This is a genomic window from Jannaschia rubra (genome assembly GCF_001403735.1).
GTDB classification, from domain to species: domain Bacteria; phylum Pseudomonadota; class Alphaproteobacteria; order Rhodobacterales; family Rhodobacteraceae; genus Jannaschia; species Jannaschia rubra.
On sequence record NZ_CXPG01000012.1, the window covers coordinates 1 to 55599 of the forward strand.

Below are 55599 nucleotides of genomic sequence, written 5' to 3' on the forward strand. Positions count from 1 at the left end.
CGAGGAATGGCGGCGCGGCCGGTTCGAGACCGTGCCGGGCGACGAGGAGGACTTCATCCCCCTGCCCGAAGACCAGACCAAGGCACGACGCGCCGAAGGCGGCGTGCATTATCCGTGATCCACGTCCCGACCCTCTCGGCCGGGGCCAGGAAGGCGCAACACACGAAAGGCCCCGCAAGCGGGGCCTTTCTCGGTCTGCCAATCCGTGCGACCCCCACGGGCCGGGCCGGTCACGGCGCTTGGATCGTCAGCCTGAACCGGGTCGGCCGTATGCTGAGCCGCCGTCTAATTACCGGACAGGGCGGGCGCTACATCTATTCCAACGGTGGATGGTATATGCTTGGCGCACTCCACCGGACACGACATGCCTGACCTCGCGCGCGACGGGTTGGCCGACCCGAAGGGTGCTCACGTCCCGCGCGCTCGCTCATATGGGCGGGATGGTAATGAACGACGGATGATGGAATGACGCTCGGGTCTTGCCCGCTTCCTGCGTCGAGACGTCGGGGCAATCGCGGGGCAGGTCGCGGTACTACACTCCGGGACGGTGACGGCTCTGGCTGGTTCCTTGTCCGCATCGCAGGGCGTGACGCGGTCTACGGGCGCGGCTACGGCAGACAGGTCCTGGCAGGAGTACCCAATCCCAATCTGTCCATCGCGGTCACCTTCGATCCGGACCGCCTGGCCCGGTCAGCGGGATAGTTCGGCGACCTGTAGGGCTTGATGATCCTGATCGTCGAGGCGGCTTGAGGTTCCGGAGCGCGCTGAACGATACCGTACCGGGAAAGGCGGGTCAGTTCGCCTTGACGGCTGGCAGACGCACCGTCGCGCGCAGATCCCGAATGGCCCAGTTTCCGAGCACGATCGTTCCGCCATATGCGGTCACGATGGAGCGTGCGATCGACATCTCAAGGTCAGTGCCGCCCTAGCGGACCCTGTTGTCGACAAGGTTGCCGATGGTCTGACCCAAGGCGACCGGGCGCGCCATGACCGTGACGAACGCATCAGACTGAGACCGAACGCCCCGTTACCTGCATAGCCCGACAGGCAGGCGAGCAGGATCGACCGTTCGGACATCCTTTTCATCCTCGGCTACGCAGAGATGTTGGTGGACCGAGCCCGGAGCGCTTTCACGATACGGCAAAGTGCTATCCCCGCCGTCGCGGGGCTCGACGATGTCCAGTACCGCGCCCCCGGGATCCTGGATGTCGCGTTCCAGGTGGCGAAGACCGATCCTGATACCGAACCGACGCGCGATATCCGGTTTGGGAGGAAAGTCCGTAAGTTCTCTTTGACGCATCTCCTCCAGGTCCGTCCGATAGTTCTGTACGATCGGTCGCAGCGGAGCGGTCGGATCCAATACGGGTTTTCCCGACAGACGACCCTCGATGTCGACGGGGCGCCTGCCGCTGCCATCGCGGTCCGGCGCCAAGGTTCCACGACCATGCCGGTCACGGCATCTTCGCCCCCTACCCGCAAGGCACGCAGCAAGTTGTCCACGTCATCCCGCACGCAGTGCAGCCCCCGAAGCGGACGCTTCGGATCGGACCGGGAGCCGGTGGTCAGACGTCGTTCCCGCGCGGCCCCGGCGATATACATGGCCAGTTCGATCATACCCTTTTCGGATCTCGCCGGTGCGGCCGAAGAGATCGCCCTCGCCTGTTCCCAAAGCCCGCTGCGATGCCTCACTGGTGCGGTGCCAGCAGGCCCGATACCCGCGCGCCGATCTCTGCTTCAAAACGTGAGGTGCGGGCTCGCCGAACCAGAAACCCTGTGGTCAGACCGGCGCCACATCCGATGGCGACTGCGGCCATGACCGGTGCGGCCGGGATCCCGTCAGAAAACGTGGCGACAACCATCAGCGGGGCCGAAGCGAGCGTCAGGACAGGCGCGGTGGAGATGGGATCCCGAGCGCCACGACAGCCCCCGAGAGCCGTACCGGGAACCATCCGATCTCCCGCTTGAATGCCCGTTCAAGAGAGCCTCCGGCGTCGCCTTCGTTGACACCCATGGCCAGGATCACAACCGTCAGCCCGAGGACACAAACCATCCCAAGCATAGCGAGACCGGCGACGGTCGTGCGTACGGCCTGCTGACCCCACCACCCGTGACGCAGGAACAATCACGTCATATCCAACTCGAAGCGTCGGTCTTGTCAGTGAGCCGTGACGCGAAAGGTCGCGGGAGTGAATGGCCCTTTATCGTCGGGTGCGGACGCAGCGGTCGGGACAAACCTGCGATGAGACCCCGGCGGGCGAAGGGGAATGCGCCAGGATCGACGCGAGCAACAGCTTCGCGGGTCTGTCACGACTGGGGGGTGTCAGGGTTTCCCGCTCGGGGGTCCGTCGCGTCATCCGGCACGGTATCTTCCAGTTCCGAAGGGCTCCAGTAGCCGATCAGGATGCCCGCGGCGGCCTCCGCCACGCGGGGATCGCGGGCCGCGATCTTCTCGTCCGAAATGGTCGTCCGCTGGCTGGTCCGGCGCGTCCACTCGAAGAACAGCCCTTCCATCCGGGCTAACTCCTGCGAGTGGTCCGGTGAGGTCGCGAGATCGACGAGTTCGTCGGGATCCGTTTCGAGGTCGTGGAGCATCGGTCGGAAGCCTTCGGCGAACACGTATTTCCAGCGGCCGTCGAACACCATGGTGAGTTTGGCATCCCGGACCGGGACGCCGAGACGGCGGCGGACATCGCGCATCGAATAGTCGTATTCCGATACCGCGACGTCCCGCACCTTCCGCATGCGCCCGTGCAGGACAGGCAGCAAGGAATGTCCTTCGAGAATGTGGGAAACCTCCGGTCCGCCGAAATGGTCAAGGAACGTGGGTACGAGGTCGATCGCCTCCACCAGCGCGTCGCTGGTCTGCCCCCGCGTGGCGTCGGCATCGGGCGATGGGTCGACGACGATCAGGGGAACCCGGGCCGAAGGATCGTGAAACAACTCCTTCTCTCCCATCCAGTGATCGCCGAGATAGTCGCCGTGGTCGGAGGTGAAGACGATCAGCGTAGTCTCGGACAGGCCCCGTTCGTCGAGGAAATCCAGGAGCGCACCCATCTCGTCGTCGATCTGCCGGATCAGGCCCATGTAGGCCCCGATCACCCGCGTCCGAACCTCGTCGCGCGCGAAAGCGCGGCTCACCCGTTCTTCCATGAAGGCAGCGAAAACGGGGTGTGCGTTCTCGCGCTCCGCCTCGGTCCGTACGACGGGGCGATGCGTCTCGGGCGGATACATGTCGTGGTAGGGGGCGGGGACGATATAGGGCCAATGCGGTTTGATGAGCGACAGGTGCAGGCACCACGGCTCGTCGCCGGCCTCGCGCATGAAATCTATTGCCCGGCGGACGATGTAGGGGGTTTCGCTGTCCTCGGCATCGGCACGAGCGGGCTTGTCGGCGTTCTCCATGAACCAGCCGGACAGCAGGGTGCCGTCGTCATCCTCGGCGGAATTGGCTACATCGTCCCAGGGGTTGTCGTCGTTCCAGCCCTTCGCGCGCATGTAGTCATCGTAGTTGCGGTTGCGCGCATAGCGGCCGCCGTCGGGATGCAGCCCATCGTCCCGCTCATAGGGTTCGAAACCGCATTCGGCGACCCGGACGCCGATTTCGCTGTCGGGCGCGAGGCCCAGCCGCCGCATCCCCTCGGCGTCGGCGGTCATATGGGTCTTGCCGCAGAGCGCGGTCCGCACGCCGAGCGGACGCAGATGGTCGCCCAGGGTCATCTCTCCCACCTTCAGAGGCACGTTGTTCCAGGTCGAACCGTGGCTCGAGACATAGCGACCGGTATAGAAGGACATCCGCGACGGCCCGCAGATCGGCGACTGCACATAGCAGCGGTCGAACAGCACCCCCCGGCGGGCCAGCCGGTCGATGTTCGGCGTCCGCAGGTGGGGATGGCCCGTGCACGACAGATAGTCCCAGCGAAGCTGGTCGCACATTATGAACAGGGCGTTCTTGGCCATGGGATACTGCCTTTCATCGTGTGGCGGGGCCGGCGGGGGAGAGGACACCGGCCCCTGGCCCGTCAGCCGCGCGCGGCCTCGGGGATGGTGACGCCCAGTTCCTGCAACGCGCTCAGCGCGCCGGGGTGAAGGGCGAGGTTGATGTCCTGGACCGCAGCCTCGGGCGTGATCTCGGCCATCCAGGGCGCGCTCGCCGCCATGTCCGCCACGCCCTCGTAGAAGACAAGGACCATCCGGCGGATCATCTCCTCGTCCTGCCATTCGTTCGTGATGATCCCCACCGTCACCGACAGGGTGTTGACGTCACGGGGGTTCACCTGGTTCTCGCCGTAGGTTCCGGCCCTGAGCTGCGCGACGCGAAAGCCGGGGCGGCCGGTGAGGGCCTGCACCGGCTCGGACTCCAGCTCCTCATCGGGAATGCCGAGGAAGCGGATCGGGTTCATCACCGCGATCTGGGTAAGGGCAGGACTGGGGGCGTTGGTCGGGTTGCAGTAGACGTCGAGGTTGCCGTCCTGAAAGGACGACGTGGCCGCATCCCACCCCAGGTTGACCACCTGGAAGTCCTTGCCGGGGATCAGCCCCGCCACGTTCTCGAAAAGCTGCGCCATGGTCGCATAGGCCGCGCTGCCCGGCGGGCCGAGAAAGACCCGCTTGCCACGCACGCCGCCCAGCGTCTCGATCCCGGAGCCGGCATAGACGACGATGTGATAGAGCCCCATGGGAAAGTTCAGCACCGTGCGCAGATGCGTGGCCCATTCGGGGGCCTGGTCGATCTTGGCATACATCGCCGCCTGCTTCCGCAGCAATGCCGTCAGTACGGGGGAGCCCATGCAGAAGGCCATGTTCCCGCGCGCAACCTCGATGATGTGGCGCGTCGCCGCCCCCGTGGAGTTCAGCTGGATCTCGTATTCCGGCAACCTGCGGTTCACGATATTGGAGAAGGCCGTCATCACGAGGTTCGGGCTGGTGCCCGGCCCGAGCGTCGACATGCGAAGGATCTCGCGCGCCAGAGCGGGACCGGCCCCGGCCATCGTCATCGCGCCCGCCGCCGCGCCGGCCGCAAGGAGGCGACGACGGGTGAGCCGTGTGGTTTCCTGTGTCATCGCGCGATCCTCCCGTTACGCGTTTTCGATCGGGTTCAGGGCCCGCCGGCGGTCGAAGACCAGAAGCGCGGCCGCGGCCAGCAGGCAGATGACGCTGACCACCGGGCCGAAGAAGATCAGCCCGCCGGACAGCGCGACCCCGACGACGGCCATCGGCCAATGTCCGCGGCGCGGATAGCAGGCGCGGGCCAGCAGGATCATCGCGACCGAGACGAAGACGATGTCGGCAAGCGACTCGAGCATCGGATGCCCCGTCCCGAGCAGCAGAGCCGGCTGATAGACGAATGCGAAGGGGATGAGGAAGCCGGGCAGTGCCAGGCGCGTCGCCTCGAACGCGGTGGCCATCGCCCGCGCGCCCGCGATCGGTGCCGCCGCGAAGGCCGCGAGGGCGACAGGCGGGGTCACGGCAGAAAGCACGCCGAAATAGAGCACGAAGAGATGCGTATGCACCGTCGGCACGCCGAGCTTGGCCAGCGCGGTCCCCATTACCAGCACCACGATCAGGTAGGCCGGCACCGTCGGCATCCCCATTCCCAGAAGCAGGCAGGCCACCGCCATCAGGATCAGCGCGATGGGCAGGCTGGTTTCGGCATAGACCGCGATGCCCGCCGCGAAGCGCAGTCCCACACCCGTCATGTTCAGGACCCCCACGACGACCCCGACGGCCGCCACGATGACGATGAGCTGCGCGGCCACCATCCCCGTCGCCACGAAGAACTGGCGCCATGCGGCAAGGTCCGTCAGCAGGCCGGGACGGAGCGCGCTGCCCAGGACGAAGGCCACGACGACGCCCATGAGACCGGCATAGGCGGCGGAGGTGCCGCTCACCATCGAGACGACGATCGCGGCGAGCGACACGACGAAGACGGCGACCTGCGCCATCTCGCGCCAGTCGAAGCTGAGCTTCGGACGCTCGACGTCCGCGACCTCCATCCGGTCTGTCGCGAACGAGATCGCGACGAACAGCGCGCCGAAGTAGAGAAGCGCGGGAATGGCGGCCGCGATCACGATCGACAGGTAGGGAACGCCGGTGATGTCGGCCATGATGAAGGCGACGGCCCCCATGATCGGCGGCATGATCTGCCCCCCGCTCGACGAGGCCGCTTCGACGGCACCGGCGAACCGGGGCGAGAACCCGCGCTTCTTTATCATCGGGATCGTAATCACACCCGTTCCCGCCACGTTGGCCACCGCGCTGCCCGAGATCGTCCCGAACAGCCCCGAGGCCAGGACCGCTGCGTTCGCCGGTCCGGACTTGAGCCGCCCCGTGGCGGCGATGGCGACCTTGATAAGGGTCCGGTCGATGCGCAGGAACTCCAGCAGCGCGCCGAACAGGATGTAGATCAGGATCGTCGACACGACCGTCGCCATGGGCGCACCGAACACCCCGTCGAACGAGAACCAAAGCACCAGCATGACTTCCTCGACCGAGATGAAGGCATGGCGCAGGAAGCCCGGCGCGTATTGTCCGAACAGCGCATAGACGAAGGCCGCAGCGGTGATTGCGGCCATGACCCCGCCCACGGTGCGGCGCGTGAACTCGATCACTGCGATGACGGCGGCAGCGCCCGCGAGCTTGTCCATCGTGGTCAGCAGATAGAGGCCGGTCTCGATCTCGGCGGTGGAGCGGAAGTAGGCGAAGACCCCGAAGGCCAGCAGGGCGAGCATCCCCGTCAGGACGGCGACGTTGAGCGGACGCCCGTCGATCTCGACATGAACGAGCGCGGTTATCGCGGCCGCCACCATCAGCATCCCGACCCTGAGCCAGGAATCGTTGAAGACACCGAACATCGACACGTAAAGCACCACGCAGACGATGATCATCGACGTGAGAGTGAGCAGTGTCCTGCTCCAGGGTATGGATCCTTGCTGCACCTTGGTCTCCTCCCGAAACCGGTTTCATGCCGCCGGGCCGCCGCTGAGGCGACCTCAAGCTTGCCATAAGGTAAACCGGCCTTGACGGATCGCGGAGTCCGCGTTCCACTCAGTGAAACATGACAAAACTGAATCGTTCCATAGAACGCGGACTTCTCGTGCTCGAGACGGTGTCCAGCAACGGACCGACGTCCCTTGCGGCCCTTTCGCGGACGACGGGTCTCCCCAAGGCTACCCTGCTCAGGATCTGCGCGACCCTCGAGCAGCGCCGCTGGCTTGCGCGTCGAAGCGCGAACGGACGCTATCAGCTCGGCTCGGCCTTCCCCGACCAGGGGTCCCGACCGGAGGGCACACACCGGCTGATCGAGGCGGGGTCGGAGGAACTCCTGCGCCTGTCGGAGAAGACGGGTCTTGCCGCCGATCTTGCAGGCGAGGTCGGCAAGGGCCGGGTCGAGATCATCGACACGACGCGGGTCTACAAGACGCATGACCTGAACCCCGACTGCATCGGCTTCCGCCCGTCGCCGTTCCGCTCGGCGCTCGGTTCGGCCTATCTGTTCGCGCTGTCGCCCGAGGCGCGGGCGGGGGTCGTGGCAGACCTGGCACGCAATCTGCCCGCCAAGGACCGTTCGGCCGTCGATCGACTGCCGCAGTGGCTGCGGGATTTTCAGACGAGGGGATACGGCATTCGCCAGGACGGCTACTGGGGCCGTGCCGTAGATTACGGTGCGCTGCCGAGCGCCATCGCGGTGCCGATCACAGTCGCGGGGCGTCCGGTCGGCGCCGTGAACCTGGTCTGGCCCGCCGAGGGGGAGCCGGTCGCGCGGGTGGCCGACGAACACTTGCCGGACCTCAAGGCCGCCGCGGCCTCCATCGCACGGAACATGCGGGGCGTCATCGATTCGCCGGGTTGAGGCGGCGAACGGCACGCAGCCGTTCATTTCACTTGGTGAAACGGCCCGTCGAAGGGGCACCCCCTTTGCGGTAGACTGACGCAACTGTCGCGACGCATTATCGGCAATGGAGGAGGAGAACGATGAACGACGTCAGCAACATCAAGCTCGTGCAGGCGGACGGCTCGGCCGTCACCGCGGGCTACATGCCCGGCTTCGGCAACGACTTCGAGACCGAGGCCCTGCCCGGCGCCCTGCCGCAGGGCATGAACTCCCCGCAGAAGGTGAACTACGGCCTCTACGGCGAGCAGCTGTCGGGCACGGCCTTCACCGCCCCCAGCCACCAGAACGAGCGGACCTGGTGCTATCGCATCCGCCCGTCGGTGAAGCACTCGGGCCGCTACGAACGCATCGACCTGCCCTACTGGAAATCCGCGCCCCATGTGATCGAGAACGTCACCAGCCTTGGCCAGTACCGCTGGGATCCCGTCCCGCATTCCGAAAGGGAACTGACCTGGCTCACCGGCATGTACACGATGACGACCGCGGGCGACGTGAACACCCAGGTCGGCATGGCCAGCCACATCTATCTCGTCACCGAGAGCATGAAGGACGCCTATTTCTACTCGGCCGATTCCGAACTGCTGATCGTGCCGCAGGAGGGCCGCCTGCGGTTCTGCACGGAGCTCGGCATCATCGACCTGGAGCCGAAGGAGATCGCGATCATCCCGCGCGGCCTCGTCTACCGCGTCGAGGTGATCGAGGGCCCGGCGCGCGGCTTCGTCTGCGAGAACTACGGCCAGAAGTTCGAGCTTCCGGGCCGCGGCCCCATCGGCGCCAACTGCATGGCCAACCGGCGCGATTTCAAGACGCCCGTCGCCGCCTTCGAGGATCGCGAGGTTCCGAGCACCCTGACGATCAAGTGGTGCGGCCAGTTCCACGAAACGAAGATCGACCAGAGCCCGCTCGACGTGGTGGCCTGGCACGGCAACTACGCGCCGGTGAAATACGACCTGCGGACCTATTGTCCGGTGGGCGCGATCCTGTTCGACCATCCCGACCCGTCGATCTTTACCGTGCTGACCGCGCCGTCGTCCTCGCCGGGGACCGCCAATATCGACTTCGTGCTGTTCCGCGAACGCTGGATGACCATGGAGGATACCTTCCGCCCGCCGTGGTACCACAAGAACGTCATGTCCGAGATGATGGGAAACATCTACGGCCAGTATGACGCCAAGCCACAGGGATTCGTGCCGGGCGGGCTGAGTCTGCACAACATGATGCTGCCCCATGGCCCGGATCGCGACGCGTTCGAAAACGCCTCGAACGCGGATCTCCAGCCGGAGAAGCTCGACAACACCATGTCCTTCATGTTCGAAACGCGCTTCCCCCAGCATCTGACCGAGTTCGCGGCCCGGGAGGCCCCGCTGCAGGACGATTACATCGACTGCTGGAAGAGCCTGGAGAAGAAATTCGACGGCACGCCCGGCAAGAAGTGACCCGCACGGGCGGACGGCGCCGGAACGCGCCGTCCATCCGCGACTTTTCCCGAACCATCGAGGAGGTTCCATGTCTCTGATGAAAAGCTGGGTCGCGGGCGCGAACGATCCGTCCGGCCCCTTTCCCCTGAACAACCTGCCATACGGTGTCTTCTCGCCCGCGGGCGGCGGCGAGGCACGGTGCGGTGTGGCCATCGGCGACATGATCCTCGATGCAGCGGCCGCCGAAGCGGGCGGATTGATCTCCGTGGACGGGGGTGCCGTCTGCGCCGATGCCTGCTGGAACCCCCTGATGGAACGCGGCGCCGGTGCCTGGTCGGCGTTCCGGACGCGGTTGCAGGAGATGCTGGCAGAAGGGTCGTCGGACCGCGACGCCGTGGAACGGCATTTGCACCCGTTGGAAGACGCCACCCTGCACATGCCTTTCCGCGTGGCCGAGTTCACCGACTTCTACGCCAGCCGCAACCACGCAACCAACGTGGGCACGATCTTCCGCGGAGCCGAGAACGCGCTGCCGCCGAACTGGCTGCACATTCCCATCGGCTACAATGGGCGCGCCTCCTCGGTCGTGGTGTCGGGCACCGACGTGCGCCGCCCCTGGGGCCAGCTCAAGGGGCCCGACGACGACGCCCCCCGGTTCGAGCCCTGCAAGCGGTTCGATCTCGAGCTCGAGATGGGGGCCGTCGTCGGCACCCCGTCGGACGGCCCCATCGATGTGGCGACCGCCGACGCGCATATCTTCGGCTATGTCCTGCTGAACGACTGGTCCGCGCGCGACATCCAGGCCTGGGAATACCAGCCGCTCGGACCGTTCCAGGCCAAGGCCACCGCCACGACGATCAGCCCCTGGATCGTGACGCGCGCGGCGCTCGAACCCTTCCGCTGCGATACGCCGGAGCGCGAGAAGCCGCTACTCGACTACCTGCGGGAGCCGGGGCCGATGCTCTACGACATCGACCTGACCGTGACGCTGGCGCCCCAAGGCAAGGACGCCACCGTGATCGCACGCACGAACTACAACACGATGTATTATTCCGCCGCTCAGCAGTTGACCCATCATACCACGGCCGGATCGCCCATGCGGACGGGCGACCTGCTGGGGTCGGGGACGATTTCCGGCCCGGAGAAGGACCAGCGCGGCGCGTTGCTCGAACTGACCTGGGGCGGCAAGGAGCCGATCACCCTCGACTCCGGCGAGACGCGCACCTTTCTCGAGGACGGGGACACGCTGACCCTTCTTGGGCAGGCGCGAGGCGACGGATTCACCATCGGGTTCGGCCGCTGCGCCGGCACGCTGCTGCCCGCGCTCGACGATCCCTTCAAACGCTGACTGACCGGAGAACCCAATGGCCAAGGCTTTCGCGTCGCAGGGCGACATGACCGAAAAGAAGATCACCTTCACCGAAGTCGGCGATGGCCTCTATGCCTTCACCGCCGAGGGGGACCCCAATTCGGGCGTCATCATCGGCGACGACAGCGTGATGATCGTCGAGGCGCAGGCGACGCCGCGTCTCGCCAACAAGGTCATCGAATGCGTGCGCGGCGTCACGGACAAGCCGATCACCCATGTCGCGCTGACCCATTACCACGCGGTGCGCGTGCTGGGCGCGAGTGCCTTCGACGCGCAGCAGGTCATCATGTCCGAAACCGCGCGCGCGATGGTGGTCGAGCGCGGGCAGGAGGATTGGGACAGCGAATTCGCCCGCTTCCCCCGCCTGTTCCAGGGGCATGAGGACATCCCCGGTCTGACCTGGCCCACCACCACCTTCAGGAGCCGGATGAGTGTCTATCTGGGCAACCGCCGGGTCGACCTGATGCATCTGGGGCGCGCGCATACCGCGGGCGATATCGTCATCCACGTGCCGGACGAGAACGTAATGTTCACTGGCGACATCGTCGAATACCATTCGGCCTGCTATTGCGGCGACGGGCATTTCGCCGACTGGCCCGGCACGCTGGACGCGATCCGCGCCTTCGATGTCGACGCCATCGCGCCGGGTCGCGGGGACGCGCTGGTCGGGCGCGACATGGTGAACCGGGCGCTGGAGAACACGGCTGATTTCGTCTCGTCGACCTATCGTCCGGCGGCGAGGGTGGCCCTGGGCGGCGGATCGCTCAAGGAAGCATGGGACGCGGTGCGCGCCGAATGCGACCCGAAGTTCGCAGACTACGCGATCTATGAACATTGCCTGCCGTTCAACGTGGCCCGCGCCTATGACGAGGCGCGCGGCATCGACACCCCGCGCATCTGGACCGCCGAGCGCGACGCCGAAATGTGGGAGAAGCTGCAGGGTTGAGCGCCGGACCGGACGGCAGGGGAGGATGTGACATGGTCGACGCACGCTACGATATCGCCTTCAGGCTCTACCCTTACGAAAGGGTGGGTGCACAGGACGCGGATGCGCCGGTGCGCCATCCGGTCGTGGTGGTCGGCGGCGGGCCGGTCGGCATGGCGCTGGCGCTCGACCTGGGGCGCAGGGGCACGCCGGTCCTGGTGCTCGACGACCACGACGGCGTGGGCCAGGGATCGCGCGCGATCTGCTTCGCGCGGCGCACGCTGGAGATTGCGGACCGGCTGGGATGCGGCGACGCGCTGGTCGAAAAGGGTGTGCAATGGGACGTGGGCCGCGTGTTCCATGGCGAGGACGAGGTCTTCACCTTCAACCTCAGCCCCGAGGGCGGGATGCGCCGCCCCGCCTTCATCAACCTCCAGCAGCCCCATTTCGAGAAGTACCTCGTCGAACAGGTCCGCGCCGCCCAGGCCGAGGGTGCTCCGATCGAGATCCGCGGTCGCAACCGGGTTTCGACCCTGACGCGAAAGGACGATCATGTCGCCCTGGGCGTCGAGACGCCCGATGGTCCCTATACCCTCGAAGCCGACTGGCTGGTCGCCTGCGACGGGGCGCGCTCGCCGGTGCGCGGGATGCTGGACCTCGATTTCGCAGGCCGCATGTTCGAGGACAACTTCCTCATCGCCGATGTGCGGATGAAGGCGAAATTTCCCACCGAACGCTGGTTCTGGTTCGAGCCCACCTTCAAGGGCAGCGGCCAGTCCGCGCTTCTGCACAAGCAGCCCGACGACATCTGGCGCATCGACTTCCAGCTGGGTTGGAACATCGATCGCGACAAGGAGACGAAGCCCGAGAACGTCCGCGCCCGCGTCGATGCCATGCTGGGAGAAGGCGTCGACTACGAAGTGGTCTGGACCAGCATTTACACCTTCCATTGCCGCCGGATCGCCGATTTCCGCGCCGGCCGCGTCCTTTTCGCCGGCGACGCGGCGCATCAGGTGTCGCCCTTCGGCGCGCGTGGCGCCAACTCCGGAGTGCAGGACGCCGACAACCTGGCGTGGAAGCTGGATCTGGTGCTGCGCGGCCGCGCGCCCGAGACGCTGCTCGACAGCTACTCCGAGGAGCGGATCCACGGCGCCGACGAAAACATCATGAACTCGACCCGCGCAACCGACTTCCTGACGCCCAAATCCGAAATCAGCCGCATCTTCCGCAACGCCGTGCTGACGTTGGCGCGGCGCCATCCCTTCGCGCGACCGCTCGTCAATTCCGGTCGCCTGTCGGTGCCTTGCGTCTACGACGGGCTGTCGCTCAACGGGCCGGATGCGCTCGACGGGCCCGCCGCCACGCGGGTCGGCGCCCCCTGTCCTGATGCGCCGCTGGGCGACGCGTTCCTGCTCGACCGGCTGGGCGGGGGCTTCACCATCCTGACCATCGGCACCAACGCGCCGGATGAGGTGGTCGAGGACGGCATCGCCGCCCGCCGTCTCGACCTGTCGCTGCATGACGACACGACGGGCTATCTCGCCGCACGGTACCTGGGGCGGGCACCTGCGGCGGTCTACCTGATCCGCCCGGATCAGCACGTGGCGGCTCGCTGGCCTGCCTTCGACGAACGCGCGATGCGCGCGGCCCTGCGCCGCGCCACGGGAAAGGAGTGAGCGTCATGGACCTGATCCTGACCTCCAACATCGACGACGGCGACGGCTTCTACGATGAGCTGCTGACGGCCCATGCCGATCTGAGCAAGGACGAAAGCGACGCCTACAACGCGCGCCTCATCCTGATCCTTTGCAACCACATCGGCGACCGGCAGGTGCTGCGTCAGGCGCTCGCCGCCGCCTCCGCGGAAGCCTCCGCCCCATGACCGGGACGGTTCTCTACGATTACTGGCGATCCTCGGCCAGCTACCGGGTGCGGATCGCGCTGAACCTCGCGGGCGTCGAATACCGCGCCGTGCCGGTCAACCTGGTGACGGGCCAACACCGAGAACCCGACCATCTGGCGCGCAACCCGCAGGGCCTCGTGCCGGTGCTCGACATCGACGGACACCGGTTCACGCAGTCGCTCGCGATCCTGGACTACCTGGAGGAGACCCGAAGGCCGGGTCTTCTGCCCACCGACCCGGTGCACCGCGCCCATGTCCGGGCGCTGGCCCATTCCGTCGCGGTGGATGTCCACCCGGTCTGCAACCTGTCCGTCGTGTCCCATGTGGTCGCGCTGACCGGCGGGGGGGACGATACGCGCCGCGACTGGATGCAGCATTTCATCGCCCCCGGCCTCGCCTCTTTCGAGAGGCTGGCGGCCGGGTTCGACGCGGGCCCCTTCTGCTGCGGCGAGACGCCGTCGCTGGCCGACGTCTGCCTGATGCCGCAGCTTTACAACGCCGACCGGTGGGGGGTGGACACGACGCCTTATCCGCGCCTGCGCACCGCCGCCGAGATGTGCGCGCGGCACCCGGCCTTCGCCGCGGCCCATCCGGACGCCGTGCGAACCTGACGACAACCAGGGGGGACATACCCCCCGCAAGAACCACCAAGGGAGGAACCACCATGAAAGACCTGACCGTTGCCACGCTCACCGCGACCCTGATCGCCGGAACCCTGGCCATGCCGGCGCTGGCCCAGACCGATCTGGTCCTGTCGAGCTGGCTGCCGCCGCGCCATCCGATCGTCGTCAACGCGATCAAGCCCTGGGCCGAGGAGGTGGAGGAGGTGACCGACGGCCGCGTCACCGTCCGCGTGCTGGGCAAGCCCCTGGGCAGCCCGCCGTCGCATTTCGACATGGCCCGCGACGGGGTGGCCGACATCACCTACGGCCTCCACAGCTTCAGCCAGGACGACCGCTTCGACAAGTCGCAGGTCGGGCAGTTCTCGTTCATCGGCGACGATGCGATCGCAGCCTCCAGCGCGTTCTGGACCGTCTACACCGAGGATCTGGACGCGCGTGCGGACCACGAGGGGACGCACCTTCTCGGCCTGTTCGTCCATGGCCCCGGCCTGTTCCACAACAACAAGCTGCGGATCGAGACGCCCGCCGATTTCGCGGGGCTCAAGATCCGGGTGCCGGGCGGCTATGTCGCCGGGCTGATGGAGGATCTGGGCGCGACCCCGCTGTTCATGTCCTCGACCGAGGTCTACGAGAAGCTGTCGCGGGGCGTCATCGACGGCGTCACATTCACCTACGAGGCGCTGACCGCCTTCAACCTGACCGATGACGTCGCCTATTCCATGACCGTGCCCGGCGGGCTCTACAACACCACCTGGTTTCTCGTCGTGAACGAGGCCAAGTGGGACGGGATCGCCGAGGAGGATCGGGAAGCCATCGAGGCCATCTCGGGTGCGGCGTTCGCCGAACGGGTAGGACAGGCCTGGAACGACGCCGACACGGCCGCCGTCGAGGAGATCGAGGCCGCCGGGATCACCCTCCACTCCGCCTCCGACGCCGTGCTGGAAGCGGTGCGCGCCGCCGCCGAAGCGCGGGAGGCCGCCTGGGCCGGCTCTTTGGGCGATGACTACGACGGGGAAGCCGCGCTCGCACGGCTGCGCGAACTGTCGGGCGTCGCGGAATGATGGGTGCCATGCTGACGCGTATCCTGGAAATCCTGTCCATCGCCCTGCTGATGGGTCTGATGATGGTGACCGGGCTTGACGTGGTCGGCCGGTACTTTCTGAACGCGCCCCTGCCGGGCGCGTTCGAGCTGACCGAACTGATGCTCGCCGCGCTCGTGTTCGCGGCCCTGCCCCTCGTCGGGCGGGCCGGGGGTCATGTGGACGTCGACATCGTGACCGAGCATCTGCCCGCCCGACCGCGGCGGGCCATCGCCTTGGCCGTGGCGGCGCTCTGTGCGCTGGTCCTGTTGATCTTCGCCTGGCGGCTGGGCCTTCTGGGCGCGCAGCAGATGGCGGACGGGATGCGGTCCGAGTCGCTTCGCGTGCCCTTCGGCCCGCTGGCCTGGTTCGGCGCCGCGGCCTGCATCCTGGCCGCGGTGTTCGGCCTGATGCGCGGGGTGTCGAAGTGACCGAAGCCACCATCGGAATCGTCATCCTTCTGGGGCTGATCTTCCTCAGGATGCCCATCGCCTTCGCCATGTCCCTCGTGGGCGGCGTGGGGTTCGCGCTGATGCGGGACTGGAATGCGGCGGGGGCCATGGTCGGCAACGCCGTGTTCGAAACCGGCCTCAGCTATTCGCTCTCGGTCGTGCCGCTGTTCATCTTCATGGGCAACGTCCTGGCCAACTCCGGCATCGCCCACGGTCTGTTCGCCGGCGCAGACCGCCTGTTCGGCAGGATGAAGGGGGGACTCGCGCTCGCCACCGTGCTCAGCTGCGGCGGGTTTTCCGCCGTCTCGGGCTCATCGCTCGCGACCGCCGCGACCATGAGCCGGGTCGCCATGCCACCGATGCGGAAGTTCGGCTATTCCGACAGCCTGGCCGCCGGCTCCATCGCGGCGGGCGGCACGCTGGGCATCCTGATCCCGCCGTCGGTCATCATGATCATCTACGGCCTGCTCACCGAAAGCGACATCGGCAAGCTCTTCATCGCGGGCCTCCTGCCCGGCCTCCTGGGGATCGTGCTCTACATGGCCGCGGTCATTGTGGCCGTCCGCGTGCGCCCCGACCTGGCGCCCCCCGTGACCGAACCCTCCGCGATGACCGCACGAGACCGGATCGGCGCCTTCGGCACGCTGACGCTGTTCGTCTTCGTGATGGGCGGCATCTACGGCGGCTTCTTCACCCCGATCGAGGCGGCGGGCATGGGCGCGATCTTCTCGCTGGGGCTCGCCCTCCTGATCCGGGGTCTCGACTGGCCGGGCTTCGTCGATGCCTGCCGCCAGACGATCCATTCCTCGGGGATGATCTTCGCCATCATCATCGGCGCCGAGATCTTCTCGGCCTTCGTCAACTTCGCCGGATTGCCCGACGGATTGGTCGACATGGTCTACGACTACGATCTCTCGGCCTGGGGCGTCATCCTGATCATGGTGGCGATCTATCTGGTCATGGGCTGCGTGTTCGAAAGCCTGTCGATGATCCTGCTGACTGTGCCTGTCTTCTATCCGGTCGTCGTCCAGCTCGAATTCACCGGGCTGCTGGCCGACCCGGAGCTGGTGCTGATCTGGTTCGCCGTGATCGTCGTCGTCGTGACCGAGATCAGCCTGATCACCCCGCCCGTGGGCATGAACGTCTTCGTCCTGCGCTCGGTCCTCGACGACGTGTCGCTGGGCACCATCTTCCGGGGCGTCTTCCCCTTCTGGATCGCCGACATCCTGCGGCTGGCGCTGCTGCTGGCCCTGCCGGTCGTGTCGCTGGCCCTGCTTCTCTGAGGTCCGCGAAACCCCATCAAGGAGACCGACATGACCCCCCAGACCGCCCCACCGGATGCGCCCGCCGTCCCACATCCGTTGACGCCAGCCGAAGCGGCCGCGCTGGTGCCCGACGGCGCCCGCGTGATGATCGGCGCCTTCATGGGCGTCGGTACGCCGGGGCGGATCGTCGATGCGCTGATCGAACGCGGCGCCCGCGACCTGACGGTCATCGCCAACGATACCGCGCGCCCCGAAGTGGGCATCGGTCGGCTGATCGCCGCGGGCTGCGTGCGACGGGCGATCGTGGCGCACATCGGCACCAACCCCGAAACCCAACGCCGGATGATCGCGGGCACCATCGACGTCGAACTCGTCCCGCAGGGCACGCTGGCCGAACGGATCCGCGCGGCGGGGGCGGGCCTCGGCGGGGTTCTGACACCCACCGGCCTCGGCACGGTGGTCGAGGAAGGCAAGCGCCGGATCGAGGTGGAGGGGCAGGACTATCTTCTGGAATTGCCGCTCCGCGCCGATGTGGCGCTGATCGCGGCACGCAGCGCCGACCACATGGGCAATCTCGTCTATTCCCTGACGGCGCGCAATTTCAACCCGGTGATGGCCATGGCCGCCGCTCTCGTCATCGCCGAACCCAACGAGATCGTGCCGGTGGGCGTGCTGCCCCCCGACGCCATCCACACACCGGGCGTTCTGGTGGATCATCTCGTCCGCCGGGGGGAAAGGATCGATCATGGACACGCGTGAACGCATCGCCAGACGGGTCGCGCTGGAATTGCGCGACAACTCCCTCGTCAACCTCGGCATCGGTCTGCCGACGCTCGTGGCGCGCTACGTCCCCGCCGGGATGCGGATCAACTTCCAGTCCGAGAACGGCATCATCGGCTTCGGCGCCCGCCCCCCCGAGGGGATGGAGGATGTCCACCTGACGGATGCGGGCGGCGCCTTCGTCTCGGCCCAGCCGGGCGCGGTGTCCTTCGATTCCGTCATGTCCTTCGCGCTGATCCGCGGAGGGCACATCGACCTGACCGTTCTGGGCGGCCTCCAGGTCGACCGGCACGGACGGCTCGCGAACTGGATCATCCCCGGCAAGCTGGTTCCGGGCATGGGCGGTGCCATGGACCTCGTGACCGGGGCGCGCCGGGTGATCGTGGCCATGAACCACACCCAGAAGGGAACGCCCAAGATCGTCGAGACGCTGACCCTGCCGCCGACGGCGGACCGCGCTGTCACGATGATCGTCACCGAGCTCGGCGTGATGGAACCTTCGCCCGAAGGGCTCGTCCTGACCGAAGTCACCGAGGGCGTCGAGGTGGAGGCCGTCGTCGCGGCAACCGACGCCCCCCTCATCATCAGCCCCGACCTGCGCCTCATGGCCAGCTGACGCGCGACGGAAGACCGGCCCGCGTCCCATCCGACGCGCGCCGCCTCAACCCGCGTGGCCTCCGCCTGGACGTCTTGCTGGACACGAGCGCCGGGGGCTCAAAGCCGCCTCTCCCTGCTGGCCTCCCGCAAAACTTTCGCGTTGACCGCTGCAACCCATGGCCCTCCGGTCCCGTTGGTATAGTGTTCCTGACGACGTGACGTGACCGGAGCCGAACTGCATGGCCGATGACCCCTACGCCGCGCTCGGCGTGTCGAAAACCGCTGACACGGCCGAGATCAAGAAAGCCTATCGCCGGATTGCCCGCACCGCGCATCCCGATCTCCACCCCGACGATCCGACGGCGGAGGCGAGGTTCAAGGCGGCATCGGCTGCCTACGACCTCTTGAAGGACCCGGAGCAGAGGGCCCGGTTCGACAGGGGCGAGATCGACGCCCAGGGGGCGGAGCGCGCGCCTCGGGGCTATTACCGCGATGCCGCCGGCGGGAGGGACGATACCTACAGCACGCGCGGCTTCGGCGGGCGGCAGGCTGGGCCGGACATCGACCCCGACGATATCTTCGCGCAGTTTTCCCGGCGCGGCGCGCGCGGGAATCCTTTCGAAGGCTTCGGCGGATTCGGGGGCGACGCGCGGGGTGGCCGGTTCGACATGCCCGGCCAAGATCGGCACTACACCCTTCAATTGTCGTTTCTGGACGCCGTTCGAGGTACCAGAACGCGCATCACCCTGCCCGAAGGGGGCGATCTTGCAGTCACCATTCCCGAAGGCGCGGCCGATGGCCTGACGCTGCGGCTGCGTGGCAAAGGCGGGCCGGGCCTGGGCGACGGGCCACCCGGCGACGCCTATGTCACCCTGTCGGTTGCCGACGACCCGGTCTTCTCCCGCGATGGCGACGACATCCGCGTGGGCCTGGACATCGCCATCGACGAGGCGGTGCTGGGGGCCAAGGTTCCCGTGCCGACCATTGACGGCGAGGTGAACGTCACCGTCCCGCCGGGCGCCAGTTCGGGCCAGACCCTGCGGCTGCGCGGGCGCGGTGTGAGCCGGCGCGGCGGTGGCCGGGGCGATCAGCTGGTCGAGCTGCGGATCGTCTCGCCGGCGACCATCGACGACGACCTGAAACAGTTCATGGAACGCTGGCGGCGCGAGCACGCCCATGATCCGCGCCAGCGTCAGGACCGGAAGCGAAAGGCGAAGCCGTGACCCGCCAGTACACTGCCGAACAGCTGATCGAGGCGATCCCCGCGCTCACCCCCGACAGGTTGCTGAGCTATGTCCACCTGTCCATTCTCAGCCCGGTCCAGACCGATGCGGGGCCAGCCTACCGCGAGATCGACATCAAGCGCGTCACGCTTCTGTGCGAACTGACCGACGACCTCGATCTGGACGACAACGCCCTGGTCATCGTCATGTCGCTGCTGGATCAGCTGCACGGGACGCGCGCGCGGCTCGACACCGTCATGCGCGTCCTCTCGGACGAACCACCCGAGATCAAGGGGCGCATCGCCGGTCGCCTGATCGACTGACACCGCGGACCGGGGAATGGCGCAAAGGCACGATGTCGATTGCGCTTCTCCGCGCCGTCGGGAATGCTCCAGCGGACCCGGCACGGAGCTTTCGATGACCGAACCCGAGATCTGGACCGCCCTGCGGCGCGTCGATACGCCGACTGTCTGCAACGCCATCGAGGTGATCGAAGGACGGCGCGGCTTTTCCGGCTTCACGCCCCACGCCCTGATCCCGTCGCACCCCGATGCCCCGGCGATGGCCGGTCGCGCCCGCACGTCGCGCATCCGTTCGGCCGCCCCGGACCCTGCGCCGAAGGACGAGGTCCGCGCCCGTCGGATGGAGTACTTCCGCCATATGCACAGCGCTCCCGCCCCCTCCATCGCCGTGGTGGAGGACATGGACGGCGACGATGCAATCGGTGCCTGGTGGGGCGAGGTTCACGCGCGCATCCACAAGGCGTTCGGCCTCGCCGGGGCCATCACCAACGGTCTCATCCGCGATCTGGGCGACCTGCCCGCCGATTTCCCGATCCTCGGCGGGGCGGTCGGGCCAAGCCACGGTTTCGTCCATGTCGTCGACAGCGGCACCCCCGTGACGATCGGCGGCCTTCGCATCGCCGACGGCGACGCGCTACATGCCGACCGGCACGGCGTCGTCGCGATCCCGGAGGATTATCTCGCCGACCTACCCGCCGCCATCGACCGGCTTGCCCGGATCGAGGGAACCGTGCTCGACCACGTTACCGACGGTCTCGACTTCGAGACCTTTGAAAAACTGTGGCAGGATTTCGAGAACGCCCGCGTCTGACGGCAGCCCCCGTCAGGACGCCTTGGAATATTTCGCCTCGACGTGGCCATAAGCGTCGTAGGCCTGCGCGATCATCCGCGTCACGGCATGCCCCTCGGGCAGGATCACGATGCGCCGGCCCTCGCGGACGACGACGCTGCCGAACCGTTCCAGAACTTGCGCGTGGACCGCATCCAGCGCCGACACGTCCGACCCGAAGTCCCTTTCAAGCTCCTCGAGGTCCAGCGCGAACTCGCACATCAGCATCTCGATGGCGCGGGCGCGCATCAGGTCCTCGCCGCCGTGGCGGTGGCCGCGTGCGCCCGCCAGCTCTCCGGCCTTGATCCGCTGTGCGTAGGCCGGGGTGGCCGCGGCGTTCTGCACGTATCCCTGCGGCAGCTTCGAGACCGAAGATGCGCCGACCCCGATCAGCGCGGCGCAGACATCGTCGGTGTAGCCCTGGAAGTTCCTGCGCAGCCGACCCGTCCGGGCTGCCACGGCCAGCCCGTCGTCGGGGCGCGCGAAATGGTCGATGCCGATGACCTCCATCCCGCTTGCCACGATGCGGTCGGCGGCCAGACGGGCCAGGGCGTGACGCCCCTCGCCATCGGCCAGCGCGGTCTCGTCGATCAGCTTCTGGCGCGGCGACATGTGCGGGACATGGGCATAGCCGAACAGCGCGATCCGGTCCGGCGCCAGGTCCAGCACGTGATCCAGCGAAGCGGCGATGCGTTCCTCGGTCTGGTGGGGCAGCCCGTAGACGAGATCGGCGTTCAGCGACCCGACGCCCGCCTGCCGCAACTGGTCCACGCAGGTACGCGTCGTCTCGAGGCTCTGCTCCCGGCCGATCGCGGCCTGCACCTCGGGCGCGAAATCCTGGATGCCGATGCTGGCGCGGGTCATGCCGGTTTCGGCCAACGCGGCGATCTTGTCGGCGTCCACCATGGTCGGATCGATCTCGACCGAGAAATCGAGATCATCGGTCGGAGCGATGGTTTCCATGATCGACCCGGCCAGCCGCCGGATCATCTCCGGCGCCAGGATCGTCGGCGTCCCCCCGCCCCAGTGCAGCCGCGCCATCCGCAGGCCTTGCGGCAGGACCTGCGCCATCAGCGCCAGCTCCGCCTCCAGCGTGTCGAGATAGGCCACGACCGGCGACAGGCTGGTGGTCCCTTGCGTCCGGCAGGCGCAGAACCAACACAGCCGCTCGCAGAACGGGATGTGGACATAGACCGACACCGGCACCGCGGGGTCCAGCGCGGCAAGCGCCTGCGCCTGGAACCCGGCCTCCGCGTCCCGCGTGAAGGCGGTCGCGGGCGGATAGCTGGTGTAGCGCGGCGCCCGCGCATCGAATAGGCCGAGGGCCCGGAGTTGGGTCAGGTTTTCCATGGCGCCGTCTTGGCCCATCCGGGACGGCGCATCTTTGTCCTGCGTCAAGTTCCTGCGGTTATTTGCCGATTTCAACCGACCGTGACGCCAACCTCCGGCAGGGCCAGGTCGGCCTCGATCTTCTCGATCAGCGCATCGGTCGTATGGCGCCGCCCCGGAAGACCAAGGCTCAGGTTGATGTGACGTCCCAGGGCGACCAGACGAAGAACGGCCACCCGCGCAGGGTCCAGCCCCGGACGCAGGTCTTCGTAGCCCGCCAGAAACGCCTGCCGATGCTCGGCGAGCGCCATCGCATCGCCATGGTGACGCAGCCCGGCTTCGTCGAGATGGGCCAGCAAGTTCGCGACGTCGATCGTCGGATCGCCCTTCGCGAACAGGTCGAGGTCCAGCAGCCAGACATGCCTGTCGTCGACCAGCACCTGATCGGGATAGAAGTCGCGGTGGATGCCGGTCACGGCGCCCTGCCCCAATCCTTCCGTCAGGCGCCTGGCGCCGACCGCGATCGCGTCGATCCGCGCCGCCTGCCCCGGCAGCGCCTTGCCGGCTGCAGCCAGGGCCCGGTCCAGAACGCCAAGTTCATCGTCCATGGACCAGTCGCGTGGCGCCCTTGTTCCGGCACCGTGCAGCCGCGCCAGCGCCTCGCCCGTCCGCCGTGCGGGTCCGGTCTCCGACCCGGGCCGCAGGAGATCGGTCAGGACGCGGCCCGGAACCTCCTCCTGAAGCCAGAGCGCGGGCCGGGCGACCATGCCCCGCACTTTGGGCACGCCCACGCCCCCGGAACCCTGCCCGTCCAGTCCGGCGGCCCGCAGCGCGTCGTGAACTTTCGGCGTCCGCAGGTCCGGTCCCTTGGCGCGCAGCTTGCCCAAAAGCGGCACCTTGGTCCCGTCGTCCAGATCCATGTCATAACGGACCAGTGCGCGTCGCCCCGGCTTGTGCCGCAGAAGGTCGACGCCCACGACTTCGACCCCTTGCCCCAGAGCGTGCTCCAGCAGCGGCCGCATGACCGCGGGGTCCAGAGCATCCGTCAGGTCGGGAAGGCCCGGATCGAGGGGCCGCAGCACCTCCTCCGCGCGGGCGATCAGGCGGCGCGTCCTGTCGGGCCAGTCGGGACGGCGCTCGCGGAACCCTTCGGCGGTCAGCGCCAGCAGCGCGCGGGCATGTTGAACGGCGATCACGTCGCGCGCGACCCTGCCGCCCGCTTCCGCATATCCGTCAAGGAACCCCACGGCTGTTCCGTCGATGGAGCCGCCGTCCAGCGCCAGGACATCCTGGTGCGCGAGGAAGCTGCCGATATCGCGGGCCGGATCCCCCGTCGCCGCGCGGTCCCAGTCGATGATCGTCGCCCGCCCTTCGTGCACCAGCACCTGATCGGCGCTGAAATCGCCGTGGATCGGGGTTGGCGCGAAGTCGGTCCGCAACAGGCGTGCCGACGCCGCCGCCACCGGGCCGGCGGCCAACCCCCCGAGGCCGGGAGAGAGCGCGGACAGCGTCTCCGGCACCGCGCGAAGCTCCTCGGTCTCCTCAGCCCGACGAACCGTGGCCCGCGGTCGCACCGACGTCCGATGCAGGCGTGCCAGTGCGATGCCAGCCGCCCGGCCCTGCGCGGCTCCGCCCGAGAGGGGGTCGCCCGGCAGCCAGGGCCATGCGATGCAGTGACGGCGCTTCGATACCCCAAGGATGGCGGGTCCGCCGTGCGCCTCGGCGATCCGCGCGCCGTCCAGCGCGGCTGCGAATTCGCGGGGCGCGTAGGCCTTGATCAACGCGGCGCGACCGTTGCCGTCCACCCGGATCACCAGCCGCCGCCCCGCCTTGTAGCGCAACAGCCTGACGCCGCCGCCCGGAGCGAAGCCGGTCAGCCGCTTCAGGAACGCCGCGCCCCGGGCGGCATCCGCGATGCGTCGTGCGCCCTTCAGCTTGCGGTCGCGACGCAGGGGCACGACGGTCAGGCAGGCTTCCCCGTCCACGATCACGGGAGCGTCCTTGCCCTGCCACTCGGGCCGGTCGCGCACTTCGGCGTGTCGCGCGGGCGTATGGGCCATGACCGCCACCGCCCCAAGTCCGCCATCGACCGGCCCCAGCGTCACCACGCAGCTCGTCCCCGGCTTGTAGCGCAGATAGAGCGGCCGCATCGGCCCGAGGTGCAGGCGCGCGCAAAGCGCCTCCGCGTCGAGCACCAGCCCGAGGCCGGGCAGCGCCGTATCGCGCGCGACGATGGCCGCGTCAGCCTGCGACAGCACGGCGCGCGTCCTCCCCTCCGGCCCACATCGCCGCGTAGCGACCACCGGCCGCCATCAGGGCGGCGTGGGATCCGTCCTCCGCGATCCGGCCGCCGTCCAGATGCAGGATTCGCCCGGCCCGTGCGGCCATGGTCAGGTCGTGCGTGACGAGGAAGGTCGTACGCCCCTCCGCCAGCCGCCAGATCGCCTCGGTCACTGCGGCCTCGCTCGTCCGGTCGAGCCCCACGGTCGGCTCGTCCAGGATCAGGACGGGCGCACGACGCAGCGCCGCGCGGGCGATGGCGATGCGTTGCCGCTGACCGGCCGACAGCGTGGCGCCGCGTTCGGCGATGACAGTGTCGTATCCATCGGGTTGCGCCGCGATGAAGCCATGGGCATTGGCCAGCCGCGCGGCGGCCTCGATCTCCTCCGGCGTGACCTCGCGCCCCGCGCCAAGGGCGATGTTCTCGGCCAGGGTGCCGCGAAAAATCAGCGTTTCCTGGGGGACCAGCGCGATGTTGGCCCGCAGGCTGGCCAGCGTCAGCGATCGAAGGTCGTGCCCGTCGATCAGCACGCGCCCGCGCGCCGGATCGTAAAGCCGCGGGATCAGGCTGGCGAAGGTCGATTTGCCCGCACCGGACGGGCCGGTGATCGCCACCATCTCGCCGGAAGCTACATCGACCGACAGGCCGTTGAGCGTGGGCGCGCCGGGGCCATAGCCGAAGGTCACGTCCTCGAAGGTCACGCGGCCGTCCAGCTGGGGCGCGGCAACGGCGCCCCGCGCATCGCGCACCTCCGGCACCTCGTCCAGCAGGGCGACGACGCGCTCGCCCGCCGCCGCGGCCTTGGCCAGCCGGGCCGTATATTTCGCGTATTCGCGCACCGGGCGGAACGTGTTCTTCAAATACGTGAAGAAGACCAGCAAGTCGCCCGGCGTGATCTGCCCCGCCATTACCTGACGCGCCCCGAAGAACAGGACGATGGCGAGCCCGAGGCCGGTCAGCAGGTCCACCGACCGCTCCAGCCCCGCCGCGAGCCGCTTGCCCTTCACGCCCGCGCGCAAGTCGCGCGCACTGGCCGCGCCGAAGTCGTCGGACGCGCGATCTTCCAGCCCGAGTGCCTGGATCGTACGGATGCCGGCCATCGTCTCGGCCCCGGTCGAAGCCAGTTCCCCCTCGCGCTTGCGCTGCGCCCGGCTGACATCGCGAATGCGCCGCGTCAGGCGCAGCGACACCAGCCACAGAAGCGGCAGCGGCGACAGCGCCAGCAACGCCAGCCGCCAGTCGAGGAACAACATCACCGTCAGCATGCCCCCCAGAACCAGCAGGTTCGCGGCCAGAGGCAGGGCGGCGGTGACGGCCGTTTCCTTGAGCATCCCCACGTCGCTGACCAGCCGCATGGTCAGGTCGCCCGTGCGCGACCGCGCGTGGAACCCCAGCGACAGCGTCTGAAGGTGGCGGAACAGGTCGGTCCGCACCGCCGTCAGGACCCGCGTGCCCACCAGCGCGAACCCCACGGTGGACAGATACTGGAACAGCGCCTTGAACCCGACGATGGCGACCAGCCCGACCGAGCACAGCGCCAGCAGCGTCATGGGCGGCAGGCTGGCGACGGTTGCGCCTTCGCCCGCCACGGTCGGCACCACGCGGTCGATGACGAACTTGAGTGGCCAAGGCTCCAGCAACTTCATCGCCGTGGCCGCCAGCAGCGCCACGACCGACCCGCCCAGCACGGCCCGATGACCGCGCAGATAGGGCGCGAGCCGCGTCATGACGTGACGCAGGCTCGGCATGACCTCCGTCAGCTTGTCCTTGCGGTGCTTGCTCATGCCGCATCCTTTGCGGCGAGGCCCGCGGATGCCAGGACCCGTCGGGCCACCCCGTCCCAGGTGTGATGGGCCAGCACGTCGGCACGGGCGGCATCGCCCAACCGCGCGCGAAGGTCCGGGTCCGCGGCCAGCCGCGCCAGCGCATCGGCCAACGCACCCGCGTCGTCCGGTGGGCAGAGCAGGCCGGTGCCGGGGTCTATGACCTCCTCCAGATGACCGACACGGCTGGCCACGACGGGCAACCCGGCGGCCATGTATTCATAGATCTTGAGCGGCGAGAAATAGAACGCCTGGCCGCCGGCATAGGGGGCGACGGCCGTGTGCATCCGGGCGAGGCATCCCGGCACCTCGGCCGCCGTCACCGCGCCCGGAAAGCCCGCGGCCCCGGTCAGCCCCAGGGCATCCAACCGATCCTCCAGAAACTGCCGTTCCGGCCCGTCGCCGACGATCAGCAGCCGCGCGTCCGGCACCGTCCCCTCGCGCAGGATGCCGAATGCCTCGATCAGGGTCCGCACGTCGTGCCATGGCTTGAGCGTGCCGAGGAATCCCACGGTGAACGGACCCCGTGGCCGGGGGACCGTCGGAAAGCGGTCGGGGTTCACGGCATTCGGAATGACCTCCACCCGCTGCGCTCCGAAGTCCTGCACGTATCGCGCCACCTGCGGCGAGACGGCGGTGACGAGCGATGCGGCGCCCAACGCGCGCCGCGCGCTGTCGCGGGCCGCATCGGGCAGGGCGAGCGTGCGATGGCGCGACTGCTCCTCGATCAGCGGCGCGTTCACTTCGAGCACGGCGGGGATGCGCCGCTCCGCCGCCCATTCCATCGCACCGTGGCCGAACAGCGCATGACGCTCATAGACCAGATCGAATGGTCCGGCGGCGTCGAGCGCCGCGCGGACAGCGGCGTTCTGCTCCAGCAGCGCCCGCTCCCGCACCTCGGGGTCGCCCTTGGGCGACGGCGCGAGCCGCAGGCGTCGGACGGGATCGAGGTCGGCGGGGCCATCATCGTCGAGGCGCGGCGAAATCAGGACGGCTTCCGCGCCAAGGTGCAGAAACGCGCGCAGCATCTCCTGCACGTGGATCGACGCGCCCTTGGCGCCGAAGACGGGGATGCCGGGGTCGGTACAGACATAGGCGATCCGCATCATGCCGCCCCCCTTTCGCAAGTCGCAGCCCCGGTCGCCGCGGCGAAGATGTCGCGCAACTGCGCGGTGTTTCGCCGGATGTCGAACTCCCGCTCGATCAGGTCGCGTGCCGACCGCGACAGGCGTTTCCCGCACTCCGGGTCGTCCAGAAGCGAGGCGATGGCGTCGGCCAGGGCCGGCGCGTCGCGCTCCGGCACACAGAACCCTGTCTCGCCGTCGCGCACCAGCTCCGGGATGCCGGTCACGTCGGTGGCGACGCAGGGCGTGCCCAGCGCCATCGCTTCCAGCAGGACGGTGGGCAGCCCGTCGCGGTTGCCGTCCTCGCCCACCACGCAGGGGCAGGCGAAGACGGCCGCGTCGCGCAGAGCGGCGATGACCTCGGCCTGCGGACGGGGGCCGTCCAGCCGGACCACGTCGCCCAACCCCGCCTCGGCGATCTGCGCGGCAAGGGCCGGGCCCTGCTCGCCCGCACCGATGATCCGGCAGGTCGCCTTTTGGCCGCGGTCGCGCAGGAGGCCCATCGCCTCGATCAGGACGTCGAAGCCCTTCTTCTCGATGAGGCGACCCACGGCCAGCACCTCGGTCCCGCGCTCCGACGGAAGTGCATGAGTGAAGCGGTCGAGGTCCAGCCCATTGTAGAGCCGCACCACATTGCCCGCCGCGTCGCCGTAGCGGTCGCGCAGGAACGAGACGTTGTAGTCCGAAACCGTCACCGCCGTCGCGGCATCGCGCAGTTTCCGCTCCAGCTCCACCGGTTCGTCGTAGTCGTGATAGATGTCCTTGGCATGTGCGGTGAAGCTGTACGTGATGCCCGCAAGCCGCGCCGCAAGCCGCGCCACCGTGGTCGAGACGGTGCCGAAATGGGCGTGAAGGTGCCCCACCCCGCGCTCATGGCAGGCCAGCGCCACCACGATGGCCTGCGCCACATCGCGCCCGGCCGCGCCCTCGATCGTCGCCAGCGCGTCCCAGCCGCCGGGCAGCCGGTCGCGCGCATCGCATATCAGCGACCAGAGCGCGTCGGGGGTGCGGAAGCTGTCAGGCACGCGGGTGACGAGTGCGCGGACCTGGCCCAGCATGTCCTGGAAATGCGTCTCCTCCACGGAGCGGAGGGCGAAGATCTCGATCTCCAACCCCGCCGCCTCATGAGCCAGGATCTCGGTCAGGATGAAGGTCTCGGAGAAGCGTGGATAGCGCTTCAGGACGTATCCGATCTTGCAGTCGGGCAGCGTGGGCATCAGTGTCTCCTTCAACTCGCGACCCGCAGGTCATGCGGCGCGGTCAGCATCCGGGCGGTGAAATCGCGCACCCGGTCCAGACCGGACATGTCGAGTGCAATGGCACCGGCCAGAGGTTCGGAAACCGCCCGACCCAGCCAGTCTCCCAACGCGTCAGGCGTCAGGTCGTCCGGCAGCATCATGTTGATCAGACCGCGTGCCGCCAGCCGCTCGGCCCGCAGGACCTGTTCCGCGCGGGGCACCGCACGCGGCACGATCAGCGCGGGCCGCCCCAGCGACAGCACCTCGCAGACGGTGTTGTAGCCGCCCATCGCGACGATGCGGGCGGCACCCGCCATGAGGGCGAGCGGCTCGCTCACGAAATCCACAACGGTCATGTCGTCGCGCCCGGCGGCGTGGCCGCGCATCTCCTCCCGCAGGCCGCCGGGCATCTGACTGCCGGTGATGAGGATGCCCCGGTGGCCGGCGGGCATGGGTGCCCGAAGGAACGCCTCCGACACCTCGGCGCCATCGCGGCCGCCGCCCACGGTGCAGAGGACGTAAGGTCGGGGATCGCCAGCCAGGATCCTGTCGCGTTCCCGTATCGCCAGCGGCGCGGCCAGCCGTCCGCTGTGGTCCAGGTATCCGGTGAAGCGGCTGCGGTCGCCCATGACGGCATCGAACCCGCAATCGGCCAAAAGGTCATAGAACGTCGGGTCGCCATAGACCCAGACCGCATCGAACCAGCGCGACACGGCCTCGAAGTTGCGCTGCTGCGCCCACTGCCGGTGGACGGCATCCGGGGTGTCGATGACATCGCGCAGCCCCAGCACGACGCGGGTCCGTCCGCGACGGCGCAGGGCGGCGAGCGTGGGGTCCAGTTCCTGCTGCGCGCCGCGGGGCACGTTGTCGACGATCATCAGGTCGGGGTCGAAAGCCAGGACGGCCGCTTCGATCGTCCGCGCCCGGAGCGCCGCGAGGGCGGCAAGATCGCCCCCCAGATCGCGCGGACGATAGGTTCCGTCGACGCCCTTGGCATAGGCGGGAAGGCTGATGCAGTCGACGCCGGGGGGCAGTTCGAATGCCCCCGCCTCGCGCATGCCCGTTATCATCAGGACCTGCGGCGCCGGCTCCATCTGCCGCAGGGCCGCGGCGATCAGCAGGTTCCGCCGCAGATGCCCGAAGCCCAGCGTGTCATGGGAGTACAGGACGATCCGAGGGGCCGTCCGGCCAAGCGCCATCGATCGCGTGCTGTTCGCCGCGTGAAACATGTTCGTCTCCGTCCTGTCATCTGTGCCCTGGCCCATCGGGCCGGCCGTGCGGCAAAGGGGCCTGGGCGGCCGCTCCGTCACCGCAAGAGATGTGATAACGGCCCTCAGGTTTCAAATTAGAAGATCATTAGAAGCCCGGCCCCCGGTTCCCCCTGCCTGCCCGCGCGTCTAACCTGAGCGTCAGAACGCCCCATGCAAATCGCACCGGCCCACCACGGAACCTGTCCATGCGCATCCGCACGAAAATCCTGTCGAGCCATGCGATCCTCGCCGCGACGGTCGCGCTGATCTGCGTGGTCATCATCTTCACCCTGCGGGTGGCCGACGGAAACCGGCGCCAGCTTGCCGCTTCATACGAGCAGCTTCGCAACATCGACCTGATCGCGACCGAGGCGAACCACTATGTCGAGCAGATCGCGGAACTCATCATCATCGGGCCCCAGGGGGCGGACATGGAGCATGCCCGAGCCGCCCTTCGCAGTCATATCGCCACCCAGCGCGTCCTGATCGCGGGCGAGATCGACTGGCTCCAGGATCCCGAGGAACGGGACGGTGAAATAGCCGAGCTCGCCCTGATCGACCGGATCGAGGCGCTGGTGGACGATCTGGACGAAGTCTATGCGCGGCTGTCTTCGGAGCTGGCAGCGGGGCGGCGCGACGTGGCCGACGCGCTCTACCGCGACGAGGTGGAGGACAGGCTCGACGACGAGCTCGGCGCCCTCATCGCGGAGGTTCTGGCCCGCGAGCAGGATGAAGCCGAGAAAAGCCTTGCCGCCTCCGCTCGCCTGTCGAGACAGTCCATCTGGCTCGCCTCCGGCCTTGTACTGGTGGTGGCGACGCTGGGGGCGGTGAACGTCGTGATGCTGAACCGCACCGTCCTGCGCCCCGTCACCGCGCTGGCGGAAGCCGCAGATGCCGTCGGTCGGGGCGACCTGTCGCATATCGTCGAGCCCGGCAGCGAGGACGAGCTGGGCCATCTGGCGCAACGCTTCAACAGGATGACGCGCCAGATCCTCGATCAGCGCGATGCCCTGCAGAGCACGAACGAGACGCTTGAACGACAGGTCGCCGAACGCACCGCCGAGCTGTTCGCCCGGTCCGAGGAGCTTGAAACCGTGAACGCCCGCCTGCGCGAGATCGACACCAGCCGCGCCCAGTTCTTCGCCGACATAAGCCACGAGTTGCGGACCCCCCTCACCATCCTGCGCGGACAGGCGGAGATCGCCCTCCGGCGGCGCGACGCCACCCCGGAGCAGGTCCGCGAGACGCTGGAAGCCGTCGTTCGCAAGGCCGGCCAGATGGGGCGGCTGGTGGAGGACATGCTGTTCCTCGCCCGCTCCGAGCATGGTGCCGTGGGGGTCGAGCTGGAGCCCGTCACCCTTCAGGAAATCGTCAGCGAGACGCTTCTGGACAGCCAGACCCTTGCCCGGCGCAAGGGCATCGTCCTGTCGCCCCGGCAGCCGCTCGACCCCGTGATCGTGCAGGGCGACGCGGACCGGCTGCGGCAGGCATTGCAGATCACGCTCGACAACGCGATCAAGTTCGGACCCGAGAACAGCACGGTGCGCATCGCGCTCGAGACGTCGGACGGCCGCGCCGTCATCCGCGTGCAGGACGAGGGGCCGGGGTTCGCGGAGGCCGAGTCCGAGCGCGTCTTCACCCGATTCTACCGGGGCGAGGCCAATCGCGGAAAGACCGGCCGCGGTTCCGGGCTGGGGCTGTCCATCGCCAAGTGGATCGTCGAGCGTCATTCGGGCGCCATCGGCGTGGACGGCAGCGCGGAAACGGGCGCGACGGTGACGATCGACCTGCCCCTCGCGGCCGGGGCGGCCTGATGGCGGCCCGCCTGCTGATCGTGGAGGACGACGCCGAGATCGCGGACTTCCTCGCCACGGGTCTCGGGGCCGAAGGATATGACGTGACCGTCCGCCCCGACGGACGCGACCTGCCCGCCCTTGTGAGGGACGGCGACTTCGCGCTGGTCATCCTCGACCGGATGCTGCCCGACGCGGAGGGAGCCGAACTTTGCCGCCGCCTGCGGGAGGCGGGCGAGGACGTGATGATCCTGATGCTGACGGCGCGCGACGCCCTGGGCGACAAGCTGGAGGGGCTGCGCGCCGGGGCCGACGACTACATGACCAAGCCCTTCGCGTTCGAGGAACTGCTGGCGCGGCTCGAGGTCCTGCTGCGGCGCACGGGGTCCGGGGTGTCGGTGCCCGATGCCGTGACGGTGGGGGACATCCGGCTCGACCGTTCGCTCAAGACCGCGCAGCGGGCGGGTCAGGAACTGGAACTGACCGCGACGGAATTCGCCCTCCTCGACTATTTCGTCGAGAATGCCGGACGGGTCGTCAGCCGGATGGAGATCCTGCGGCAGGTCTGGGGCTACGACTTCGATCCGCATACCAACATCGTCGAGGTCTATATCGCCTATCTGCGCAGGAAACTTGACCGCGCGGGCCCGGCAGGCACGATCCAGACGGTGCGCGGGTTCGGCTATCTGCTCGCGGACGATCGATCATCGTCCGACGCCGCTTTGTGAATTAATTTACTAAAAACCGCGCACGGCCTGTCATTATTTTTACCAGACCTCCGGGCGCTTCTGAAATGGACTTATCCGATCGGGAATCGGCCCCTACAAATTTACGCAACGTCCGACACAGACATTTGACCGGAGGACTTCCATGAACGTGACCCCCAAGACCCATCCCCCCTCGCCTGAGTTCGCCGCGAATTCCCATGCGGACCGGCCGCGGTACGACGAGATGTACCGCCGCAGCATCGACGATCCGGAGGGGTTCTGGGGCGAAGCCGGGCGCGAACTGGACTGGATTCGGCCCTACACCAAGGTCAGCGAGTCTCGCTTCGACCAGGGCGACGTGTCGATCGAATGGTTCGGCGACGGCACCCTGAACGTCGCGGCCAACTGCGTCGACCGCCATCTGGCCGACCGTGCCGACCAGACCGCGATCCTGTGGGAGCCAGACGATCCGTCCGAGGAAGCGCTGCATATCACGTACCGCGAGCTGCACGGGCGGGTCTGCCGCTTCGCCAACGTGCTGAAGCGGCTGGGGGTGGAGCGCGGCGACCGCGTGGTGATCTATCTGCCGATGATCCCCGAAGCCGCCGTCGCGATGCTCGCCTGCGCGCGCATCGGCGCAATCCATTCCATCGTCTTCGCGGGCTTCTCGGCCGACGCCCTGGGCGCACGCATCAACGGCTGCGACGCCAAGGTCGTCATCACCGCCGACGGCGCCCCCCGCGGTGGCCGCGTCACCAACCTCAAGGACAACGTCAACAAGGCGCTGCTGCACGACACCGACGACGTTAAGTGCCTGATCGTGCGCCGCACGGGCCAGCAGATCGCCTTCCGCCCCCAATCGGACTACTGGCTGCACGAGGAGGAGGCGCAGGTCTCCGACGACTGCCCGCCGGAGGAGATGAGCGCCGAGGATCCGCTGTTCATTCTCTATACCTCCGGCTCCACCGGCCAGCCCAAGGGCGTGGTCCATACGACTGGCGGATACCTTCTCTATGCGGCGATGACGCATCGCTACGTCTTCGACCACCACGACGGCGACATCTTCTGGTGCACCGCCGATGTGGGCTGGGTCACGGGGCACAGCTACATCGTCTACGGCCCTCTCGCCAACGGCGCGACGACGGTGATGTTCGAGGGCGTGCCGACCTACCCCGACGCCGGGCGCTTCTGGGCGGTCTGCGACAAGCATCAGGTCACCCAGTTCTACACCGCCCCCACCGCGTTGCGCGCGCTGATGGGCCAGGGCGACAGCTTCGTCGAACCCTACGACCTGTCGTCGATCCGTGTGCTGGGCACCGTGGGCGAGCCCATCAACCCCGAGGCGTGGAACTGGTACGACCGCCAGATCGGCAAGGGCCGCTGCCCCATCGTCGACACCTGGTGGCAAACCGAAACCGGCGGCCACCTGCTGACCCCCCTGCCCGGCGCCATCCCGACCAAGCCTGGTTCCGCCACGCTGCCTTTCTTCGGCATCCGCCCCGTCGTGCTGGAGCCCGAGAGCGGCAAGCGCATCGACACCACCGAGGCCGAAGGCGTGCTCTGCATCGAAGCCTCTTGGCCCGGGCAGATGCGGACGGTCTGGGGCGATCACAAGCGCTTCATGGACACCTATTTCCAGCAGTATCCCGGCTACTATTTCACGGGCGACGGCTGCCGCCGCGACGAGGACGGCTACTACTGGATCACCGGCCGCGTGGACGACGTGATCAACGTCTCGGGCCACCGCATGGGCACCGCCGAAGTCGAGAGCGCGCTGGTCGCCCACGAGAAGGTCGCCGAGGCCGCGGTCGTGGGCTTTCCCCACGACGTCAAGGGCCAGGGCATCTATGCCTACGTCACCCTGATGAACGACGTCGAGCCGACCGAAGACCTGCGCCGCGAACTCGAACGCTGGGTCCGGTCCGAGATCGGCCCCATCGCCAAGCCCGACCTGATTCAGTGGGCGCCAGGCCTGCCCAAGACCCGGTCCGGCAAGATCATGCGCCGCATCCTGCGCAAGATCGCCGAGAACGATCCCGATTCCCTTGGCGACACCTCGACGCTCGCGGACCCCTCCGTGGTCGACGACCTTGTCGAAAACCGCATGAACAGGGGATGAAGATGGACGGACAGATGCAGGCGGCGCCGGTTCTCGTCCTGCTCGGGCCTCCGGGCGCGGGCAAGGGGACGCAGGCGCGGGTATTGGAGGAACGCTTCGGCCTGATCCAGCTTTCGACGGGCGATCTGCTGCGCGCCGCCGTGCGCGAAGGGACGCAGGCCGGTCAGGCCGCAAAGGCCGTGATGGAGGCCGGGGGACTGGTGTCGGACGACATCGTCCTCTCGATCCTGGACGACAGGCTGGCGCAGCCCGACGTGACGCGCGGGATCATCCTCGACGGCTTTCCCCGGACGGGCGCACAGGCCGAGGCGCTCGACGGGTTGCTGGCGCGGCGCGGAATGGCCGTCGGTGCGGCGATCGCGCTGACCGTGGACGACGAGTCCATGGTGGAGCGGATCTCCGGGCGGCACACCTGCGCCGGCTGCGGCGAAGGCTATCACGACAGCTTCAAGCCCACGGCCGCGCCCGGCATCTGCGACGCCTGCGGCGGCACCGAACTCACGCGGCGGGCCGACGACACGGCCGAGACCGTGGCCGCCCGCCTTCAGGCCTATCACGCCGAAACGGCGCCCCTGATCGACCATTTCGAATCCCGGGGCGTCCTGCTGCGTGTCGATGCGATGCGGTCCATCGCCGACGTCTCGATGGCGCTCGCCGCCATCGTCCGGGCATTGAAGCCCTAACAAGAAGCCGACGACCGGCACCAACGGAGGAGACAGGCCAATGGCCGACAGACCGAATACCGCGGCCCAGACGGACGGGACCGCCTACTGGAAGGCGAACCTTCGCCTCATCTACATCTGCCTTGCCATCTGGGGCCTTGTCAGCTTCGGCTTCGGCATCCTCTTGCGGCCCCTTCTGTCGGGTATCCGCGTGGGCGGCACCGACCTGGGCTTCTGGTTCGCGCAGCAGGGGTCCATCCTGGTCTTCCTGGTGCTGATCTTCTTCTACGCGTGGCGCATGAACAAGCTCGACCGCGACTTCGGCGTCGACGAGGAGTAAGGGCACATGGATCAGTATACCCTCAACCTGATTGTCGTGGGCGCCAGCTTCGCGCTCTACATCGGCATCGCGATCTGGGCCCGCGCGGGCACCACCGCGGAATTCTACGCCGCCGGGCGCGGCGTGCACCCGGTCATGAACGGCATGGCCACGGCGGCCGACTGGATGTCGGCGGCCTCGTTCATCTCGCTCGCCGGCATCGTCGCCTTCGCTGGCTATCCGGCCAGCGCCTATCTGATGGGCTGGACCGGCGGCTATGTCCTGCTGGCGCTGCTTCTTGCGCCCTACCTTCGCAAGTTCGGCAAGTTCACCGTGCCCGAGTTCATCGGCGACCGGTTCTACAGCCCGACCGCGCGACTGGTCGCGGTCGTCTGTCTCATCATCGCCTCGACGACCTACGTCATCGGGCAGATGACCGGCGCGGGCGTCGCCTTCTCCCGCTTCCTCGAAGTGTCGAACGAGACGGGTCTCTACATCGGTGCGGCCATCGTCTTCATGTACGCCGTTCTGGGCGGGATGAAGGGCATCACCTACACGCAGGTCGCGCAGTATGTCGTGCTGATCATCGCCTACACGATCCCGGCGATCTTCATCTCGCTCCAGCTGACCGGCAATCCGGTTCCGCCGCTGGGCCTGTTCAGCGACTACACTCCCACGGGCGAGCCGCTGCTCGCGCGGCTGAACGAGGTGGTGCAGGACCTGGGCTTCAACTCCTATACCGCGCAGGACGGATCGCCGCTGGCGGTGATGAACATGGTCCTGTTCACCCTGTCGCTGATGATCGGCACCGCGGGCCTGCCCCACGTCATCATCCGCTTCTTCACCGTTCCCCGCGTGGCCGACGCCCGCTGGTCGGCGGGTTGGGCGCTGGTGTTCATCGCGCTGCTCTACCTGACCTGCCCCGCTGTGGGCGCGATGGCGCGGCTCAACATCATCGACACGATCTATCCCAACGGCACCGCCTCCGAACCCATTTCCTACGAGGAGCGGCCGGACTGGATCCGCAACTGGGAAGTCACCGGCCTCATCACCTACGAGGACAAGAACGGCGACGGTCGGATCGAGTACTACAACGCCGACAACGCCACCTTCGCGGCCGAGGCCGAGACGCGCGGCTGGCAGGGCAGCGAGCTCACCGTCAACAACGACATCCTCGTCCTCGCCAACCCCGAGATCGCGCAGCTTCCCGGTTGGGTCATCGCGCTGATCGCGGCGGGCGGGCTTGCCGCGGCGCTGTCGACGGCGGCGGGCCTGCTGCTCGCCATCTCCTCGGCGGTCAGCCACGACCTGATCAAGGCCACGATCAACCCGAACATCTCGGAAAAGGGTGAGCTTCTGGCCGCCCGGATCTCGATGGCGGTGGCGATCGCGGTGGCGACGTGGCTGGGCCTGAACCCGCCGGGCTTTGCCGCGCAGACCGTGGCGCTGGCCTTCGGGATCGCGGCGGCGACGATCTTCCCGGCGCTGATGATGGGCATCTTCTTCAAGCGCATCAACGACACGGGTGCCGTCGCGGGCATGTTGACCGGCCTCATCTTCACGGTGGTCTACATCTTCATGCACAAGGGCTGGTTCTTCATCCCCGGCACGGCCCAGTTCCCGGACACGATCTCGGACTCGCTGCTGGGCATCCAGTCCACGGCCATCGGGTCGGTGGGGGCCATCCTGAACTTCACGGTGGCCTTCCTCGTGGCGCGCAGCACCAAGCCCACGCCGGAGCACATCCGCGAACTGGTCGAAAGCGTCCGCATCCCCCGCGGGGCCGGCATCGCGGTCGACCACTGACACCTCTGGCGGGCGCGCGTTGCGCCCGCCATCCAAATCCGGTTCCCGCCTGCCCCGTCGGCCGGCGGGGACCGCCTTGAAGGGAATTCCTGGATGACGACCGCCGAATTCCTCGCCCTCATCCACCCCTGGGACAGGCTTCCGGCCGAGACGCTCGACGACGTCGCGGCCGCCTTCCAGACGCAGACCCTGGCCTCCGAACAGACGATCTATCGCGCCGGCGACACGCTGGACGGCCTCTACGTCGTCCGCACCGGCCGGGTCGAGGTGACGGACGCCGACGGCGCTCTCCTGTCGTCGCTGGGGCCGCGCAACACCTTCGGCGAGCGGGGGCTGATGCGGGACGGCCGCGCCGTCACCAGCGCCCGCGCCATCGATGCGACCGAACTTCTGATGCTTCCCGCGGACAGGTTTCGCCGCCTGATCGACGCGGAGCCCGGTTTCCGCGACTTCTTCTCCCGCACGCGCGCCGCCGCCCTGCCCCGCCGCAGCCTGGCCGAAACGCGGGTTGCCGACCTCATGACCGCCGAACCCCGGACCGTCGCGCCCGACACCACGCTGGCCGAGGCAGCGCGGATCATGCGGGACGGCGGTTTCTCCTCGCTGATGGTGGCCGACGGCGGCGGCCTGCGCGGCATCCTGACGATCCGCGACATCTCGGCGCGGGTGGTGGCCGAACGGATGGATCCGGACGCGCCCGTCATGCGGGCGATGTCGGCCGATCCCGTCAGCCTGACGCCCGACGCCATCGGGTCCGACGTGCTGCACCTGATGATGGAGCGGGGCATCGGCCATGTCCCCATCGTGGGCGACGGGGGCCTGGTGGGGATTGTCACCCAGACCGACCTCACCCGGTTCCAGGCCGAAAGCTCGGCCGAGATCATCGGCGACGCCGCCCATGCGCCCGATGTAGACAGCCTGGCCGCCATAACCCATCGCATCCCCCGCCTGCTGGCGCAGCTTGTCGGCGCGGGGACACGTCACGACGTGACCACCCGGCTCATCACCGACGTGGCCGATGCGGTCACGCGCCGCCTGCTCGCCCTGGCAGAGGCTGAGCTTGGTCCGGCGCCGGTCCCGTGGCTCTGGCTCGCCTGCGGCAGCCAGGGACGGCGCGAACAGACGGGTGTGTCGGATCAGGACAACGTCCTGATGCTGTCCGACGACGCCAGACCTGAGCACGACGCCTGGTTCTCCGCGCTGGCGCGCTTCGTATCCGATGGTCTGGACAGCTGCGGCTACGTCTTCTGCCCGGGCGACATGATGGCCACGAACCCGCGCTGGCGGCAGCCTCTCCGCGTCTGGCGCGGCTATTTCCAGGGCTGGATCGCCCGCCCCGACCCAATGGCGCAGATGCTTGCGTCGGTCATGTTCGACCTGCGGCCCATCGGCGGCGACCGGTCCCTGTTCGAAGGGCTGGAAGTGGAGACGCTGGAGGCCGCTTCGCGCAATTCCATCTTCGTCGCGCACATGGTGTCGAACTCGCTGAAGCATGCGCCCCCCCTGAACATCTGGCGCGGTCTCGCGACCGGGCGGTCGGGCGAGCATCGTGACCGGATCGACCTCAAGATGAACGGCGTGGTCCCTGTGACCGACCTGGCGCGCATCTATGCATTGCGCGGTCGCCTGACGGCGGTGAACACCCGTGCCCGGATCGAGGCCGCCCGCGACGCCGATATCGTCTCGCAAAGCGGCGGACGCGACCTTCTGGCAGCCTACGACCTGATCGCGCAGACCCGTCTCGACCATCAGGCCGCGCAAGTGCGCCACGGCAGCGTGCCGGACAACCTGATGGCGCCCGCGACCCTCGGGGCGTTCGAACGCAGCCACCTGCGCGATGCCTTCGTCGTCGTGCGCACCATGCAATCGGCGGCCGCCCAGGGCCGCGGACTGCCATGACCCCAGCCGGAGAGCGCTCATGATGTTCGAACTGATCGCCGTGCTATTGGCCGGAGTCGCCGCCGGCGGCGTGGCGCTGCTCGCGCGCCGGGCGATCCGGCGCCTTCCCCGATGGCTGGTCCCCGTGGCGGCCGGGCTGGCGATGCTGCTGGCGGCGGTGTCGCTCGAATACTCATGGTACGATCGCACCGCCTCCGCGCTTCCCGCAGGCGTCGAGGTCGCGCTGGCCAACGAGAACCGGCAGTTCTGGCGCCCCTGGACCTATGCCCGCCCTTTCGTGGACCGTTTCATCGCCGTCGACCGCGGGGCCATCCGCACGAATGACAACGCCGCAGGGCAACGGCTCGCAGACCTCTATGTCTTCGGCCGCTGGGTGCCGGCGCGCCGGATGCGTGCGATCTTCGACTGCGAGCAGTCACGCCGCGCGGACCTCGCCGGAGACACCGTAATGGACGATGGCGGCACGGTCGCGGAAGATGCCTGGATCGGGGTGCCTGCCGACGATCCGGTCCTCCAGGCCGTCTGTGCGACGGGATGAAGCCATGACCTCCGCGCCCCTCCGCCTGCGGGTGATGCTGTTCTTCGCGCTGATCGCATGTGGCAACGTGGCGGCGGTGGCGGCGGGCATCGCGATGGCATGGCGCCGCGCCCCCGATGCCGCGCCGGCCCTGATGACGGCGGGGCTCGTCGCGGCGTTCGGCACCGTGCTGGTGACGGTCCTGGTCTGGCTTCTGTTCGACGAACATGTCGCCAAGGCGGTCAACCGCCTTGCGGCCGCTCTCCGCGCCCGGGCGCATGGTGGCGTCGCGACAGACCTGGACACTGCACCTTCACGCCACCTGGGCGACCTCGGGCCTGCCGCCGCAGCGATCTGTTCACGCCTCGCCGCGGTCGAGCGGGCGCAAACCGACCTGGTGGCGGATGCCGTCCGCTCCCGCGAGGAGGAAAACGCCCATCTGGCTGCCATCCTGTCCGAAATCCCGGTGGCGATCATGGTGGTGGATGAGGCGCAGCGCATCATGCTCTACGACCGGCAGTGCGTCCATGTCCTGGGTCAGGTATCGGCGCTCTGCCTGGGCCGGCCGATTCACGACTACCTTGACCGGGAAGGCCTCCGAGCGGCCCTGGACCGGCTTGCAGAGGGGGACGGGCCCGCCTTCGTCGATGCCGACCTGACGACTGCCGACGGCTCCGGCACGGTCCGCGCGCGGATCCGCCCGGCGGTTCAGGGACGCGGCTTCATGCTGGCCATGGAAGTGGACGAGGCGGTTGTGGCCGAACGCCCGCTGACCTTCGACTTCGGCACGATCGACAACCATGCGGCGACCGAACTGGCCGACACCCCGCTCTCCGCCCTCTCCTATGTCATCTTCGATACCGAGACGACCGGCCTCGACACCACGCGCGACGACATCGTGCAGATCGGGGCCGTCCGCGTGTTCAACGGTCGCATCGTTCCGGGCGAGAGCTTCGAGACATTGGTCGACCCCGGTCGTCCGATCCCCGCTGTCGCGTCGCGCGTGCATGGCATCACGGGCGAGATGGTCGCCGGCGCTCCGGACGTGGCCCGGGCACTGCGGGCCTTCCACGGCTTTGCGCACGATGCCGTCCTGGTTGCTCACAATGCGCCTTTCGACATGGCCTTCCTAGACCGGACAGGAGCCGAGGCGCCGCCCTTCGACAACCCGCTACTGGATACCGTCCTCCTGTCTGCGGCCGTCTTCGGGGGTTCCGAGGTCCATACGCTCGACGCCATCGCCGACCGGCTGGACGTACGGATCGACAGTTCCAGAAGGCACACGGCAATGGGAGACGCCCTTGCGACCGCGCATGTGATGCTCAAGCTCCTTCCGATGCTCGAGACGCAAGGGATCCGCACCTTCGGCGATGCGGTTGCCGCGATGCGCAAGCAGGCCCACCTGCTGCCCGACCTGAACACGCTTCCGGATCGCTAAAGCGGCCCCTGCGCCTTGCGGAACGCGCATCGGGCGCCACGTATGCGGTGTCAGCTTGCCCAGCATCGAAAGGCCGTGCCGATGACCGAATGGATCGACCGGTTCCCCGGGCTTGTCGCGCTTCATGCCCCGGTGCGCGATCGTCTTGTCGCTTCCGCCAGGGTGATCGAGGTTCCGGCCGATACGGTCATCTTCGGTCCGGGGCGACCGCCCGAGAACCTGCTTCTGCTTCTGGACGGTCAGGTCAGGGTTCAACAGATCGCCGAGAACGGCCGGGAAATCGTGCTCTACCGCGTCCATTCCGGCGAAAGCTGCGTGTTGACCACCGCCTGTCTGCTGGCGTTCGAGGATTACACGGCCGAGGGTATCGCCGAGACGGATCTGCGGGCCGTGGCCATCCCCCGGGCCTCTTTCGACGAGGCGATGTCCACGTCGCCGGAATTCCGCCGTTTCGTCTTCGCCGCCTATTCGAAGCGGATCACCGACCTGTTCCTGACGGTCGAGGAAATCGCCTTCGGTCGGGTGGACAGCCGGCTCGCGCATAAGCTGCTGGAGCTGGCTGGGGACCGTGCCGTGGTGCCCGTCACCCACGGCAACCTCGCCGCGGAACTCGGAACCGCGCGAGAGGTCATCTCGCGCCAGATGGCCGAATTCCAGCGCCGACTGTGGGTCGAGCAGAAGCGCGGACAAGTCACCATCATTGACCGTCCGGCCCTGGAAGCCTTCGCGCGGGCGAACCCGATCTGATCCATCGGTGACAAGATCACTGAACCGGCTTCGCTTTCGGCCGACAATAGTCCTGTCGCCGGGAATCCCCCCGGATCTGTCCCCGGAGGAAACCCCATGAAAAGACTTGCCGCCCTCGCCATTGCCGCGACCGCGCTGCTGGCCCTGCCAGCCGCCGGACAGGATCGCACGCCGGTTCTGGTCGTTGTGACCTCCGGCAACGCGCAGACGCAGCTGATGTCGATGATCCTGACCATGCAGGCCGCGCAGAAGGGCGCAGCACCCCATGTCCTTCTTTGCGGCGCGGCGGGCGACATCGCCCTGCGCGATGCGCCCGAGAGCGCCACCACGACGCAGCCGCCACGCGACCTGAGCCCTCAGGGCCTGATGCAGACGATCATGCAGCAGACCGGGACGGAGGTGCAGGTCTGCGCGATCTACCTGCCCGCCAAGGATCTGGATGCATCGGCCCTGATCGACGGCGTCACCGTCGCCGACCCGGCCGAAATGGGCGCCATGATCGCCGACCCGGCCGTGAAAGTGCTGGGCTTCTGATGCCTCGCTCCAGACAGCAAACAGGAGAGACACCATGCGAGTGAACGAAGGAACGACCGACCGCGTGCTGAGGGCCATCATCGGCATCGTCCTCATCGCCCTGCCCGTCTTCGCCACACTGCCGATCTTCGCCAACGGCATGATCTGGTGGGGCTCGGTGATCGTGGGCGCGGTGCTGCTCATCACGGCGATCACCGGTTTTTGCCCGGCCTACCGCCTTTTGGGGCTGAAGACCTGCTCCGACTGCTGAGGTCTCGGTTGCAACCCCAAAGCAGAAAGCCCCGGCTGTCATGGCCGGGGCTCTCGCCTTTTCAGGGTATCGTCCGCCCGCTCATGGGACGACCGGATCGGGTCAGCCCCGCTCCTCGGTGATCTTCACCATGTGCGGGATCTTGTTGATCATGCCGCGGACGGAGGGCGTGTCCTCCAGCTCACGGGTCTTGTGCATCTTGTTCAGCCCCAGCCCGATCAGCGTTGCGCGCTGGTCCTGCGGACGACGGATGGGCGAACCGATCTGCTTGACGACGATGGTCTTAGCCATGGATCAGGCCTCCTCTGCGACGGGCGCTTGCTCGCCGTCCATCTTCGGGCCGTCGTCCTTGCGCAGGATGTCGGCGACCTTCTTGCCGCGACGCTGAGCGACCGAACGGGGCGACGATTCCTTTTGCAGGCCGTCCAACGTGGCCCGGATCATGTTGTAGGGATTCTGCGAGCCGACCGACTTGGACACGACGTCCTTCAGGCCCAACATCTCGAACACGGCACGCATCGGGCCGCCGGCGATGATGCCGGTACCTTCGGGCGCGGTCCGCATGACGACGCGACCGGCCCCATGGCGACCGTTCATGTCGTGATGCAGCGTGCGGCCATCGCGCAGCGGCACGCGGATCATCTGGCGCTTGGCCTGCTCGGTCGCCTTGCGGATGGCCTCGGGGACTTCCTTGGCCTTGCCCTTGCCGAAGCCGACGCGGCCCTTCTGGTCGCCAACGACGACGAGCGCGGCGAAACCGAACCGCTTGCCTCCCTTGACGGTCTTGGAAACGCGATTGATCGCGACCAGGCGGTCGGCGAATTCCGGCGTTTCCTCACGCTCGCGGCCACGGCCCCGGCCGCCTCCACGGTTGTCACGTTCTGCCATGCGGCATCTCCTTGTCTCAGGTCGGGCTCGGGCCCGGTCAAAGCCGATCCTTGGTGAACCGAAGGTTCCCGGATCATCGAGGGGGCCAGGTCAGGCCCCCCACAGTCATCAGAACTTCAGGCCGCCTTCGCGGGCGGCGTCGGCCAGAGCCTTGACCTTCCCGTGAAAGAGAAAGCCGCCGCGGTCGAAATAAACGTCCTCTACTCCAGCCTTCTTCGCCCGCTCGGCAATCGCCGATCCGACCTTGGCCGCCGCCTCGACGTTGTTCTTGCCCGCCAGCCCCAGGTCCTTCTCGAGAGTCGAGGCCGACGCGAGCGTCACACCCTGAACATCGTCGATCAGCTGGACGCTGATGTTCTTGTTCGAACGATGGACCGACAGGCGCGGGCGCCCGGCGGCCATCTTGCGAAGTTTGTTCCGGACGCGCAGGCGGCGCTTCAGGAACAGATCCCGTTTCGTGTTTGCCATTGTCTGCGTCCTTACTTCTTCTTGCCTTCCTTACGGAAGATATACTCGTCCTTGTAGCGGATGCCCTTGCCCTTGTAGGGCTCCGGCGGCCGCCAGTCGCGGATGTCGGACGCGACCTGACCGACGACCTGCAGGTCGTCGCCCTCGACGACGATCTCGGTCTGCTTCGGGGCCGTCACCGTCACGCCGGCGGGCACCTCGAAGTTCACGTCATGGCTGTAGCCGAGGGCCAGCTTCAGGGTGTTGCCCTGCATCTGCGCGCGGTAGCCCACGCCCGAGATCTCCAGCTCCTTCTTGAAGCCGTCGGTCACGCCGGTCACGAGGTTCGCGATCATCGACCGCGACATGCCCCACTGCTGACGGGCGCGTTTGGACTTGCCGCGCGGCGTCACCGTGACGGCGCCGTCGCCGACGGTCAGCGTCACGTCGTCGGTGGCGGTGAACTGGCGTGTTCCCTTGGGGCCCTTGACCGAAATCGTCTGCCCGGACACCGAGGCTTCGACGCCCGAAGGCAGGTCGACGGGTCGTTTGCCGATACGAGACATTGTACCCTCCTCAGAATACGGTGCAGAGCACTTCGCCGCCGACGTTGGCGGATCGGGCTGCTGCATCGGACATGACGCCACGCGAGGTGGACACGATCGACACGCCGAGGCCCTGACGGACCGACGGCAGGTCGGAGACACCCAGGTACACGCGACGGCCGGGCTTGGAGATCCGCTTCACTTCGCGGATGACCGGGACGCCTTCATAGTACTTGAGCGAGATTTCCAGTGTCGGATGACCAAGACGGTCGGACTTGGATTCATAGCCGCGGATGTAGCCTTCGTCGGCCAGCACATCCAGGACATGGGCCCGCAGCTTGGACGCCGGGGTGATAACGGTGGACTTGCCACGCATCTGCGCGTTGCGGATGCGGGTCAGCATATCGCCGATGGGATCGTTCATCTATGTGCTCCCTTACCAGCTGGACTTGACCATGCCCGGAATCTGACCTTTCGAGGCCAGATCGCGCAGCATGATGCGGCTGAGCTTGAGCTTGCGGTAATAGGCGCGGGGCCGACCGGTCAGCTGGCAGCGGTTGTTCAGACGCGTAGGCGAGGAATTGCGCGGCAGTTCCGACAGCTTCAGCCGGGCCTTGAACCGCTCCTCCATCGTCTTGGATTCGTCGTTGGCGATCTCTTTCAGAGCGGCGCGCTTGCTGGCGTATTGCTTCACCAGCCGCTCGCGCTTCTTCTGGCGTTCGATCATGGATTCTTTTGCCATGTCTAGGTCCTCAGCTGTTGAACGGCATGTTGAAGGCCTTGAGCAGCGCCTTCGCCTCTGCATCCGTCTTGGACGTCGTGCAGATTATGATATCCATTCCCCACATCTCATCGACCTTGTCGAAGTTGATCTCGGGGAACACGATGTGCTCCTTCAGGCCCATGGCATAGTTGCCACGGCCGTCGAAGCTCTTGCCGGAGACGCCGCGGAAGTCGCGGACGCGTGGCAGCGCGATGGTGATGAGCCGGTCCAGGAAGTCGTACATCCGGTCGCCGCGCAGCGTCACCTTGGTGCCCAGCGGCATGCCTTCGCGGACGCGGAAGCCGGCGATCGACTTCTTCGCGTTCGTGACGACGGCCTTCTGGCCGGCGATGGTCGACAGGTCTTCCTGCGCCGTCTTGGCCTTCTTGCTGTCGCGGACGGCCTCGGCACCGCACCCGATGTTCAGGACGATCTTGTCCAGACGCGGGATCATCATGTCGTTCTTGTAGCCGAACTGCTCCTTCATCGCGCCCTTGACGGTGTCGCGATAGAAGGTCTTCAGCCGCGGCGTGTATGTTGCTTGGTCGAGCATCAGATCACGTCTCCCGTGCTCTTGGCGTAGCGGACCTTTTTGCCGTCTTCCACGCGGAAGCCGACGCGGGTCGCCTTGCCGTCGCCATCGAGGATGGCAAGATTCGACAGGTCGATGGGCAGCGCCTTGGGAATGCGCCCGCCCTGCGAGGTCTGACTCTGGCGGGTATGGCGGATGGCCATGTTGATGCCCTCCACCACGGCCTTGCCGGCCTTGGGGTCGACCGAGACGATCTGGCCCTCGCGACCGCTGTCGCGCCCGGCCAGGACACGCACCTTGTCACCTTTGCGGAGCTTGGCAGCCATTACAGCACCTCCGGAGCGAGCGAGATGATCTTCATGAAGTTCTTCGCGCGCAGTTCGCGAACCACCGGTCCGAAGATACGGGTGCCGACGGGCTCGTTGTTGTTGTTGAGGATGACGGCGGCATTGCGATCGAAGCGGATGGCGGTGCCGTCCTCGCGCCGGACTTCCTTGGCCGTGCGCACGACGACGGCCTTGCGGACGTCGCCCTTCTTAACGCGGCCGCGGGGGATGGCTTCCTTGACGGACACCACGATGATGTCTCCGACGGAGGCATACCTGCGGTGCGAGCCACCCAGGACCTTGATGCACTGAACACGGCGAGCGCCGCTGTTGTCAGCAACATCCAGGTTGGTCTGCATCTGGATCATTGGTTTCTCCCGACCTTTGGGGGGACGATGCGGTCCTTATCCCCAGGGTTTCGAATGTCGTGCGCCGGTTATTCGGCGATCACTTCCCACCGCTTCGTCTTGGACTTCGGCGGGCATTCCTGAATGCGCACGACGTCACCGACCTTGAACTGGTTGGTCTCGTCATGGGCGCGATACTTCTTCGACTTCCGGACCGTCTTCTGAAGCAGAGGGTGCTTGAAGCGGCGTTCGATCGACACGGTGACGGTCTGCTCGTTCTGCGACGAGGTGACCACGCCGGAGAGGATGCGTTTGGGCATGGGCTCAGGCCTCCGACTTGGCGGCGTCGGCCGCCTTCTGGTTCAGGGTCGTCATCACGCGGGCGACGTCACGGCGGACGGCGCGGATGCGCGCGGTATTCTCGAGCTGGTTGGTCGCAGCCTGGAAGCGCAGGTTGAACGCCTCCTTTTTCAGCGCGGTCAGCTGGTCACGCAACTGATCGGGCGTCTTGTCTCGCAGTTCGCTGGCGTTCATCGCCTTTTCCTTTGCAACATCACCGGGCCGCCCCACGCTGTCGGGTCACGGCTGATTCCGGTGGAGATCAACGGTAGAGGTGGCCGCATAGACGGGTTGCGCCCGGTTGGCAAGGGCCGTGAGCCGGCCAATGACCTATTTCAGACCATAGTTGAAGCTCACCGAAATCCGGTCATCCTCGGCCATGTTCATCGGCACCTCGTGGCGTAGCCAGCTTTCCCAGAGCAGGACGTCCCCCACTTCGGGCGCCTCGTAGATGAAGGTCCGCATCTTGCGGCGCGCGTTCGCCTTGCGCGTCGGCGCCGCCATCATCATCGGCAGGCGCGGATCCTCGAAGCGGATCGCGCTGGCCCCTTCCGGCATCGCCACATAGGTCGTGCCCGAAATCACCGAATGGGGATGCAGGTGTCCGGTGTGGATCCCGCCCTCGGGCAGGATGTTGATCCAGAGCGAGTCGAGCCGGAGCTTTCGGCCGTCCAGATCGAACTGCAGGTCCTTGGCGAATGTCGCAACGTGGCGGTCAAGCACCTTGACCAGCGCCTTGAAGATCGGGAACCGCCAGCCGAGGTCGGACAGGGACGCATAGCTGGTGTAGCCGGGAAAGTCGTTCTCCTCGCACCACTTCTGACCCGCCTCGTCGTCTTCCGCGATCGACAGGCAGGACGCCCGAAGCTCCGCCGCGTCGATGGCCTCTCCATGTTCGGCCAGCGGGGCGCGATAGAGCCGCGTCACGAACAGCGATGAGATGTCGGCCATTGTCGTCTCCGGTGTCTCGTTGCCCGCGGGGCCGATCCCGACGGGAAAAAGGGGCGGGGTTTCCCCCGCCCCTTCGGTGTCTTTGCAGTCCAGGTCGCGTCGACGTCTACGGACCGCGACTTACCAGTCTTCGCGCAGGACCGTCCGCGTCTTGATCGGCAGCTTCATCGCGGCCAGACGCAGCGCCTCGCGCGCCACGGCCTCGCTCACGCCGTCGATCTCGAACATGATCCGGCCGGGCTTGACCTTGCACGCCCAGTAATCGACCGAACCCTTGCCCTTGCCCATCCGAACCTCGGTCGGCTTGGACGACACGGGTACGTCCGGGAAGATCCGGATCCAGACCCGGCCCTGACGCTTCATGTGACGCGTCATGGCCCGGCGGGCAGCTTCGATCTGGCGCGCGGTGACCCGCTCGGGCTGCGTCGCCTTCAGGCCGAACGATCCGAAGTTCAGGTCCGACCCGCCCTTCGCCTCGCCCTTGATGGAGCCCTTGAACTGTTTGCGGAACTTCGTCCGTTTCGGTTGCATCATGGCTTGCTACTCCTCAGCGCCGACGGTCGCCGCGGGGGCGATCGTCACGACGGCCGCCGGCGCCACGGGGGGCCGGACCGTCCTGCAGTTCCTGGGCCTTGCGATCGCGGGCAGCGGGATCGTGCTCCATGATCTCGCCCTTGAAGATCCAGACCTTGATGCCGATGATGCCATAGGGCGTCTCGGCCTCGGAATGGGCGTAGTCGATGTCGGCCCGCAGCGTGTGCAGCGGAACGCGACCTTCGCGGTACCATTCGGTCCGCGCGATTTCGGCACCGCCCAGACGACCCGCCATGTTGATACGGATGCCCAGGGCACCCATCCGCATGGCGTTCTGGACCGCACGCTTCATCGCGCGACGGAAGGACACGCGACGCTCGAGCTGCTGGGCGATGCTCTCGCCCACGAGTTGCGCGTCGAGTTCGGGCTTGCGGACCTCGACGATGTTGAGGTGCAGCTCGGACTTGGTCATCGTCGCCAGCTTCTTTCGAAGCGTCTCGATGTCGGCGCCCTTCTTGCCGATGATGACACCGGGGCGGGCGGCATGGATCGTGACGCGGCACTTGCGGTGCGGACGCTCGATGATGACGCGGCTGATCCCCGCCTGCTTCAGCTCCTCATGCAGGAACCGACGCATCTTCAGGTCTTCCAGCAGCAGATCACCGTAATCCTTGGTGTCGGCGTACCAGCGGCTGTCCCAGGTGCGGTTCACCTGAAGGCGCATGCCGATCGGATTGACTTTGTTACCCATCAGACTTGCTCCTCGACTTGCCGCACCTTGATCGTCAGCTCGCTGAACGGCTTGACGATCTTGCCGAAACGTCCCCGGGCCCGCGGACGGCCCCGCTTCATGGTCAGGTTCTTGCCGACCCAGGCTTCGGCCACGATCAGGGCATCGACGTCCAGGTTGTGGTTGTTCTCGGCGTTGGCGACGGCCGATTGCAGGCACTTGCGCACGTCGATCGCGATCCGCTTCTTGGAGAAGGTCAGGTCGGCGATCGCCTTCTCGACCTTCTTGCCGCGGATCATCGCGGCGACGAGGTTCAGCTTCTGCGGGCTGGTCCGCAGGGACCGCAGCTTCGCCATGGCTTCGTTGTCAGCCACGCGGCGGGGATTCTTTTCCTTGCCCATGACTTACTTCCTCTTGGCTTTCTTGTCGGCGGCGTGACCGGTATAGGTCCGCGTCGGGGAATATTCCCCGAACTTCTGGCCGATCATGTCCTCGGAGATGTTCACCGGGATGTGCTTCCTGCCGTTGTAGACGCCGAAGGTAAGTCCGACGAACTGCGGCAGGATGGTGGAGCGGCGCGACCAGATCTTGATCACGTCGTTGCGGCCCGACTCGCGGGCGGCCTCGGCCTTCTTGAGGACGAACGCGTCCACGAAAGGCCCTTTCCAGACGGAGCGGCTCATATCAGCGGCCTTTCTTCTTGGCGTGACGCGTACGCAGGATCAGCTTGGACGACGCCTTGTTCTTGTCGCGGGTCTTGGCGCCCTTGGTGGGCTTGCCCCAGGGCGTGACCGGGTGACGGCCGCCCGAGGTGCGGCCTTCGCCGCCGCCGTGCGGGTGATCGATCGGGTTCATCACGACGCCCCGGACGCTGGGGCGGATGCCCTTGTGCCGGTTGCGACCCGCCTTGCCGATGTTCTGGTTCGAGTTGTCGGGGTTCGACACGGCACCGACGGTAGCCATGCATTCCTGACGCACCAGGCGAAGCTCGCCCGACGACAGGCGGATCTGGGCATAGCCCCCGTCCCGCCCGACGAATTGGGCATAGGTGCCCGCAGCGCGCGCGATCTGGCCGCCCTTGCCGGGCTTGAGCTCGATGTTGTGGACGATCGTGCCGATGGGCATGCCCTGGAACGGCATCGCGTTACCCGGCTTGATGTCAGCGCGCGCCGACGCCACGACGCGGTCACCCACGGCCAGGCGCTGCGGCGCCAGGATGTAGGCCGCTTCGCCATCGGTGTAGCGGATCAGGGCGATGAAGGCGGTCCGGTTCGGGTCGTATTCGATCCGCTCCACGTTCGCCTGGACGTCCAGTTTGTTGCGCTTGAAATCGACGATCCGATAGAGACGCTTCGCGCCCCCGCCCTTGCGGCGCATCGTGATCCGTCCGGTGTTGTTCCGTCCGCCGTGCTTGGTCAGACCCTCGGTGAGGGACTTGACCGGGCGGCCTTTCCAAAGCTCCGAACGGTCGATCAGAACCAGCCCGCGCTGGCCCGGCGTCGTCGGCTTATACGACTTGAGTGCCATGTTACCTGTCTTCCGTTTGCAGTGTCGGCAGGCCGGAGCCCGCCGCGGTATAGGGCCCCGAAGGTCCCCGGTTCGAGTGTTCCTAGGAACGACGACGAAACCCCGGACGAATCCGGAGCTGCCGATGGGGCCGTCTAGGGGGGTGACGGGGTGGGGTCAAGGGCGGTTCGGAAGACTGCGGTCCGTTCCATCAAATGATCCGAAGCATCCGCTCCTGCACCGGCTCCGTCGCAGACGGACAACTCAGCACGAGTCCCCTCTGCTCGGCGCGGATGCCGGGAACAGCGTCCGTGGCCATTGGCGCATCCGGCAGATCATCTTGTGCCACCTGTCGGGCGTCGATCGTCGGAAGACCCGATGTCTCGCCGAAAGCCTCGATATAATCACGGTACTTCACGCCATGACCCCTGATCCGACCGGACAGGATGAGGCGGGTCGCCGGTATTCCGTAGGCATGTGCGATGATGATCCCGTGCAGCGATGTCGACACGATCCGGCGGCAGTCCGCGATCCGGCGCGCCACCTCCAGCGGCGGCGCGGTGACGTCGATCACGCAGGCGCCCGGCATCTGCGACAGAGACGGCGGCACCTCTGCCGCATCCACGAGATGGGGAACGATGCCCACGTCGTATCGAGCGCGGCGCTCCATCGGGAACAGCAGAGGCATCAGCAGCGCGGGGTCGCCGTAAATCGCAGGCCAATCGATGCCCAGGTCCAACAGGCGCTTGCGCGAGACCGGCCCTGCCCTGACGGCGAAGACATCGCGCGGTCACTGCAACTCCGTGTAAGCGAAGATGATGCCGCTGCCCTACACATCCACGACATCCGGTCGGCGCACCCAATGGAGGATGCTGCCGACCGTGAATGTCATGCGTCGCGGGTATTTCTTGTCCGGGCGGCAATAGATGGCGTCCGTCCCGCTCATCGCGTCGAAGAGCAGCGGACCGATCCAGTCACCAGAGTTGCGTTCGTTCCGACATGCCCAGAACAGGTTGCGTCAAGACCCGAGTCCGAGACGCTGCATCATCCGTCGCACCGGCGGGGGATGAGAAATCGCCACAAGGCAATCCTCCCTGCGGTATCGCAGGGGAAAGAGCCTGGCCACGATCGGGCCAGGCTCTTTCCGATCTTTCAGGCCGATCTAGAGCCCGGTCGTCACGTCGATCGTGTTGCCCTCCTCGAGCGTCACGTAGGCTTTCTTCACGTCCTTCCGGCGGCCCATGACCCCCCGGAAACGCTTGGTCTTGCCCTTGGTGATGGCGGTGTTGACCGCCCGCACCTTCACGCCGAACAGCTCCTCGACCGCCTTCTTGATCTGCGGCTTGTTGGCGTCGATCGCGACCTCGAACACGACGGCATTGGCCTCGCTGGCCATGGTCGCCTTCTCGGTGATGATCGGCTTGCGGATCACGTCGTAGGTGTTCATTTCAGCCGCGCCTCCAGCGCTTCGACACCCGCCTTCGTGATCACGAGCGTGTCACGCTTGAGGATGTCCATGACGTTCGCACCCATGGAGGGCAGGACGTCCACGTTGCCGAGGTTGCGCGCGGCCTGCGCGAAATCCTCATTGACGCTCGCGCCGTCGATGATCAGCGCGCGCTTCCAGCCGAGGGCATTGAGCTGCTTGGCGAGCCCGGCGGTCTTGGCGTTCTCGACGCTCAGCGCATCGAGGATCACCAGCTTGCCGGCCTGCGCCTTGGCGCTCAGCGCATGCAGCAGACCCAGACGGCGAACCTTCTTGGTCAACTCATGGCCATGGCTGCGCGGGGTCGGCCCCTTGTAGGTGCCGCCGCCGCGGAAGATCGGCGCCTTGCGGGAACCGTGACGGGCACCGCCCGATCCCTTCTGACGGACGATCTTCCTGGTCGAGTAGTTGACCTCGGACCGGGTCTTGACCTTGTGAGTGCCCTGCTGCGCCTTGTTGCGCTGCCAGCGGACCACGCGGAACAGGATGTCGCGACGCGGCTCCAGACCGAACAGCTCGTCGTCCAGCTCGACCGAACCGGCCTTGCCGCCGTCCAGGGTGATGACATCGAGTTTCATTCGTCACCTTCCTTCTTCTCGGCGTCCGAATTGTCCGTCGAGGCGCTCTCCTCGGAGATCTGTTCCTCGGCGGCCTTCAGCGCGGCTTCCTCGGCGGCTGCCTGCTCGGCGGCCTGGGCTTCGGCGGCTGCCTTGGCTTCGGCCTCGGCGGCGGCCGCGGCTTCCTCGGCGGCCTTCGCGGCTTCCCGCTTGGCCGACATCAACGCGGCCGGAACGATCGCGCTCTCGGGGAACGGCTTCTTGACCGCATCCTTGATCGTGACCCAGCCACCCTTCGATCCGGGCACCGCGCCCTTGACCATGATCAGGCCGCGGTCGGTGTCCGTGCGGACGACCTGCAGGTTCTGCGTGGTCACGCGGGCGGCACCCATGTGTCCGGCCATTTTCTTGCCCTTGAACACCTTGCCGGGGTCCTGGCACTGGCCGGTCGAGCCGTGCGACCGATGGCTGATCGACACGCCGTGCGACGCGCGCAGACCTCCGAAGTTCCACCGCTTCATCGCACCGGCGAAACCCTTGCCGATGGACGTGCCCGAGACGTCGACGAACTGGCCCTCGAAGTAGTGGTCGGCGATGATCTCCTCGCCCACTTCGATCAGACCGCCCTCATCGACGCGGAATTCCGCGACCTTTCGCTTGGGCTCGACGTTGGCGGCCTTGAAGACTCCGCGCATCGCCTGGCTCGTGCGCTTGGCCTTGGCGGTACCCGCACCCAGCTGGACGGCAGTATAGCCATGCTTGTCGGCGGTGCGCTGGCCGATGACCTGAAGGCCGTCGAGTTGCAGCACCGTCACGGGAACCTGTCTCCCGTCTTCCATGAACAGGCGGGTCATGCCCACCTTCTTGGCGATCACTCCGGAACGCAGCATATCCTGTGCCCTCCTCAGACCGAAATCTGGACATCGACGCCGGCGGCGAGGTCGAGCTTCATCAGCGCGTCCACGGTCTGCGGGGTCGGATCGACGATGTCGAGCATCCGCTTGTGGGTGCGGATCTCCCACTGGTCGCGCGACTTCTTGTCGATGTGCGGACCGCGCAGGACGGTGAACTTCTCGATCTTGTTGGGCAGCGGGATCGGGCCGCGCACCTGCGCGCCGGTCCGCTTGGCCGTGGCGACGATCTCGGCGGTGCTGGCATCCAGCACACGATAGTCGAACGCCTTCAGCCGAATTCGGATATTCTGGCTTTTCATGTCAAGTCCGATGACTTGCCGCGCCCCTTTTCGGGACGGCAGCGTCCAAGTTGAGAGGAGGAAACAGGACCACCCTGTCCCCTCGTCGAACCCGAACGGATACGAGGTCGCGCCCAATCGATGGGGCGATCCCGTCCGTAGACCGCGCCTCTAGACCGAGTCGACCGCCCGCGCAACCCCCGCTCTCCGCGGTTTCGTCAAAGTCCGCGCAGGCGGCGAAGGATCATCACCTGAACGCCGAAGATCACCGCGAGGAGGGCGCAGAATGCGGCGAACCCGATCGGCGACGACGAACCCGGAATACCGCCGAGGTTCACGCCCAGCAATCCTGTCAGGAACCCGAGCGGCAGGAACAGCGCCGACATGATCGAGAGGATATAGAGGTTGCGGTTGGTCCGTTCATCCTGCTCTGCCTTGATGTCGTCGCGGACGAGCGTCAGGCGGCCAGCAAGCGTGTCGAGTTCCTCCACCGCGCGCTGGTGCCGTTCCTGCACTTCCAGCAGACGCCTCCGGTCCGTCTTGCCCAGAAGGTCGTGCATCTGCGACGCCGCGGCGGCGAGCGCATCGCGTTGGGGCGATATGTGGCGCCGGAGACCCAGAACCATCCGACGCAGGCGCGTGGCCTCCGTCCGCGTCGCACGCGCCGTATCGGAGTCCATGGCCGGTATCGCGACCTTGTCCTGCAACGCATCCGTGTCGTCCTCGATCTTCTCCAGCACATCCTCGATCCGCAGGATAAGCGCCTCGGCCAGATCGTGAAGGAAGCCGCCGGGGGTCGTCGGCCCCCGACCGGCGCGGACCTGTTCGGCCAGATCGCCCACCGATTGCAGCGGCTCGCGCGACAGCGTCACGGCCCGCCGCGTGTCGAGGTAGATGCGGCAGGAAATCATGTTCTCCGGCTCCGCACCGGCGTTCAGGTTGACGCCTCGCAGGATCAGCATGAAGCCGATCTCGGTCGCCAGGGCGCGCGGCCTCGTCGTCTCGCCCGTCAGCGCGAGCCGCGTGGTGTGATCGAGACCGGGAACATGCGCTTCCATCCAGGCCAGCGCCGGCGCGGGGTGGTCGACATCGAAGGGCAGATGCGCCCACGCGAGTTCTTCCCCTTCGAGCGCGTCACCCAGGTCCGGCCCTGCCAGGGCGAGCGACCGGCGCGGGCCGGACAGGACGAAGCCGTGGAATGCGCGGTGGATGTCTTGGGTCATCGCCGCACTGTGCACCAAAGCAGGTCGAAGACAACTATCCCTCAAACCAAAAGGCCCCGCGGTATTCCGCGGGGCCTTCGTTGTTTCGGTGCGGCGGTGACGGCCGGGGCCGGCGGGCCGTCGGGCCGGCGGGGTCACTCGATGATCTTCGACACCACGCCCGCGCCCACGGTCCGGCCGCCCTCGCGGATCGCGAAGCGCAGGCCCTGCTCCATCGCGATCGGCGCGATCAGCTCCACGCCGAACGACACGTTGTCGCCCGGCATCACCATCTCCGTGCCCTCGGCAAGCATCACCGTCCCCGTCACGTCCGTCGTCCGGAAGTAGAACTGCGGGCGGTAGTTCGCGAAGAACGGCGTGTGGCGACCGCCCTCCTCCTTGGTCAGGATGTAGGCCTCCGCCTCGAACTTCGTGTGCGGCGTCACCGAACCGGGCTTGCACAGCACCTGGCCCCGCTCCACGCCCTCGCGGTCCACGCCCCGCAGCAGCGCGCCGATGTTGTCGCCCGCCTCGCCGCGATCCAAGAGCTTGCGGAACATCTCCACGCCCGTGCAGGTCGTCTTCTTCGTGTCGCGGATGCCCACGATCTCGATCTCGTCGCCCACGTTGATCACGCCGCGCTCGATCCGACCCGTCACCACCGTGCCCCGGCCCGAGATCGAGAACACGTCCTCGACCGGCATCAGGAACGGCTGATCCACCGCACGCTCCGGCGTCGGGATCCACTCGTCCACCGCCTTC

General features: G+C 67.2%; 60 protein-coding genes (1 of these 60 only partly in view). 27 read left to right on the forward strand and 33 right to left on the reverse strand.

What is annotated here, in order from left to right; all coding sequences use genetic code 11:
• Nucleotides 1–2304: 2304 nt before the first annotated feature.
• From JAN5088_RS03035 to JAN5088_RS03045, 3 genes are all read right to left on the reverse strand, one after another.
• Nucleotides 2305–3957 carry a sulfatase-like hydrolase/transferase gene (locus JAN5088_RS03035; RefSeq protein WP_055681343.1) on the reverse strand — a complete coding sequence of 551 codons (1653 nt, stop codon included), beginning with the start codon at nt 3955–3957 and terminating at the stop codon, nt 2305–2307.
• A 62-nt stretch (nt 3958–4019) separates the two neighbouring features.
• Complete coding sequence (locus tag JAN5088_RS03040; RefSeq protein WP_055681344.1) at nt 4020–5060, reverse strand: TAXI family TRAP transporter solute-binding subunit; 1041 nt, start codon at nt 5058–5060, stop codon at nt 4020–4022.
• A 15-nt stretch (nt 5061–5075) separates the two neighbouring features.
• Nucleotides 5076–6935, reverse strand: a complete 1860-nt coding sequence (locus JAN5088_RS03045) for a TRAP transporter permease (RefSeq protein WP_233489705.1) — start codon at nt 6933–6935, stop codon at nt 5076–5078.
• 119 nt (nt 6936–7054) lie between these two features.
• Here JAN5088_RS03045 and JAN5088_RS03050 point away from each other — a divergent pair, with 119 nt between their 5' ends.
• The 15 genes from JAN5088_RS03050 (at nt 7055) to JAN5088_RS03120 (ending at nt 20638) form a co-directional block, all read left to right on the forward strand.
• Nucleotides 7055–7849 carry an IclR family transcriptional regulator gene (locus JAN5088_RS03050; RefSeq protein ID WP_055681346.1) on the forward strand — a complete coding sequence of 265 codons (795 nt, stop codon included), beginning with the start codon at nt 7055–7057 and terminating at the stop codon, nt 7847–7849.
• 122 nt (nt 7850–7971) lie between these two features.
• Complete coding sequence (gene hmgA / locus JAN5088_RS03055; RefSeq protein WP_055681347.1) at nt 7972–9327, forward strand: homogentisate 1,2-dioxygenase; 1356 nt, start codon at nt 7972–7974, stop codon at nt 9325–9327.
• 70 nt (nt 9328–9397) lie between these two features.
• On the forward strand, nt 9398–10657 hold the full coding sequence (fahA, locus tag JAN5088_RS03060; protein ID WP_055681348.1) for a fumarylacetoacetase: 1260 nt from the start codon (nt 9398–9400) through the stop codon (nt 10655–10657).
• Between the two features lie 16 nt (nt 10658–10673).
• A complete protein-coding gene (locus JAN5088_RS03065; protein WP_055681349.1) occupies nt 10674–11624 on the forward strand; it encodes an MBL fold metallo-hydrolase in 951 nt (316 codons plus the stop codon).
• 32 nt (nt 11625–11656) lie between these two features.
• On the forward strand, nt 11657–13279 hold the full coding sequence (locus JAN5088_RS03070; protein ID WP_055681350.1) for an FAD-dependent oxidoreductase: 1623 nt from the start codon (nt 11657–11659) through the stop codon (nt 13277–13279).
• A 5-nt stretch (nt 13280–13284) separates the two neighbouring features.
• Nucleotides 13285–13485, forward strand: coding sequence for a DUF2783 domain-containing protein (locus JAN5088_RS03075; RefSeq protein ID WP_055681351.1), 201 nt, complete (start codon nt 13285–13287; stop codon nt 13483–13485).
• On the forward strand, nt 13482–14117 hold the full coding sequence (gene maiA, locus JAN5088_RS03080; RefSeq protein ID WP_055681352.1) for a maleylacetoacetate isomerase: 636 nt from the start codon (nt 13482–13484) through the stop codon (nt 14115–14117). Before JAN5088_RS03075 ends, maiA begins: the two co-directional genes overlap by 4 nt.
• 53 nt (nt 14118–14170) lie before the next feature.
• The gene (locus JAN5088_RS03085) at nt 14171–15190 is read left to right on the forward strand and encodes a TRAP transporter substrate-binding protein (RefSeq protein WP_055681353.1); all 1020 of its coding nucleotides are present in this window, start codon (nt 14171–14173) and stop codon (nt 15188–15190) included.
• An 8-nt stretch (nt 15191–15198) separates the two neighbouring features.
• A complete protein-coding gene (locus JAN5088_RS03090; protein WP_233489707.1) occupies nt 15199–15639 on the forward strand; it encodes a TRAP transporter small permease in 441 nt (146 codons plus the stop codon).
• Nucleotides 15636–16943: a TRAP transporter large permease gene (locus JAN5088_RS03095; protein ID WP_055681355.1), complete on the forward strand. Its 1308-nt coding sequence runs from the start codon at nt 15636–15638 to the stop codon at nt 16941–16943. Before JAN5088_RS03090 ends, JAN5088_RS03095 begins: the two co-directional genes overlap by 4 nt.
• Before the next feature lie 30 nt (nt 16944–16973).
• Complete coding sequence (locus JAN5088_RS03100) at nt 16974–17684, forward strand: 3-oxoacid CoA-transferase subunit A (RefSeq protein WP_055681356.1); 711 nt, start codon at nt 16974–16976, stop codon at nt 17682–17684.
• Nucleotides 17671–18321: a 3-oxoacid CoA-transferase subunit B gene (locus tag JAN5088_RS03105; protein ID WP_055681357.1), complete on the forward strand. Its 651-nt coding sequence runs from the start codon at nt 17671–17673 to the stop codon at nt 18319–18321. The genes JAN5088_RS03100 and JAN5088_RS03105 overlap by 14 nt, the downstream gene beginning before the upstream one ends.
• A gap of 220 nt (nt 18322–18541) precedes the next feature.
• On the forward strand, nt 18542–19525 hold the full coding sequence (locus JAN5088_RS03110) for a DnaJ C-terminal domain-containing protein (RefSeq protein WP_055681358.1): 984 nt from the start codon (nt 18542–18544) through the stop codon (nt 19523–19525).
• Nucleotides 19522–19848 carry a hypothetical protein gene (locus JAN5088_RS03115; RefSeq protein ID WP_055681359.1) on the forward strand — a complete coding sequence of 109 codons (327 nt, stop codon included), beginning with the start codon at nt 19522–19524 and terminating at the stop codon, nt 19846–19848. Before JAN5088_RS03110 ends, JAN5088_RS03115 begins: the two co-directional genes overlap by 4 nt.
• Nucleotides 19849–19942: 94 nt before the next feature.
• Nucleotides 19943–20638 (forward strand): RraA family protein, encoded by a 696-nt coding sequence (locus tag JAN5088_RS03120; protein WP_055681360.1) that lies wholly within the window; start codon nt 19943–19945, stop codon nt 20636–20638.
• 12 nt (nt 20639–20650) lie between these two features.
• Here the strand turns inward: JAN5088_RS03120 and hemN are convergent, their stop codons facing one another.
• The 6 genes from hemN to JAN5088_RS03150 form a co-directional block, all read right to left on the reverse strand.
• On the reverse strand, nt 20651–22006 hold the full coding sequence (hemN, locus tag JAN5088_RS03125; protein ID WP_055681665.1) for an oxygen-independent coproporphyrinogen III oxidase: 1356 nt from the start codon (nt 22004–22006) through the stop codon (nt 20651–20653).
• A 71-nt stretch (nt 22007–22077) separates the two neighbouring features.
• Nucleotides 22078–24243 (reverse strand): phosphotransferase, encoded by a 2166-nt coding sequence (locus JAN5088_RS03130; RefSeq protein WP_055681361.1) that lies wholly within the window; start codon nt 24241–24243, stop codon nt 22078–22080.
• Nucleotides 24227–26050, reverse strand: a complete 1824-nt coding sequence (locus JAN5088_RS03135; RefSeq protein ID WP_199502140.1) for an ABC transporter ATP-binding protein — start codon at nt 26048–26050, stop codon at nt 24227–24229. Before JAN5088_RS03135 ends, JAN5088_RS03130 begins: the two co-directional genes overlap by 17 nt.
• On the reverse strand, nt 26047–27198 hold the full coding sequence (locus JAN5088_RS03140) for a glycosyltransferase family 4 protein (protein WP_199502141.1): 1152 nt from the start codon (nt 27196–27198) through the stop codon (nt 26047–26049). Before JAN5088_RS03140 ends, JAN5088_RS03135 begins: the two co-directional genes overlap by 4 nt.
• Nucleotides 27195–28430, reverse strand: coding sequence for a glycosyltransferase family 4 protein (locus JAN5088_RS03145; protein WP_055681362.1), 1236 nt, complete (start codon nt 28428–28430; stop codon nt 27195–27197). Before JAN5088_RS03145 ends, JAN5088_RS03140 begins: the two co-directional genes overlap by 4 nt.
• Nucleotides 28431–28441: 11 nt before the next feature.
• Nucleotides 28442–29680 (reverse strand): glycosyltransferase family protein, encoded by a 1239-nt coding sequence (locus JAN5088_RS03150; RefSeq protein WP_055681363.1) that lies wholly within the window; start codon nt 29678–29680, stop codon nt 28442–28444.
• Nucleotides 29681–29907: 227 nt separating this feature from the next.
• On the opposite strand from JAN5088_RS03150, the gene JAN5088_RS03155 reads away from it, so the two are divergent.
• The 12 genes from JAN5088_RS03155 (at nt 29908) to JAN5088_RS03210 (ending at nt 42492) form a co-directional block, all read left to right on the forward strand.
• A complete protein-coding gene (locus tag JAN5088_RS03155; RefSeq protein WP_055681364.1) occupies nt 29908–31515 on the forward strand; it encodes a sensor histidine kinase in 1608 nt (535 codons plus the stop codon).
• Nucleotides 31515–32222, forward strand: coding sequence for a response regulator transcription factor (locus JAN5088_RS03160; RefSeq protein WP_055681365.1), 708 nt, complete (start codon nt 31515–31517; stop codon nt 32220–32222). Before JAN5088_RS03155 ends, JAN5088_RS03160 begins: the two co-directional genes overlap by 1 nt.
• Before the next feature lie 142 nt (nt 32223–32364).
• Nucleotides 32365–34320, forward strand: coding sequence for an acetate--CoA ligase (gene acs, locus JAN5088_RS03165; RefSeq protein WP_055681366.1), 1956 nt, complete (start codon nt 32365–32367; stop codon nt 34318–34320).
• Nucleotides 34321–34322: 2 nt separating this feature from the next.
• Nucleotides 34323–35003 carry an adenylate kinase gene (locus tag JAN5088_RS03170; protein WP_055681668.1) on the forward strand — a complete coding sequence of 227 codons (681 nt, stop codon included), beginning with the start codon at nt 34323–34325 and terminating at the stop codon, nt 35001–35003.
• 40 nt (nt 35004–35043) lie between these two features.
• Nucleotides 35044–35322 carry a DUF4212 domain-containing protein gene (locus JAN5088_RS03175; RefSeq protein WP_055681367.1) on the forward strand — a complete coding sequence of 93 codons (279 nt, stop codon included), beginning with the start codon at nt 35044–35046 and terminating at the stop codon, nt 35320–35322.
• Between the two features lie 6 nt (nt 35323–35328).
• On the forward strand, nt 35329–37107 hold the full coding sequence (locus tag JAN5088_RS03180) for a sodium:solute symporter family protein (RefSeq protein ID WP_055681368.1): 1779 nt from the start codon (nt 35329–35331) through the stop codon (nt 37105–37107).
• A gap of 93 nt (nt 37108–37200) precedes the next feature.
• On the forward strand, nt 37201–39006 hold the full coding sequence (locus tag JAN5088_RS03185; protein ID WP_055681369.1) for a DUF294 nucleotidyltransferase-like domain-containing protein: 1806 nt from the start codon (nt 37201–37203) through the stop codon (nt 39004–39006).
• 19 nt (nt 39007–39025) lie between these two features.
• A complete protein-coding gene (locus tag JAN5088_RS03190; RefSeq protein ID WP_055681370.1) occupies nt 39026–39544 on the forward strand; it encodes a hypothetical protein in 519 nt (172 codons plus the stop codon).
• 4 nt (nt 39545–39548) lie between these two features.
• Nucleotides 39549–40961 (forward strand): 3'-5' exonuclease, encoded by a 1413-nt coding sequence (locus tag JAN5088_RS03195; RefSeq protein WP_055681371.1) that lies wholly within the window; start codon nt 39549–39551, stop codon nt 40959–40961.
• A gap of 81 nt (nt 40962–41042) precedes the next feature.
• Nucleotides 41043–41708, forward strand: a complete 666-nt coding sequence (locus JAN5088_RS03200) for a Crp/Fnr family transcriptional regulator (protein WP_055681372.1) — start codon at nt 41043–41045, stop codon at nt 41706–41708.
• Nucleotides 41709–41804: 96 nt separating this feature from the next.
• On the forward strand, nt 41805–42242 hold the full coding sequence (locus JAN5088_RS03205; protein ID WP_055681373.1) for a DsrE family protein: 438 nt from the start codon (nt 41805–41807) through the stop codon (nt 42240–42242).
• Nucleotides 42243–42276: 34 nt separating this feature from the next.
• Nucleotides 42277–42492: a YgaP family membrane protein gene (locus JAN5088_RS03210; protein WP_055681374.1), complete on the forward strand. Its 216-nt coding sequence runs from the start codon at nt 42277–42279 to the stop codon at nt 42490–42492.
• Nucleotides 42493–42594: 102 nt separating this feature from the next.
• Here the strand turns inward: JAN5088_RS03210 and rpmD are convergent, their stop codons facing one another.
• The 24 genes from rpmD to tuf all read right to left on the reverse strand — a co-directional run.
• Nucleotides 42595–42783 carry a 50S ribosomal protein L30 gene (gene rpmD / locus JAN5088_RS03215; RefSeq protein ID WP_055681375.1) on the reverse strand — a complete coding sequence of 63 codons (189 nt, stop codon included), beginning with the start codon at nt 42781–42783 and terminating at the stop codon, nt 42595–42597.
• Nucleotides 42784–42786: 3 nt separating this feature from the next.
• The gene (gene rpsE, locus JAN5088_RS03220; RefSeq protein ID WP_055681376.1) at nt 42787–43380 is read right to left on the reverse strand and encodes a 30S ribosomal protein S5; all 594 of its coding nucleotides are present in this window, start codon (nt 43378–43380) and stop codon (nt 42787–42789) included.
• A gap of 108 nt (nt 43381–43488) precedes the next feature.
• Nucleotides 43489–43848 carry a 50S ribosomal protein L18 gene (gene rplR, locus JAN5088_RS03225; protein WP_055681377.1) on the reverse strand — a complete coding sequence of 120 codons (360 nt, stop codon included), beginning with the start codon at nt 43846–43848 and terminating at the stop codon, nt 43489–43491.
• Nucleotides 43849–43859: 11 nt separating this feature from the next.
• On the reverse strand, nt 43860–44393 hold the full coding sequence (rplF, locus tag JAN5088_RS03230; RefSeq protein WP_055681378.1) for a 50S ribosomal protein L6: 534 nt from the start codon (nt 44391–44393) through the stop codon (nt 43860–43862).
• 10 nt (nt 44394–44403) lie between these two features.
• A complete protein-coding gene (rpsH, locus tag JAN5088_RS03235; RefSeq protein ID WP_055681379.1) occupies nt 44404–44796 on the reverse strand; it encodes a 30S ribosomal protein S8 in 393 nt (130 codons plus the stop codon).
• 12 nt (nt 44797–44808) lie between these two features.
• Nucleotides 44809–45114, reverse strand: coding sequence for a 30S ribosomal protein S14 (gene rpsN, locus JAN5088_RS03240; RefSeq protein ID WP_055681380.1), 306 nt, complete (start codon nt 45112–45114; stop codon nt 44809–44811).
• Between the two features lie 10 nt (nt 45115–45124).
• Nucleotides 45125–45688 carry a 50S ribosomal protein L5 gene (rplE, locus tag JAN5088_RS03245; protein WP_055681381.1) on the reverse strand — a complete coding sequence of 188 codons (564 nt, stop codon included), beginning with the start codon at nt 45686–45688 and terminating at the stop codon, nt 45125–45127.
• Nucleotides 45688–45993 carry a 50S ribosomal protein L24 gene (gene rplX, locus JAN5088_RS03250; RefSeq protein WP_055681382.1) on the reverse strand — a complete coding sequence of 102 codons (306 nt, stop codon included), beginning with the start codon at nt 45991–45993 and terminating at the stop codon, nt 45688–45690. Before rplX ends, rplE begins: the two co-directional genes overlap by 1 nt.
• Nucleotides 45993–46361, reverse strand: a complete 369-nt coding sequence (rplN, locus tag JAN5088_RS03255) for a 50S ribosomal protein L14 (RefSeq protein ID WP_009574016.1) — start codon at nt 46359–46361, stop codon at nt 45993–45995. Before rplN ends, rplX begins: the two co-directional genes overlap by 1 nt.
• Before the next feature lie 68 nt (nt 46362–46429).
• The gene (gene rpsQ / locus JAN5088_RS03260; RefSeq protein ID WP_055681383.1) at nt 46430–46660 is read right to left on the reverse strand and encodes a 30S ribosomal protein S17; all 231 of its coding nucleotides are present in this window, start codon (nt 46658–46660) and stop codon (nt 46430–46432) included.
• Between the two features lie 4 nt (nt 46661–46664).
• The gene (gene rpmC, locus JAN5088_RS03265; protein WP_055681384.1) at nt 46665–46874 is read right to left on the reverse strand and encodes a 50S ribosomal protein L29; all 210 of its coding nucleotides are present in this window, start codon (nt 46872–46874) and stop codon (nt 46665–46667) included.
• Nucleotides 46875–47009: 135 nt separating this feature from the next.
• A complete protein-coding gene (locus JAN5088_RS03270; RefSeq protein WP_055681385.1) occupies nt 47010–47630 on the reverse strand; it encodes a 2OG-Fe(II) oxygenase family protein in 621 nt (206 codons plus the stop codon).
• 120 nt (nt 47631–47750) lie between these two features.
• Nucleotides 47751–48164: a 50S ribosomal protein L16 gene (gene rplP, locus JAN5088_RS03275; protein ID WP_055681386.1), complete on the reverse strand. Its 414-nt coding sequence runs from the start codon at nt 48162–48164 to the stop codon at nt 47751–47753.
• A 13-nt stretch (nt 48165–48177) separates the two neighbouring features.
• On the reverse strand, nt 48178–48915 hold the full coding sequence (gene rpsC, locus JAN5088_RS03280; RefSeq protein ID WP_055681387.1) for a 30S ribosomal protein S3: 738 nt from the start codon (nt 48913–48915) through the stop codon (nt 48178–48180).
• Entirely contained in the window at nt 48915–49295 is a 381-nt protein-coding gene (rplV, locus tag JAN5088_RS03285) for a 50S ribosomal protein L22 (protein ID WP_055681388.1), read from the reverse strand. The genes rpsC and rplV overlap by 1 nt, the downstream gene beginning before the upstream one ends.
• A 3-nt stretch (nt 49296–49298) precedes the next feature.
• Complete coding sequence (rpsS, locus tag JAN5088_RS03290; RefSeq protein ID WP_055681389.1) at nt 49299–49577, reverse strand: 30S ribosomal protein S19; 279 nt, start codon at nt 49575–49577, stop codon at nt 49299–49301.
• Nucleotide 49578: 1 nt separating this feature from the next.
• On the reverse strand, nt 49579–50421 hold the full coding sequence (gene rplB, locus JAN5088_RS03295) for a 50S ribosomal protein L2 (RefSeq protein WP_055681390.1): 843 nt from the start codon (nt 50419–50421) through the stop codon (nt 49579–49581).
• A gap of 190 nt (nt 50422–50611) precedes the next feature.
• Nucleotides 50612–51139, reverse strand: a complete 528-nt coding sequence (locus tag JAN5088_RS03300) for a polysaccharide pyruvyl transferase family protein (protein WP_055681391.1) — start codon at nt 51137–51139, stop codon at nt 50612–50614.
• Between the two features lie 423 nt (nt 51140–51562).
• Nucleotides 51563–51847, reverse strand: coding sequence for a 50S ribosomal protein L23 (locus JAN5088_RS03305; protein WP_055681392.1), 285 nt, complete (start codon nt 51845–51847; stop codon nt 51563–51565).
• Nucleotides 51844–52464, reverse strand: a complete 621-nt coding sequence (rplD, locus tag JAN5088_RS03310) for a 50S ribosomal protein L4 (protein WP_055681393.1) — start codon at nt 52462–52464, stop codon at nt 51844–51846. Before rplD ends, JAN5088_RS03305 begins: the two co-directional genes overlap by 4 nt.
• Nucleotides 52461–53333 (reverse strand): 50S ribosomal protein L3, encoded by an 873-nt coding sequence (gene rplC, locus JAN5088_RS03315; RefSeq protein ID WP_055681394.1) that lies wholly within the window; start codon nt 53331–53333, stop codon nt 52461–52463. Before rplC ends, rplD begins: the two co-directional genes overlap by 4 nt.
• 14 nt (nt 53334–53347) lie before the next feature.
• Nucleotides 53348–53656, reverse strand: a complete 309-nt coding sequence (gene rpsJ / locus JAN5088_RS03320; RefSeq protein WP_055681395.1) for a 30S ribosomal protein S10 — start codon at nt 53654–53656, stop codon at nt 53348–53350.
• A gap of 197 nt (nt 53657–53853) precedes the next feature.
• A complete protein-coding gene (locus JAN5088_RS03325; RefSeq protein ID WP_055681669.1) occupies nt 53854–54858 on the reverse strand; it encodes a CorA family divalent cation transporter in 1005 nt (334 codons plus the stop codon).
• 134 nt (nt 54859–54992) lie between these two features.
• A protein-coding gene (tuf, locus tag JAN5088_RS03330) for an elongation factor Tu (protein ID WP_055681396.1) crosses the window boundary here: on the reverse strand, nt 54993–55599 show its 3' portion. The gene runs 569 nt beyond the window's last position; only the last 607 of its 1176 coding nucleotides appear in the window; the start codon falls outside the window, past its right edge; the stop codon is at nt 54993–54995.

What these genes read in the sequence shown, in the direction of transcription:
- JAN5088_RS03185 (WP_055681369.1), top strand. Translation starts at nt 37,201, where the DNA reads ATGACGACCGCCGAATTCCTCGCCCTCATCCACCCCTGGGACAGGCTT.
- rplV (WP_055681388.1), bottom strand. Translation starts at nt 49,295, where the DNA reads ATGGGCAAGGAAAAGAATCCCCGCCGCGTGGCTGACAACGAAGCCATG.
- rpmD (WP_055681375.1), bottom strand. Translation starts at nt 42,783, where the DNA reads ATGGCTAAGACCATCGTCGTCAAGCAGATCGGTTCGCCCATCCGTCGT.
- rpsS (WP_055681389.1), bottom strand. Translation starts at nt 49,577, where the DNA reads ATGAGCCGCTCCGTCTGGAAAGGGCCTTTCGTGGACGCGTTCGTCCTC.
- rplF (WP_055681378.1), bottom strand. Translation starts at nt 44,393, where the DNA reads ATGTCTCGTATCGGCAAACGACCCGTCGACCTGCCTTCGGGCGTCGAA.
- rpsQ (WP_055681383.1), bottom strand. Translation starts at nt 46,660, where the DNA reads ATGCCCAAACGCATCCTCTCCGGCGTGGTCACCTCGTCGCAGAACGAG.
- JAN5088_RS03140 (WP_199502141.1), bottom strand. Translation starts at nt 27,198, where the DNA reads ATGATGCGGATCGCCTATGTCTGTACCGACCCCGGCATCCCCGTCTTC.
- hemN (WP_055681665.1), bottom strand. Translation starts at nt 22,006, where the DNA reads ATGGAAAACCTGACCCAACTCCGGGCCCTCGGCCTATTCGATGCGCGG.
- JAN5088_RS03170 (WP_055681668.1), top strand. Translation starts at nt 34,323, where the DNA reads ATGGACGGACAGATGCAGGCGGCGCCGGTTCTCGTCCTGCTCGGGCCT.
- rpsH (WP_055681379.1), bottom strand. Translation starts at nt 44,796, where the DNA reads ATGAACGATCCCATCGGCGATATGCTGACCCGCATCCGCAACGCGCAG.
- rplX (WP_055681382.1), bottom strand. Translation starts at nt 45,993, where the DNA reads ATGGCTGCCAAGCTCCGCAAAGGTGACAAGGTGCGTGTCCTGGCCGGG.
- JAN5088_RS03090 (WP_233489707.1), top strand. Translation starts at nt 15,199, where the DNA reads ATGCTGACGCGTATCCTGGAAATCCTGTCCATCGCCCTGCTGATGGGT.
- rplR (WP_055681377.1), bottom strand. Translation starts at nt 43,848, where the DNA reads ATGGCAAACACGAAACGGGATCTGTTCCTGAAGCGCCGCCTGCGCGTC.
- rpsN (WP_055681380.1), bottom strand. Translation starts at nt 45,114, where the DNA reads ATGGCAAAAGAATCCATGATCGAACGCCAGAAGAAGCGCGAGCGGCTG.
- JAN5088_RS03150 (WP_055681363.1), bottom strand. Translation starts at nt 29,680, where the DNA reads ATGTTTCACGCGGCGAACAGCACGCGATCGATGGCGCTTGGCCGGACG.
- rplP (WP_055681386.1), bottom strand. Translation starts at nt 48,164, where the DNA reads ATGATGCAACCGAAACGGACGAAGTTCCGCAAACAGTTCAAGGGCTCC.
- JAN5088_RS03195 (WP_055681371.1), top strand. Translation starts at nt 39,549, where the DNA reads ATGACCTCCGCGCCCCTCCGCCTGCGGGTGATGCTGTTCTTCGCGCTG.
- JAN5088_RS03180 (WP_055681368.1), top strand. Translation starts at nt 35,329, where the DNA reads ATGGATCAGTATACCCTCAACCTGATTGTCGTGGGCGCCAGCTTCGCG.
- JAN5088_RS03050 (WP_055681346.1), top strand. Translation starts at nt 7,055, where the DNA reads ATGACAAAACTGAATCGTTCCATAGAACGCGGACTTCTCGTGCTCGAG.
- JAN5088_RS03070 (WP_055681350.1), top strand. Translation starts at nt 11,657, where the DNA reads ATGGTCGACGCACGCTACGATATCGCCTTCAGGCTCTACCCTTACGAA.
- JAN5088_RS03155 (WP_055681364.1), top strand. Translation starts at nt 29,908, where the DNA reads ATGCGCATCCGCACGAAAATCCTGTCGAGCCATGCGATCCTCGCCGCG.
- fahA (WP_055681348.1), top strand. Translation starts at nt 9,398, where the DNA reads ATGTCTCTGATGAAAAGCTGGGTCGCGGGCGCGAACGATCCGTCCGGC.
- JAN5088_RS03325 (WP_055681669.1), bottom strand. Translation starts at nt 54,858, where the DNA reads ATGACCCAAGACATCCACCGCGCATTCCACGGCTTCGTCCTGTCCGGC.
- JAN5088_RS03305 (WP_055681392.1), bottom strand. Translation starts at nt 51,847, where the DNA reads ATGAACACCTACGACGTGATCCGCAAGCCGATCATCACCGAGAAGGCG.
- JAN5088_RS03160 (WP_055681365.1), top strand. Translation starts at nt 31,515, where the DNA reads ATGGCGGCCCGCCTGCTGATCGTGGAGGACGACGCCGAGATCGCGGAC.
- JAN5088_RS03175 (WP_055681367.1), top strand. Translation starts at nt 35,044, where the DNA reads ATGGCCGACAGACCGAATACCGCGGCCCAGACGGACGGGACCGCCTAC.
- JAN5088_RS03105 (WP_055681357.1), top strand. Translation starts at nt 17,671, where the DNA reads ATGGACACGCGTGAACGCATCGCCAGACGGGTCGCGCTGGAATTGCGC.
- JAN5088_RS03120 (WP_055681360.1), top strand. Translation starts at nt 19,943, where the DNA reads ATGACCGAACCCGAGATCTGGACCGCCCTGCGGCGCGTCGATACGCCG.
- maiA (WP_055681352.1), top strand. Translation starts at nt 13,482, where the DNA reads ATGACCGGGACGGTTCTCTACGATTACTGGCGATCCTCGGCCAGCTAC.
- acs (WP_055681366.1), top strand. Translation starts at nt 32,365, where the DNA reads ATGAACGTGACCCCCAAGACCCATCCCCCCTCGCCTGAGTTCGCCGCG.
- rpsE (WP_055681376.1), bottom strand. Translation starts at nt 43,380, where the DNA reads ATGGCAGAACGTGACAACCGTGGAGGCGGCCGGGGCCGTGGCCGCGAG.
- JAN5088_RS03085 (WP_055681353.1), top strand. Translation starts at nt 14,171, where the DNA reads ATGAAAGACCTGACCGTTGCCACGCTCACCGCGACCCTGATCGCCGGA.
- JAN5088_RS03065 (WP_055681349.1), top strand. Translation starts at nt 10,674, where the DNA reads ATGGCCAAGGCTTTCGCGTCGCAGGGCGACATGACCGAAAAGAAGATC.
- rpsJ (WP_055681395.1), bottom strand. Translation starts at nt 53,656, where the DNA reads ATGAAAAGCCAGAATATCCGAATTCGGCTGAAGGCGTTCGACTATCGT.
- JAN5088_RS03210 (WP_055681374.1), top strand. Translation starts at nt 42,277, where the DNA reads ATGCGAGTGAACGAAGGAACGACCGACCGCGTGCTGAGGGCCATCATC.
- JAN5088_RS03135 (WP_199502140.1), bottom strand. Translation starts at nt 26,050, where the DNA reads ATGAGCAAGCACCGCAAGGACAAGCTGACGGAGGTCATGCCGAGCCTG.
- JAN5088_RS03205 (WP_055681373.1), top strand. Translation starts at nt 41,805, where the DNA reads ATGAAAAGACTTGCCGCCCTCGCCATTGCCGCGACCGCGCTGCTGGCC.
- JAN5088_RS03035 (WP_055681343.1), bottom strand. Translation starts at nt 3,957, where the DNA reads ATGGCCAAGAACGCCCTGTTCATAATGTGCGACCAGCTTCGCTGGGAC.
- rpsC (WP_055681387.1), bottom strand. Translation starts at nt 48,915, where the DNA reads ATGGGTAACAAAGTCAATCCGATCGGCATGCGCCTTCAGGTGAACCGC.
- JAN5088_RS03145 (WP_055681362.1), bottom strand. Translation starts at nt 28,430, where the DNA reads ATGCCCACGCTGCCCGACTGCAAGATCGGATACGTCCTGAAGCGCTAT.
- JAN5088_RS03110 (WP_055681358.1), top strand. Translation starts at nt 18,542, where the DNA reads ATGGCCGATGACCCCTACGCCGCGCTCGGCGTGTCGAAAACCGCTGAC.
- rplN (WP_009574016.1), bottom strand. Translation starts at nt 46,361, where the DNA reads ATGATCCAGATGCAGACCAACCTGGATGTTGCTGACAACAGCGGCGCT.
- JAN5088_RS03100 (WP_055681356.1), top strand. Translation starts at nt 16,974, where the DNA reads ATGACCCCCCAGACCGCCCCACCGGATGCGCCCGCCGTCCCACATCCG.
- JAN5088_RS03200 (WP_055681372.1), top strand. Translation starts at nt 41,043, where the DNA reads ATGACCGAATGGATCGACCGGTTCCCCGGGCTTGTCGCGCTTCATGCC.
- rpmC (WP_055681384.1), bottom strand. Translation starts at nt 46,874, where the DNA reads ATGAACGCCAGCGAACTGCGAGACAAGACGCCCGATCAGTTGCGTGAC.
- JAN5088_RS03270 (WP_055681385.1), bottom strand. Translation starts at nt 47,630, where the DNA reads ATGGCCGACATCTCATCGCTGTTCGTGACGCGGCTCTATCGCGCCCCG.
- hmgA (WP_055681347.1), top strand. Translation starts at nt 7,972, where the DNA reads ATGAACGACGTCAGCAACATCAAGCTCGTGCAGGCGGACGGCTCGGCC.
- rplE (WP_055681381.1), bottom strand. Translation starts at nt 45,688, where the DNA reads ATGCTCGACCAAGCAACATACACGCCGCGGCTGAAGACCTTCTATCGC.
- rplD (WP_055681393.1), bottom strand. Translation starts at nt 52,464, where the DNA reads ATGAAACTCGATGTCATCACCCTGGACGGCGGCAAGGCCGGTTCGGTC.
- JAN5088_RS03075 (WP_055681351.1), top strand. Translation starts at nt 13,285, where the DNA reads ATGGACCTGATCCTGACCTCCAACATCGACGACGGCGACGGCTTCTAC.
- rplB (WP_055681390.1), bottom strand. Translation starts at nt 50,421, where the DNA reads ATGGCACTCAAGTCGTATAAGCCGACGACGCCGGGCCAGCGCGGGCTG.
- JAN5088_RS03190 (WP_055681370.1), top strand. Translation starts at nt 39,026, where the DNA reads ATGATGTTCGAACTGATCGCCGTGCTATTGGCCGGAGTCGCCGCCGGC.
- JAN5088_RS03040 (WP_055681344.1), bottom strand. Translation starts at nt 5,060, where the DNA reads ATGACACAGGAAACCACACGGCTCACCCGTCGTCGCCTCCTTGCGGCC.
- rplC (WP_055681394.1), bottom strand. Translation starts at nt 53,333, where the DNA reads ATGCTGCGTTCCGGAGTGATCGCCAAGAAGGTGGGCATGACCCGCCTG.